This is a genomic window from Caldimonas sp. (genome assembly GCF_046291045.1).
In the GTDB taxonomy this organism is placed as follows: Bacteria; Pseudomonadota; Gammaproteobacteria; order Burkholderiales; family Burkholderiaceae_C; genus Caldimonas.
Genome location: NZ_JBKBSL010000013.1, coordinates 1 through 56,040, shown reverse-complemented (window position 1 = coordinate 56,040; position 56,040 = coordinate 1). Strand labels below are relative to the sequence as shown.

Sequence of the window (56,040 nt, the reverse complement as noted above, 5' to 3'; positions counted from 1 at the left end):
CTCGGCCGCCAGTTCCTGGGCGCCGGCCAGGTCGAAGCGGGCCTGGGCTTCGCGGGTGTCGGTGATCGTGGCCGTACCGACCTCGAAGTTGCGTCGCGCCGAGGCCAGCTGTTCGGCGATCGCCGTCTTGTTGGCCCGCGCGGTATTGAGTGCATCCTGGGCCGCCAGCACGTCGAAATAGGCCTGGGCCACCCGCACGATCAGGTCCTGTTCCGCATTGGCCAGCTCGGCGCGCGAGATCTCCAGCGTCTTGTCGGCCTGGTCGATGCTCACCCCGTTGCCGCGGTTGAACAGCGGCTGGCGTGCCTGCAGGGCGAGCTGATGGGCCGTACCCGACAGGTCCGGGCCCTGGGCCGGATCGGTCTCGGTGCGCGTGCTCGACGCTCCCACGCCCACGGTGGGCAGCCGCAAGGCACCGGCCTGCGCGGCGCGGAACTCGGCCGATTCGGCCTGGGCACGGGCCGCCAGGTAGGTGGCGTCGTACTGCCGGGCGGCTTCGTAGACCTCGACCAGGCTCTGGGCGCCGGCCCCCATGGTCCATAGCAGGCCCAAACCGAGCACGAACGGGCGGAGTCGGGACTTGCGGCGAGCCAAGGCCACGGAGGTCGGGCGTTGAGGCATGGGGAAATCCTCGTCGTTGTGAAAGGGGGCGATCAGAAACTGAACCGGGACGGTTCGTCGAAACCTTGCAGGCGCGGGGCCACGGTGTCGAAGACCTCGACGCTGCGGAACTCGCGTTCGCCGGTGCGGGTGACGATGACGGCACGCATCACCGGCTCTTGGCCGACGATGGTGGCGAGCCGTCCGCCAATCTTGAGCTGTGAGAGCAGTTGCTGCGGCACCTGGGCCACCGAGCCCGAGGCCAGGATGGCGTCGAACGGCCCTTCAGCCAGCGTGACCTTGGAGCCGTCGGCGTGGCGTACCTCGGCGTTGTGGATGGCGGCGCGGCGCAGGTTGTCGGCCGCCATGCGGGCCAGTTCGGGATGGATCTCCAGCGTCAGGACGCGCAGGGCCTTGTGAGCCAGCAAGGCGGCCATGTGGCCCGAGCCGGCGCCGATCTCCAGCACCTTTTCATGCTTGCCGATCGCCAGCTCCTGCAGCAGACGGGCCTCGACCTTGGGCTGCAGCATGCACATGCCTCGGGCACCCCCCTCCAGGAGCGGGATCTCCATATCGACGAAGGCCAGGGACCGGTAAGCCGCAGGCACGAAGTCCTCGCGGCGCACCACCGACAGCAGCGACAGCACCGACGGATCCAGCACCTCCCAGGGGCGGATCTGTTGTTCGATCATGTTGAAGCGGGCTTGCTCGATGTTCATGGACGGGTTCTCGTCGGGACGGTGTGCTAGGGAAGATCCGGATTTTATTTCGGCACTGCAGAGGCGTCTGCGCCGTCAGGCAGGGAGGGCCGGACGAGCTTGCGCCGCAGCCAGGCGGCCAGGTCGTCGAGGTAGCAGTAGATGACCGGCACGACGACCAGCGTCAGCAATGAGGAGGTGACCACGCCGCCGATCACCGCCTGGCCCATTGGAGAGCGCTGCTCGGCGCCTTCGGACAGGGCGAAGGCCAGCGGCACCATGCCGAAGACCATGGCCAGCGTGGTCATCAGGATGGGGCGCAGGCGCACGCGCGCGGCCATCATCAGCGCTTCTTCGCGGGCGAGTCGGCGACCGTCCAGCCCCTCGGCGCCATGGCCTTCGCGGGCTCGATTGGCGAAGTCCACCAGCAAGATGGCGTTCTTGGTCACCAGGCCCATCAGCATGATCACGCCGATGATGGAGAACATGTTCAACGTCGAGCCGAACACGAGCAGCATGAGCACCACGCCGATGAGTGTCAGCGGCAGTGAGGACATCAGCGCGATGGGTTGCACGAAGCTCTTGAACTGCGAGGCCAAGATCATGTAGATGAAGATCACAGCCAGTCCCAGCGCCGACAGCGCATAGGCGAACGATTCCTGCATGTCGCGGGTGGAGCCGCCGAAGCTGATCCGGTAGCCTGCCGGCAGCGACAGGCCCTCGATGGCGCGACGGATGTCGGCCGACACCTCGCCCAGCGAGCGTCCCGACACGTTCGCGGTGATCTCGACCTCGCGGCGCAGGTCGCGCCGGTTGATCTGGCTCGGGCCCACCGAGGGCACGAGATCGGCCACCTGCGACAACCGCACGATGCGGGCGCTGCCGTCGGCGTTCTGACCGACGGCCAGACCCAGGGCCGCCAGATCCTCGGCCTGCTGTCGCGCCTGCGGTGCCAGTCGCACCTTCACGTCGTAGCTTTCACCGTCCTCGGCGCGCCAGTTGCCCACCGTCTGGCCAGCCACCAAGGCCCGCAGGCTGGTGGTGAGAGCCCCCACGCTCAAGCCCAGGTCGGAGGCGGCCTCCCGACGCACCTGCACGTCCACCGTGGGCTTGTTGGGCTTCATGCTGGTGTCCAGGTCCACCAGGCCGGGGATGGCGCGAAGGCGTTCGAGAAGGGCTTGGGTCTGGCGCTGAAGTTCCTGCAGGTCATTGCCTTGCAGCGACAGCGAGATGGGCTTTTGCCCGCCAACGGCGTCGAGCAGCCCCACCTGGGTGACGGTGATGCCGGGCACCGCAGCCAGACGCTCGCGCAGCGGTACCGACATCTGGTCGACGTTGCGCTCGCGCTGATCGCGGTCGACCAGCCTCACGTAGAGGCTGGCCTGGTTCTTGTCAGGGGCCGAGCCAGTGTTGATCGTGGCCACCGTGTAGCGCACTTCGGGGAACTCGCGCAAGATGGCATCGACCTGCCGCACCTTGGCCTCGGTGGCCTCCAGCGAGGAGCCCGTGGGGGTGTAGAAACTCACGTTGGTGTCGCCGAAGTCGGCCTTGGGCACGAACTCGGTGCCCAGCAGCGGCACCAGGGCGAAGCTCGCCACCAGGCTGGCGGCGGCAATGCCCATCGTAGCGGCCTTGTGCTGCAGCGACCAGGCCAGGATGTGCTGGTAGGCCTCGCCCAGCCAGTGGGAGAAGCGGTCCATCGCACCCGTCAGCCGGCCCAGCGTGCGGTCGTACAAACTGCGTCGGGCGCTGGCGTGCGGCATCACCGCCGGGTCGTGCCACACGCTCGAGAGCATCGGGTCGAGCGTGAAGCTCACGAACATCGAGATCATCACGGCCGCGACCATCGTGATGCCGAACTCGTGGAAGAACTTGCCGATGATGCCGCCCATGAAGCCGATGGGCAGAAAGACGGCCACGATGGACAAGGTGGTGGCCAGCACGGCCAGGCCGATCTCGTTGGTGCCGTCCAGCGCCGCCTCGCGCGGGCCCTTGCCCATCTGCATGTGCCGCACGATGTTTTCGCGTACCACGATGGCATCGTCGATCAACAGACCCACGCACAGGCTCAGCGCCATCAGCGTGACCATGTTGATGGAAAAGCCAAAGGCATGCATCACGCCGAAGGTGCCGATCAGTGCGATGGGCAGTGTCAGGCCGGTGATGACGGTGGAGCGCCAGGAATTCAGGAAGAGGAAAACGATGGCCACCGTGAGCACCGCACCCTCGATCAGCGTTTGGCGCACGTTCTTCACCGCCACCCGGATGGGCCGCGAGCCGTCGCTGACCACCTCCAGCGCCATGCCTCGGGGCAGCTCGCCACGCAACTCATCGACCACGCGGTTCAATCCATCGACCACTTCGATGGTGTTTTGCCCCTGGGCCTTGAGCACGGTGAGCGCCAAGGTGCGCTGCCCGTTGTACAGGGCCAGTGTCTCGATCTCCTGAGGGCCGTCGACGATCTCGGCCACCTGGCCCAGGGTCACCGGCACACTGCCGCCGGAGCCGCGCCGTGCAACGATGATCCGGGAGAAGTCCTCGGGGCGCTGGATGCGGGCATTGATCTGGACCACCCGCTCGGACTCGCGCGAGCGCAGGGCGCCGGCGGGCAGGTCGCGGTTCTCGGTGCGCACGGCATTGACGACCTGCTCCACCGTGACCCCCAGCGCCTCCATCGCCTGCGGCCGCAGGTAGACATTGATCTCGCGGCGGACCTCGCCCACCAGCGAGACCGAGCCCACCCCCGGCACGTTCTCCAGACGCTTCTTGAGCGTCTGATCGGCGTAGGTGCTCAGCTCCAGCGCGCTGCGCGAGCCGTCTGGCGAGGTCAGGGCGAGGATGTAGACCGGCCGGCCCGAAGGGTCGAAGCGCAGCACCCGTGGTTCCTCGACCTCGTCGCGCAGGGACGGGCGCAGGATCGACATCTTTTCGCGCACATCGTCGGCGGCACGGCGATCGTCGACGTCGAGGTTGAACTCGATGATGACCACCGAGCGGCTGTCATAGGAGCGCGAGTACAGCTTCTTGATGCCGGCGATCGAGTTGACGGCTTCCTCGACTTTGCGCGTCACCTCGGTCTCGACGATCTCGGGCGAGGCGCCGGGATAGTCGACTTGGACCACCACGATGGGGAACTCGATGTCGGGGAACTGGTCGACCTTGAGCCGCTGGTACGAGAACAGGCCCAACACGACGAAGGCCAGCATGACCATCGTGGCCATCACCGGGTTGCTGATCGAGACGCGGGTGAACCACATGCGGCAGCCGCCTCAGCGTTGCGGGGACGGCGCCACCGAGGTCACCCGTGCGCGCACGCCATCGCGCACCCTGCCCACCGAGCCGGCCAGCACGCGCTCGCCCTCGGCCAGGCCGGAGCGGATCTCCACGACTCGCTGGCCGGCGGCGGACTGCCCCGACTCGCCGAGGATCACCTCGCGCAGCTCGATCCGGTCTTCGCGCAGCACCAGCACATGGGGCCGTGCCTCGTCATGGCGCAGCACCGACTCGGGCACGGCCAGCGTGTGTCGACGCATTTGTTCGATCTGGCCGGTGGCGAACAGGCCCTGCCGCAGGGCGGGATGGGCCTGCACGGCCAGGTAAACCGGGACGGCGCGGGTGCCGGGCTGGGTGCTGGGGTTGATGCGCACCACCGTGGCGTCCAGCGTCTCGTCCAGGCCGTCCACGCGCAAGCGAGCGCGCGCGCCCGGGCTCAGCCCGACGACCTCTTCCGCACGCACCGCCGCTTCCAGCTCCAGGCTCGAGAGGTCGACGATCTCGACGATGCGTGCATCCACGCCCACACGCTCGCCCGGCTGGGCGGCTCGCACCGAGACCTGGCCCGCGATCGGCGCACGCAGCACCGTATCATCCAGCGCCTTGCGCGCCAGATCCACGCCGGCCTGCGCCTGCTGCACGGCGGCACGAGCCGCCGCCGCGTTCGAGATCGAGGTCTCCAGCGCATTGCGCGAGATGAAGCCCTGGTCTACCAGCGCACGGTTGTTCGCCAGCGTGCGTTCGGCGATCTCCCATTGGGCCTGCGCGGACGCGGCCTGTTCCTGCGCTTGCCTCAGGCGGGCGGCATACTCGGTGGGATCGATGCGTCCCAGAACCTGTCCGGCACGCACCGACTCGCCCTCGCGCACCACCAGTTCCTGTAGCTCGCCGGCGACCTTGGCCTTGACCTGGGCGGTGCGCACTGCCTTGAGACCGCCGGAGACGGCAATGCTACGGCCCAGTTCATGGCGTTGCACTTCCACCAGGTCGGACGGGGCCAGCTCCACCAGCGACACCGTCGCCTCGGAGGGGGCCGTCTGCGCGAGCGACTGACGCGCCTTGACCGCGCGGATCACGCCCAGCACCAGGCCGAGCAGCAGCAGGCCCACGATCAGCCAGGGCAGGGCGCGTCGGAGATAGCGGTTCATCGAAAGTGGCCGGGTCAAGGCGATGTCCCGGTGCGGCACAGGCCGTGCAGCATCAGGTCGATATGGTTGAGGATGAAGGCCCGCGGATCTTGTGTGGCGATGTCACCCGAGCAAGCACCGACGGAGTGCTTGTGCAAGCACAGCATGAGCATCGGGAAGATCAGCGCATAGGCCGTGTCCTCCAGCGGCACCGGGCGGAACTCCCCGCGATCGATGCCACGCTGCAGCAGGGCCTTCAGCAGTTGCCGCCCCGGCTCGATCACCTCGGCGGCGTAGAACTGCGCGAACTCCGGGAAGTTGCGCACCTCGGTGATGATGAGCTTGAAGATGCCCGAGGCCTGTGTCTCCCCGACCCGCTCCCACCAGCTCATCGCGAGCACGCGCAGCAACTCGTCGGTCGGGCCGGGGAACTGCGCCGCCAAGTCGCCCCCCTGCGCGATCGTCAGCGACAGGTTGTGGCGGATGACGGCCTTGAGCAGCTCCTCCTTGCTGGGGAAGTAGAGGTAGACGGTGCCTTTGGACACGCCCGCGCGGCTGGCAACGTCTTCCATCTTGCTGGCCGCGAAACCCCGCTCGACGAAGACCTCGAGGGCAGCGTCCAGGAGCTCCTGGGGACGGGCCTCCTTGCGGCGCTTGCGGGCCGGCTCGGCGGGGGGGGCGACCGCAGGGGTGGATGTGAGCATGGCGAAATACTGACTCTTGAGTCAGTAATGTAGCCCCCTGAGCTCGGTGGGTCAAGTCGGCGGCGCCGCGCAGTCTGTCGGTGCGTCCGTCCGACGCCGCTATGATGTCGGCCTGCCCGATCGAGGGTTCAAGGGAAGGAACTGGTCTTGGAGTTCGAGCTGCTGTGGAAAGCCGCCCTGATGGGCCTCGTCGAGGGACTGACGGAGTTCCTGCCCATTTCCTCCACCGGGCACCTCATCCTGACCGGAGCGTTGCTGGGATGGACCGGCGAGAAGATCAAGGTCTTCGAGGTCGCGATCCAGGTCGGTGCGATCCTGGCCGTATGTTCGGTCTATGCCGCCAAGCTGCGCGAGGTGGCCCTGGGCCTGCCCCAAGGCGAGCCGCGCGCGCGCGGGTTCGTCCTGAACATGCTCCTCGGTTTTGCGCCGGCGGCGACGATGGGAGTGCTCTTGGCCGACATCATCAAGGGGGTGCTGTTCAACCCGATCGTGGTGGCCTTGGGCTTCATCGTGGGCGGTGTCGTCATTTTGTGGGCCGAGCGCTGGCAGCGCGATGGCCGGCACGTGCGCATCCACGAGGCCGACGAGGTGGGCTGGCGCGATGCCCTCCAAGTGGGGCTGGTGCAGTGTCTGGCGCTCATCCCCGGCACCAGCCGCTCCGGGGCCACGATCATCGGTGGCATGCTGCTGGGCCTGTCGCGCAAGGCGGCTACGGAGTTCAGCTTCTTCCTCGCCATTCCGATGATCGTGGGGGCTGCCGTGTACGACCTCGCACGTCACCGGCACCTGCTGTCGGTCTCCGACCTGCCTTGGTTCGCGGTGGGACTGGCGGTGTCCTGGCTGTCGGCCTGGTTGTGCGTGCGCTGGCTGCTGCACTTCGTCGCGCGTCACAGCTTCGTGGTCTTCGCGTGGTACCGCATCGCCTTCGGCTTGCTCGTGCTGGGCACCGCCTGGGCCGGCTGGGTGGACTGGCGCGTCTGAGCGGCGGGCGGGGGCGCCGTCAGGTGCGCTTGAACACCAGATCCCACACGCCGTGACCCAGGCGCAGGCCGCGGTGCTCGAACTTGGTCAGCGGGCGATAGTCCGGGCGAGCGGCGTAACCGGCGGCGGTGTTGCGCAGGGCCGGTTCGGCCGACAGAACCTCCAGCATCTGCTCGGCATAGGGTTGCCAGTCGGTGGCGCAATGCACATAGCCGCCAGCGGCCAGCCTCGAGGCCAGCAAGGCCACCAGCGGCGGCTGGATGAGCCGGCGCTTGTGATGGCGTTTCTTGTGCCAGGGGTCGGGGAAGAAGACATGCACACCAGCCAAGCTGGCCGGTGCGATCATGTGCTGCAGCACCTCCACGGCATCGTGCTGGACGATGCGCACATTGCTCAGCCCTTGCTCGCCGATGCGCTTGAGCAGCGCGCCCACGCCGGGCTCGTGCACCTCGCAGCCGAGGAAGTTCGTGCCGGGCAGGGTCTGGGCGATCTGGGCCGTGGCCTCGCCCATGCCGAAGCCGATCTCCAGCACGGTCGGGGCGTCCCGCCCGAACGTGGCGGCCAGGTCTAGCGGTTCGGGCCGGTAGGGCAGAAGAAAACGGGGCGCCCAGGTCGCGAAGGCACGGGCCTGGGCCTCGGTGGTGCGTCCGCCGCGCTTGACATAGCTGCGCACCCCGCGACGCAGGACCGGTGTGGCGTCGTCGGAGGTTCCGGGGGGGCTGGGGGGGCTGGAGGCATTCATCGGGCCGGCATTCTAAGGGCCCGGGCCCGAGGCCTCAGACGAGGCCGGCCCTCGGCTGGGTGCTGAGCTTGAGCTTGCGGTAGATCGACTTGACGTGGTCGTTCACCGAGAACCAGCGGATGCCCATCAGCCCGGCGATCTCCTTGACCGTGAACCCCTTGCTGAGATAGGAGAGCACTTCGTTCTCGCGCGGCGTCAGGCGCTCGCCCTCGGGTACCGGGTGGGGGGTGTCCAGCGGGGTGCGGTCGGAATCCCCGAACTGGGAACTGCTGAAGCCGGTCTCGCGGAAATGCGTGAGCAGCCGCCGCGCGATGGCCGGCGACAGCGGCGGCTGGCCGCGCACGATGCGCTGCAATTCCTCCACCAACACCTCGAAGCGGTCTTCCTTGAGGAGATAGCCATCGGCACCATGCTGCAGGGCGGGGAAGAGGTGTTCGTCGTCCGCATAGAGCGTGGTCACGACCTTGAGGGCCGGGTGCTCGGCGATCTCGCGCAGCAAGTCCAGGCCGCTGCCGTCGGGCAGCTCGAGGTTGAGCAGCACCAGACCGATCTCGGCCCCCTCCTGCGACAGTGCGCGGCGCGCCCCATGCAGGTCGCCCGCCTCGCGGATGTCCAGCGGATCGCTGAAGCTGTCGCGCACCACCCGGGCCAGGAAGCCCCGGGTCATCGGGTTGTCTTCGACGATCAGCACAGGGATGGCCATGGCATACGCAAACAAGGCGGAAGGACGGGCGCCATGGTAGCCCAGGCCGCCGCCGGACCCCACCCTCGGAATGGAGGGTCAGGCCGCGTTGGTCAGCACGAGCTTGCCTCGCACCTGCCGCGACGCCATCAGCTCGAAGGCGCGGAGCAGGTCGGTCATCGGCAACTGGTGCTCGATCACGGGGCGGATCTTGCCCTGCGCGTACCAGGCGGCCAGTTCGGCCAGCGCCCGGGCGTTGCGCTGCGGCTCGCGCCGCGCGAACTCGCCCCAGAACACGCCCACGATGGACGCACCCTTCAGCAACGCCAGGTTCAGCGGCAGCGAAGGGATGCTTCCCTGCGCAAAGCCGATCACGAGATAGCGTCCCCGCCAGCCGATGGAGCGGAAGGCCGGTTCGGCCAGGTCGCCGCCCACCGGGTCATAGACCACGTCGGGCCCTTGGCCCCCCGTCAAGGCTTTAATCTCCTCGCGCAGGTTGGCCGCGCCGTAGTTGATCGTGGCATCGGCGCCGATCTCGCGGCATAGCGCGCATTTCTCGTCCGACGAGGCCGCGGCGATCACGCGTGCACCTGCAGCCTTGGCGATCTGGATCGCTGCCGTGCCCACGCCCCCGGCGGCGCCCAGCACCAGCACTGTCTCTCCAGGCTGCAGGGCGGCACGGTCGATCAGGGCGTGGTGGCTGGTGCCGTAGGTGCACAAGAAGGCGGCAGCATCGGGGAAGCTGAAGCCGCTGGGCAGCGGCAGGATCAGCGAGACCGGCACGGTGGCATGGGTGCCGAAGCCGCCCAGCCCACCAAAGGCCGCCACGGCATCGCCGGGCTTCAGGTGCGTCACGCCCTCCCCCACGGCGTCCACCACACCGGAAAACTCCGACCCCGGCACGAACGGCACAGGCGGCTTCATCTGGTACTTGTTTTGCACGATCAGCAGGTCCGGGAAGTTCAGGCTGGCCGCGCGGATGGCCACCCGCACCTCTCCCTTCTTCGGCTCAGGCGTGGGAACTTCCTTCCAGGTGAGGGCTTGCGGGCCAATGGGGTTGTCACAGATCCAGGCATGCATGTGGTGTCTCCTTGAGGACCGGGGCGCGGACATCATAAGCACGTCGGCATGCCGGCGGCGTCACCGAGGCGACGTGTCCCTACAATCGTCGCCATGCGCATCCTGATTGCCAACGACGACGGCTACCTTGCTCCCGGCCTGCGGGCCCTGGTCGAGGCCTGCCGGGATCTGGGCGAGGTCGACGTGGTCGCGCCCGAGCAGAACGCCAGCGCGACGTCGAACGCCCTGACGATCCACCGCCCGCTGAGCGTGTTCACCTCCTCTGAGGGTTATCACGTGGTCAACGGCACCCCTTCGGACTGCGTGCACGTCGCCCTCACAGGCATCTTGGAACAGCGGCCGGACCTGGTCGTCTCGGGCATCAACAACGGGGCGAACATGGGCGAGGACACGTTGTACTCCGGGACCGTGGCTGCAGCGATGGAGGGCTATCTGTTCGGCATCCCGGCCATCGCGTTCTCGCTGGTCGACAAGGGTTGGCATCACCTGGACACGGCGGCCCGCGTGGCCCGGGAGCTGGTGCAGCAGGCCTTGACGCGTCCGCTGACGCCGGGGCCCTATTTGCTGAGCGTGAACATCCCCAACCGTCCCTACGAAACACTGACGGGTCGCGAGATTTGCCGCCTCGGGCGGCGCCACGCCAGTGCGGGTGTGATCCGTCAGTCCAACCCGCGTGGAGAACCGATCTACTGGATCGGTCCGGCCGGTGATGCGCGCGAGGCCGGGGAAGGCACGGACTTCCACGCCATTGCCCAGGGGAGGGTGTCGATCACGCCGTTGCAGTTCGACCTGACAGACCACGCGGCTGCGCCGGCTTGGCGCCGATGGTTGGCCGAGGGTGTATGAAGCGAGCGCGCCACTTCCCGCTCAGCTTGGAGCGACTGGCCCGTGACAGGGGCTCTGCGCCCCGTGCGGCCGACGGTCTGCTGCGCCCACAAGGGCCCGTGCAGGCCGCGGCGCGGGACCAGCGCCTTCAGGCGACCCCGGCTGGGCTGGGCCTGGACTCCGACCTGGTGCGCCGTCGCATGGTCGAACGCCTTCGGGCCCAGGGCGTGCGCGACGAACACGTGCTGGCGGCCATGCTGCAGGTGCCGCGCCACCGCTTCGTCGATTCGGCCCTGGCCAACCAAGCCTACGAAGACACCAGTCTGCCGATCGGGCTGCAGCAGACCATCTCCAAGCCCTCGGTGGTGGCGCGCATGATCGAGCTGATGTCCGGCGGGCGTCCGCCGCAGAGCTTGGGCCGGGTGCTCGAGATCGGCACCGGCTGCGGCTACCAGGCCGCGGTGCTGAGCCTGGTGGCGCGTCAGGTCGTCTCGGTGGAGCGGCTGCGGCCCCTGCATGACAAGGCCCGTGAACTTCTGGCCCCCATGCGGCGTCACAACCTGCGCCTGGTGTATGGTGACGGGATGCTCGGGCACGCCCCGAACGCCCCCTACGACGGCATCATCGCAGCCGCCGGGGGGGCGCACCTGCCTCAGGCCTGGCTCGACCAGCTGGCCCCGGGCGGACGCCTGGTCGCCCCGATCGTCTCACCGGCAGGCGGCCAGATCCTCGTGCTGATCGAGCATCGTGACGGGCGTTACGTGCGCACTGAGCACGAGGCCGTCCACTTCGTCCCCTTAAAATCAGGCACGACCTGAGCACTCGAAAAGGAAGTCATGAGTTTCCGTCCCGCAGGCCGTTCGTGGAGGTTCCTGAGCGTGTGCGTGGGGGTGGCCTTGCTGCTGTCCGCCTGCGCCTCGCCCCGGCATCGAGCCCCGGTCGAGGAACGCAATCTCACGGGGTCTGTCGGCGCGGTGACCGCCTCCAACGGCAGTCCCGGGCCCGCCGCGCCTGCGGCCCACCCCAACGCCGGCCAGCCGGGCTACTACACCGTCAAGCCCGGCGACACCCTGATTCGCGTGGGCCTGGAGACCGGCCAGAGCTGGCGCGACATCATGCAGTGGAACAACCTCGAGAACCCCAATGTCCTCGAGGTGGGCCAGGTGCTGCGCGTGGTGCCCCCGACGACCGACGCCGCGATCGCTGCCCCCAAGCCGGTCAGCGTTGCGCGGGTCGAGTCGCGTCCGCTGGATGCCCGTGCTCCCGCGGCCGTCGGATCCGCCCCGGCCAACCCGGCGCCGCCGGCCCAGGCGCCAGCCACACCGCCTCAACCGCCCGCTGCAGCGCCGGCGCCGGCGGCACCGGGCCAGGCGCGCGAGGTCGACGACATTCACTGGACTTGGCCGGCCGCCGGCTCGGTCATCGCCGGTTTCGACGAAGCGCGCAACAAGGGCCTGGGCATCGCCGGCAAACCCGGTGATCCGATCTTCGCCGCCGCCGACGGCAAGGTGGTCTATGCCGGCTCGGGCCTTCGCGGCTACGGCAACCTCGTGATCGTCAAGCACAGCAATAGCTACCTCACGGCCTACGCCCATAATCAGGCCCTGCTCGTCAAGGAGGACCAGACCGTGCGGCGCGGCCAGAAGATCGCCGAGATGGGCTCCACCGATGCCGACCGGGTGAAGCTCCACTTCGAGATCCGCAAGGAAGGCAAGCCGGTCGACCCGGCTCGCTATCTGCCACCGCGCTGACGACGCGCGAGCGCTGGCGGAGAGCCTCCATGACCAGGAAGCGTGTCGAAGCCAACGGACATGCCGAGCCTGGGCCGGAGGGCGAGGCCGCGGCGGCCGAGGAGGGGGCTGCGGCGATCCATGAGTGGCCCGACGAGGCCTTGCTGCCAGCCCAAGGCCTCGGTGACCGCGAGTTCGAAGCCGGCGAGTCCGAGGTGGGCAACACCTTGCAGACCTACCTGCGCGAGATCCGTCGCACCCCGCTGCTGACGCCGGAGGAGGAATTCGCCACCGCCACTCGCGCCCGCGAAGGTGACTTCCAGGCTCGCCAGGCGATGATCGAGCACAACCTGCGCCTGGTGGTGAGCATTGCGAAGAATTACTTGGGGCGCGGCCTGCCGATGACGGACCTGATCGAAGAAGGCAATCTCGGACTGATGCATGCCATCGGCAAGTTCGAGCCGAACCGGGGATTTCGCTTCTCCACTTATGCGTCCTGGTGGATTCGCCAAAGCATCGAGCGCGCGATCATGCACCAGGCCCGCCTCGTGCGGTTGCCGGTGCACGTGGTGCGCGACCTCAACCAGGTGCTCAAGGCGCGGCGCCAGATCGAATCCTGTCAGGACCGGCTGGCCGACGGCGACCGCCCCGCCCGGGTGGAGGACATCGCCGCGCTACTGGGCTGGCCTGTGCAGGAAGTTGCTGAACTGCTCAAGTTCGCCGAGACCCCGACCTCGCTCGATGCTCCGCTGGAGCGCGACGCCTCGGAGTCGATGATCGACATGGTCGCCGACGAGCAAGCCACCGATCCGATGGGCCTGGCGCTGCACAACGAAGTCGAGCAATTGCTCGAGACCTGGCTGGAGGATCTCAGCGAGCGGGAACGCGAGGTGCTGGCCGGCCGCTACGGCCTGCACGACCGCGAGCCCGAGACCCTGGAAGTGTTGGCCGAGCGCTTGGGCCTCACACGCGAGCGCATTCGACAGATCCAGCAGGAGGCGCTGGTCAAGCTCAAGCGCCGCATGATCCGCCAGGGTGTAGACCGCGACTCCATCTTTTAACGGCCTGGCCCCGGGTCGCGGCCGCGGGATAATCCGGGCCATGAGTGAAGTCAATGAATGGCTGCGCATCGAGTCGCTTGATCTGGAGGCGCAGGGCGTGGCGCACGATGCGCAAGGCAAGGTGGTGTTCGTCGAAGGCGCCTTGCCCGGGGAGGAGGTGCAGGTCAAGGTCCTGCGCCGCAAGAACCAATGGGAGCAGGCCATCGTCACGGCCTGGCGCCGCCAAAGTTCCCAGCGCGTGACGCCGCGCTGCCCTCATTTCGGCATCTGCGGAGGCTGCAAGATGCAGCACTTCCACGTGGCGGCCCAGGTGGCCGTCAAGCAGCGGGTGCTGGAGGACAACCTGTGGCACCTGGGCAAAGTGCGGCCGCAGCAGGTGCTGCGGCCGATCGAGGGGCCCACCTGGGGCTACCGCTACCGTGCCCGCCTGTCGGTGCGCCATGTACCCAAGAAAGGGGGGGTGCTCGTAGGCTTCCATGAGCGCAAGTCCAGCTACGTGGCCGACATGCGCCAGTGCGAGATTCTTCCGCCGCACGTCAGCGCCCTGCTGATCCCGCTGCGCGAACTGATCGCCGGGATGCATGCCCGCGACCGTCTGCCGCAGATCGAGGTCGCCGTGGGCGATGCGGCCCAGCACACCGTGACCGCGCTGGTGCTGCGCCACCTGGAGTCCCTTGACGAGCATGATCTGTCCCGGCTGCGGGACTTCGCACGCGTGCACGGCGTTCAGTGGTGGCTGCAACCCAAGGGGCCTGACAGTGTCCATCTGCTGGATCCGGCCGACACACCCTTGGCCTACCGGCTGCCCGAGTTCGGTGTGGAGATGCCCTTCCGGCCCACCGACTTCACCCAGGTCAACCACCACATCAACCGCGTGCTCGTGGGCCGGGCGGTGCGCCTGCTGGATGTCCAACCGCATGAGCGGGTCATCGACTGGTTTTGTGGCCTGGGCAATTTCACGCTGCCGCTGGCTCGTCATGCCAGCGAGGTGCTCGGCATCGAAGGCAGCGAAACCCTGGTGCAGCGCTCGCGCGAGAATGCGGCTCACAATGGGCTGGACGGGCGTGTCCGCTTCGAGGCGCGCAACCTGTTCGAACTCGAAGTGGCCGATCTCCTGCGCTACGGGTCGGCACAGAAATGGCTGGTCGACCCGCCGCGCGAAGGCGCGTTTGCGCTGAGCAAGGCCCTGGCCGATTGGCACCAGCGTCCGGAGACGGCGCCCGGCTTCCAGCCTCCCCGGCGCATCGTGTACGTCTCGTGCAACCCCGCGACGCTGTCGCGCGACGCCGGGCTGCTGGTGCATCAAGCCGGCTACCGCTGCACCAGCGCTGGCGTGGTCAACATGTTCCCCCACACCGCCCACGTCGAGAGCCTGGCGGTGTTCGAGAGGGATTGACCGCCCCTAAACGCACAAGCGGGCGCAGGCACCATCTACCGCGCCGCATGAGGGCGGTGGGTGGTGGCTTACTCGCGTTCGCCCCCCAGAACGCCCAGCAGGGCCAGCAGGTTCTGGAACACCATGTAGACGTTGATGTAGATGGACAGCGTGGCCGTCACATAGTTGGTTTCGCCGCCATCGACGATGCGCTTGATGTCATAGAGCAGATAGGCCGAGAACAGCAGCACCGCGATCGACGAGATCGTGAGCATCAGCGCAGGCATCTGCAGCCAGATGTTGGCCACGCTCGCCACGATGAGCAGGACCAGCCCAACCATCAGCCACTTGCCCATGCCCGACAGGTCGCGCTTGATCGTCGTGGCCAGGCTCGCCATGCCGAAGAACACCAGGGCAGTGCCGCCAAAGGCGGTCATGATCAACTGGGCCCCGTTGGACATGCCCAGCACCGCACCGATCAGGCGTGACAGCATCAGGCCCATGAAGAAGGTGAAGCCTAGTAGCAGGGCCACACCTACGCCGGAATTCTTGAACTTCTCGATCGCAAAGAAGAAGCCGAAGGCCACGGCCAGGAAGACCAGCAAGCCGATGAAAGGGCTGCCGGCGAAGAAGCTGAAACCGGTTGCCACGCCGATCCATGCCCCCAGCACCGTGGGGACCATCGACAGCGCAAGCAGCCAATAGGTGTTGCGCAACACGCGGTTGCGCTGTTCGACCAGGACGGTCGAGCCGGTGTAGGCGGCATGCAGGCTTTCGTTCATCGATCAGCTCCTCTGTGCGTCCAGGATGGTCACGTGGCGCCTTGCGGGGTGCGCCCTGCCTTGGGATCGGTCCGGACGATCCGAGTTCCCTGCTGGGAGCGGCCCCGACTCTGGGGTAGGCTCGTGCCTGGGCGGTCGGGGACCGCCGGACCGATTTCCACAAGGACCATCTATGCAAAAGAAGTACCAACTGACGCTCGAGGACGTGAAGAAGATTGCCCAGGCCGCCGAGGCCGAGGCGCTGGCCCACCAGTGGGCGGTGTCGATCGCCATCGTGGACGACGGCGGACACCTGCTGTGGCTGCAGCGCCTGGACGGCGCGGCGCCGATCTCGGCTCACATCGCACCGGCCAAGGCCCACACGGCCGCGCTGGGACGGCGCGAGAGCAAGGTGTACGAGGACATCATCAACCAGGGGCGCACCTCGTTCCTGAGCGCCCCCACCCTGCACGGTCTGCTCGAGGGGGGCGTGCCCATCATGGTGGAAGGGCAGTGCGTCGGGGCTGTGGGGGTGAGCGGCGTGAAGTCCATCGAGGACGCCCAGGTGGCCCGGGCCGGCATCGCCGCCCTCGTGGGCTGACAAGGAGCGTCTGACAGACCAAGCCGGTCATCGCTGAGCCGGCGCATGCCTTGGCCTGGGGGGGACGAAGCCCCTGGCCCCCGGCCAAGGACGGGCTCATCAGCTACTTGGTCAGGATGAGTTTGCCGAACTTGGTGGCACGCAGTTGGTAGAGCGCGCCGTTGTGCTCGATCTGGACCGACTTGCGCCCCTGGAGCAGGCGGCTGCTGGGCAGAGTGATTTCCTGGCCCGCGGCCTCGGGATCCCGGGACGGGGCGGGCACGCGTGCAGGCGAAGAACGAGGCAGGCTCAGGGTCGGTTTCATCTCACAGGCCTTTGCGCTTGTCTGGCGATCCTGTAGGGCGAAGCGGATTGAACGGGCAAGGGCTCAGCACGAGAGAGCCCACCAGGCGGCCGCGGCCACGACGAGAAGGCTGAGCAACCAGTCCATGGGGTGCAGGGCTCACGCCAGGGCCAGGGCGGGCGCCATCGCCGAGGCACCAGCCCCTTGGGCGGGACGAGACTGGGCGGCGAGCAGCACCGAGCGGGCACAGTCGGCGCAGCGGCCGCAGCAGGTGGCCACGCCGAGTTCCATCTGCAGATCCTCAAAGGATCCGCAGCCACGATGTGCCGCGTGCTGGATGTCGCGGTCGGAAACCCGTCGGCACACACAGACGATCATCGCAGTCCTCGGTTTGGTTGGAACGGGTCTCAGTATAAATAAGAATGATTCGCACTACAAGACGATGTTGGCACCAGGGGCTTGAGGTCGCTCGCTGGCGACTTTTCATTTCGTTGCGAATCCAGCGCCCCGGCCCCCCTTCTGGGGGAGGTGATGGTCGCGGCTGTGCCGCGATACTGCGCAGGTGCGATGCGCACCAGGGGGTGTTGCATCCTGACCCGCCAGCCAGTGCCATGTGCTCGTTCCCTCAGCCCACCGACTCGCTCCTCCTTCGTCGATGTTTCCTCGGTCCCGAGGCGCCGGTGGGGCGTCCATGAGGCCTATCGAGGCGGCCTCGGCGCGGCACCGGGCGAATGCGACCTCGGGGGTGTATGGGGCTCGCCTGAGATTTTGGTTTCCCGTGATTCTGTTCGTGCTGGTCATCGTGGCCTATTTCTGGCGGCGCGGCGCGGACTGGCGCTGGCACGAGCTGGCCTGGGCCGTGGCAGCATTGGCCCAGGCGGCCATCCGCTGGCCGCACGTACAGGTCAACCGGGCCAACCAGGTGCGGATACAGCGGGTGGACCGGCGCGAGCAGTGGCTGATGTTCCTCGTGTTCCTCGGGCTGCTGTGTTTGCCGATGTTGGCGTTGGCCACGCCGTGGTTCGATGCGCTGAACTATGGGTTGCCGGCCTGGGCGCCGTGGGTAGGTGCGGTCATGATGGGGGCCTCGCTGCTCTATTTCCGTCGGGCGCACGCTGACCTGGGCCGGCATTGGTCGCCCTCGCTGGAAGTGCACCAGGAGCACCGGCTGGTCACGCAAGGGGTGTACGCCCGAGTGCGCCACCCCATGTATGCCTCGATCTGGCTGTTCGCCCTGGCCCAGCCCCTGCTCGTGCACAACTGGCTGGCCGGGGCTTTCGGGGTGGCGGCCTTCGCCGCGCTGTACCTGCTGCGCGTGGGCCGAGAGGAGGCGCTGATGCTCGAGGCCTTCGGCGACGAGTACCGCACTTACATGTCACGCACCGGCCGGCTGTGGCCTGTGCGGCGCCGCCGTCCGTGATTCAGGACGTTTCGCCCATCTGGGACTGCAGGTAGTTCTGCAGTCCCACCTTGTCGACCAGCTCGATCTGGGTTTCGAGGAAGTCGATGTGTTCCTCGGTGTCGTCCAGAATGTCCTGTAACAGATCGCGCGAGACATAGTCGCGCACTGTCTCGCAGTGAGCGATGGCGTCCTTGATCGTGCCTTGCGCAGCCTGTTCGAGCTTCAGATCGCAGTGCAAGATCTCCACGACGTCCTCCCCCACGAGCAGCTTGCCCAGGTCCTGAAGGTTGGGCAGACCGTCGAGCATGAGAATGCGGTCCATCAAGCGATCGGCGTGCTTCATCTCACCGATCGATTCCTCGTATTCCTTCTTGGCCAGCCTGTCCAGGCCCCAGTGCTTGAGCACGCGGTAGTGCAGGAAGTACTGGTTGATGGCCGTCAGCTCGTTCTTGAGCTGCGCATTGAGGAACTCGATGACTTTGGCATCACCTTTCATGGGGGGGCACTCCTGTTGTTGTGGATCGTGGGTCCAATGCGAAGCGGATCCTCCCATTGTGAAGCCATCGCGGGGGCGTCCCAAATCCTGCGCGATGCCCCTCATCTCGCATTCGAGCTGCTTGTGCGTGCCACAAGCGTTCGCATTCTCATCCAGAGGCCGGGGTTTGATTTGCAAACGAGAATCGTTCGCATTAATATGCGAGCATTACCTCACCGGAGACCGCATGAAGCCCGATGCCCCGAGCATTCTGCCCGTACAGGACGAGGAGCACGAGCTGCCCTGCGCCGAAGGGCTGCTGGCCGCCAGCCTGGCCTTGATGACCGGCTACGCCGATCCGGCGGCCTGTCCGGAACACCGGCCGTTGCTGGCGCGCAAGATCAGCGACAACCTGGCGGCATTGTGCGAGCACCCCTTGCTCAACCCGAATTTCAAAGCGGTGCTGTGGGGCTTGTGCCAGCGCTGGCAGGGGCGCTGCGAGGCCGATGCGCGGCGCGGGGCAGGGCCGGTGACCCAGGCCGCTGGCGAGCGACGGCTGCCCTGGATGAAGGCGCCGTCCACCCTGCAATAGCAACGCCCCCGGGGCGGTGTGGGAGAGGGGCGGGCAGGCTATAATCGACAGGTTTACCTGCAACCACCCCCCGCCCTCGCGAAACCTCCTGCCGTTTCCTCACCGGACGCCTGCTGGACGGGCAGCGCTGGGCGCGCACAACACCGGAGAACCCCGTGCTGCCGCAACTGCCCCAAGCTCTCTTAGCACTCGCAGACGGCACGGTCTTTCGTGGCACCTCGATCGGCTCGGCCGGTCACACGGTCGGTGAAGTGGTGTTCAACACCGCGCTCACCGGCTACCAAGAAATCCTCACCGATCCCAGCTACTGTCGGCAGATCGTCACCCTGACGTATCCGCACATCGGCAACGTGGGGGTCAACGACGAGGACGTCGAGGCGTCGAAAGTCCATGCCGCCGGCCTGATCATCAAGGACCTGCCGGTTCTGGAGTCGAACTTCCGCAAGACTCGCACGCTGTCGCAGTACCTGGCCGACGAAGGCACGGTGGCCATCGCCGACATCGACACGCGGCGGCTCACCCGCATCCTGCGCACCACCGGCGCCCAGAACGGCTGCATCCTGGCCCTGCCGGCTGGGCAGACCCTCACGCAGGCCCATGTGGACGAGGCCATTGCCAAGGCGCAGGCGGCCCCCAGCATGGCGGGTCTGGACCTGGCCCAGGTGGTCAGCACGACCCGCAGCTACGACTGGACGCAGACCGAATGGCGCCTGGGCAGGGGCTACGGCATGCAAGTCGCACCGCGCTTGCACGTGGTGGCCTACGACTTCGGCGTGAAGTACAACATCTTGCGCATGCTGGCCGAGCGAGGCTGCAAGGTCACAGTGGTTCCAGCACGCACTCCGGCTGGCGAGGCGCTGGCCTTGAGGCCGGACGGCATCTTCCTGTCCAACGGCCCTGGCGACCCGCAGCCCTGTGATTACGCGATCGCGGCCGCGCGCGAGCTGATCGACACGGGCGTCCCCACCTTTGGAATCTGTCTGGGGCATCAGATCATGGCGCTGGCCTCGGGGGCGCGCACCTTCAAGATGAAGTTCGGCCACCATGGGGCGAACCATCCCGTGAAGGATCTGGACAGCGGGCGCGTGAGCATCACGAGCCAGAACCACGGCTTTGCCGTGGACGACAAAACGCTGCCAGCGAATCTGCGCGCCACGCATGTGAGCCTCTTCGACGGCACGCTGCAGGGCCTGGCCCGCACCGACCGGCCCGCCTTCTGCTTCCAGGGGCACCCTGAAGCCTCTCCCGGACCCCATGACATCGGCTATCTTTTCGACCGGTTTGTGTCGCTGATGGAGAACAAGAATGCCTAAGCGCACAGACATCCAGAGCATCCTCATCATCGGCGCCGGCCCGATCATCATCGGCCAGGCCTGCGAGTTCGACTATTCCGGCGCCCAGGCGTGCAAGGCGCTTCGGCAGGAGGGCTACAAGGTCATCCTGGTCAACAGCAACCCGGCGACCATCATGACCGACCCGGACACGGCCGATGTGACCTACATCGAGCCGATCACCTGGCAGGTGGTCGAGCGCATCATTGCCAAGGAGCGCCCCGATGCCATCCTGCCCACCATGGGCGGGCAAACCGCACTGAACTGCGCCCTCGATCTGCACCGCCATGGCGTGTTGGCCAAATACGGTGTCGAGATGATCGGTGCCAACGAGCATGCGATCGAGAAGGCCGAGGATCGCCTGAAGTTCAAGGAGGCGATGACCAAGATCGGCCTGGATTCGGCCAAGTCGGGGATCGCCCACTCGATGGAAGAGGCCTGGGCAGTGCAAAAGCGCATCGCCGCCGAGACCGGCGGCACGGGCTTTCCCACCGTGATCCGACCGAGCTTCACGCTGGGCGGCACGGGCGGTGGCATTGCCTACAACCCCGAGGAGTTCGAGGAGATCTGCAAGCGCGGCCTCGACCTGTCGCCCACCAACGAGCTGCTCATCGAGGAGTCGCTGATCGGATGGAAGGAGTACGAGATGGAGGTCGTGCGCGACCGCGCCGACAACTGCATTATCGTGTGCTCCATCGAGAACCTCGACCCGATGGGCATCCACACCGGCGACTCCATTACCGTGGCGCCGGCGCAGACGCTGACCGACAAGGAGTACCAGCTGATGCGCAACGCCTCGATCGCCATCCTGCGCGAGATCGGCGTGGACACGGGCGGCTCGAACGTGCAGTTCGCCATCCATCCCGACAGCGGTCGCATGATCGTGATCGAGATGAACCCGCGGGTCTCGCGTTCGTCGGCGCTGGCGTCCAAGGCCACGGGCTTCCCGATCGCCAAGGTGGCGGCCAAGCTGGCGGTGGGCTACACGCTCGATGAGCTGCGCAATGAGATCACCGGCGGCGCCACGCCCGCGAGCTTCGAGCCCAGCATCGACTACGTCGTCACCAAGATCCCGCGCTTTGCCTTCGAGAAGTTCCGCGAGGCCGACCCGCACCTGACCACGCAAATGAAGTCGGTGGGCGAGGTGATGGCCATGGGCCGCACCTTTCAGGAGAGCTTCCAGAAAGCCTTGCGCGGCCTGGAGACCGGCATCGACGGCTTGACCGAGCGCAGCACCGACCGCGAGGAGATCGTACAGGAGATCGGCGAGCCCGGCCCGGAGCGCATCCTCTTCGTCGCCGATGCGTTTCGCATCGGCATGAGCCTGGCCGAGGTGCACGAGGAGACGGCCATCGACCCGTGGTTCCTCGCGCAGATCGAGGAGCTGGTTCGCATCGAGGCTCAATTGGCCGGTCGTGCGCTACACAGCCTGTCAGCCCATGAGCTGCGCTTCCTCAAGCGCAAGGGCTTCTCCGACAAGCGCTTGGCCAAGCTGCTGGGCACTGACCAGCATGCCGTGCGCCAGGCGCGGCATGCCCAGGGCATTCGTCCGGTCTACAAGCGTGTGGACACCTGTGCGGCCGAGTTCGCCACGCAGACAGCCTACATGTACTCCACCTACGACGAGGAGTGCGAGGCCGAACCCTCGAACCGGAAGAAGATCATGGTGCTGGGCGGCGGGCCCAACCGCATCGGCCAGGGCATCGAGTTCGACTACTGCTGCGTCCATGCGGCCCTCGCGATGCGTGAGGACGGTTACGAGACCATCATGGTCAACTGCAATCCGGAGACCGTCTCGACCGACTATGACACCTCCGACCGTCTCTACTTCGAGCCGGTGACCCTGGAGGATGTGCTCGAGATCGTCGAAAAAGAGAAGCCCATCGGCGTGATCGTGCAGTACGGCGGGCAGACCCCGCTGAAGCTGGCACTCGACCTGGAGGCCAATGGCGTGCCCATCATCGGCACCAGTCCCGACAGCATCGACATCGCCGAAGACCGCGAGCGCTTCCAGCAACTGCTGCACTCCCTGGGGTTGAAGCAGCCGCCCAACCGCACGGCCCGCACCGAGGAGCAGGCTCTGCAGATGGCTCGGGAAATCGGCTACCCGCTGGTGGTGCGCCCGAGCTACGTGCTGGGCGGCCGTGCGATGGAGATCGTGCATGGCGACAAGGATCTGGAGCGCTACATGCGCGAGGCGGTGCGGGTGAGCGAGAAGTCGCCCGTGTTGCTCGACCGCTTCCTTGACGACGCCATCGAGGTCGATGTGGACTGCATCGCCGATGGCGAGTCGGTGATGATCGGCGGCATCATGGAACACATCGAACAGGCTGGCGTGCACTCGGGCGACTCGGCGTGCTCGTTGCCGCCTTACACCTTGCCGCTCAGCTTGCAAGACGAGCTGCGGCGCCAGACCACGCTGATCGCCCAGGCGCTCAAGGTGGTGGGCTTGATGAACGTGCAGTTTGCCATCCAAGGCGAGGGCGATGCTGCCACCGTCTACGTGCTGGAGGTCAACCCGCGCGCCTCGCGCACCGTGCCCTACGTGTCCAAGGCCACCGGCCAGCCGCTGGCCAAGATCGCGGCGCGCTGCATGGCCGGGCGCAAGCTGAAGGACCAGCAGGGCCTCGGGGGGCGCGCGCCCCACGAGGTGATCCCGCCCTACTACTCGGTGAAGGAAGCGGTCTTCCCCTTCAACAAGTTCCCCGGGGTCGATCCGGTGCTGGGCCCCGAGATGCGCTCCACCGGCGAGGTGATGGGGGTGGGCAAGACCTTCGGCGAAGCCATGCTCAAGAGCCAGATCGCCGCAGGCTCGCGCCTACCCGCTGCGGGCACGGTGTGCCTCACGGTGAAGGACGCCGACAAGGCGCGGGCGGTGGAGGTGGCGCGCCAACTGCATGCCCTGGGCTTCCAGCTCGTGGCCACGCGGGGGACGGGCGCGGCGATCGCCGCTGCCGGCATTCCGGTGCGGATGGTCAACAAGGTGAAGGACGGCCGGCCTCACATTGCCGACATGATCAAGGCTGGCGACATCCAGCTCGTGTTCACCACGGTGGACGAAACCCGCACCGCGATCGCGGATTCACGCTACATCCGCACTGCCGCGCTGGCCAACCGTGTGACCTACTACACGACCATGGCCGGCTGCGAGGCGGCCGTCGAGGCCATGAAGCACCAGGCGGACCTGGTCGTCTATTCCGTGCAAGAATTGCATAAAACGCTACACTGATTTCCATTTCTGAACCCTAGGCCGCCGCCGACCGTCCCGCGCAGGACCCGGCGGCGGCTGATTTTTGGCTGACCTGCGTTCTGTCGCCGGACGGTCACCGGCTGACACGACGCGATGACGATGTGAGAGAGAAGAACTTATGGCCACCATTCCGCTGACCAAGCGTGGCGCCGAGAAGCTCAAGGCCGAGCTCGCGCGCCTGAAATCCGTGGAACGCCCGGCTGTGATCAATGCGATCGCGGAGGCCCGCGCGCAAGGCGATCTGTCCGAGAACGCCGAATATGACGCGGCCAAGGACAAGCAGGGCTTCATCGAAGGCCGTATTCAGGAGATCGAAGGCAAGCTGGCCGTGGCCCAGATCATCGATCCGGCCGCCCTCGATGCAGGGGGGCGGGTGGTCTTCGGCTCGACGGTCGATCTCGAGGAGGAGGAGTCCGGCGATGCCGTGACCTACCAGATCGTCGGCGACGACGAGGCGGACCTCAAGCAAGGCCTGATCTCGATCAGCTCGCCCATCGCGCGCGCGTTGATCGGCAAAGAAGCGGGCGACGTCGCCGAAGTGCAGGCCCCGGGCGGCATCAAGCGCTACGAGATCGTCGAGGTCCGCTACATCTGAGCGGGGGGCTTGCGATGCCGCGGCGGTGGATGGCTTGGGTGGCCGGCGTGTGGGCCGGAGGGGTGCTGGTGATCGGCACTGTGGCCGCGCCCTCGGCATTCGCTGTGCTCGAACGGGCCCAGGCGGGGCGCTTCGTGGCCCGCGTGTTCGCCATCGAGGCCTACGTCAGTCTGGCGTTGGCGGTGCTGATGATTTTGCTGGCGCGCCGGCAGACCGTGCAGCAGGGCGGTGTGCGTTTCAGCCTGGAGCTGGGGCTGGCGCTGGGGGCTCTGTTCTGCACCGTGGCCGGCTACTTTGCGGTGCAGCCGATGATGGAGGCGGCGCGGGCGGGGCAGGGGGCCTGGTCGTTCGCCACCCTCCACGGGGTGTCGTTGGCCTTCTTCGCGCTCAAGGGGCTCGTGCTGCTGACCCTGGCGTGGCGCGCCACGGCGCCAGTGGCGCGCCATTGAGGGGCCGCAGAGAAAGCTCAGGACTCGAGAGCGCGTTTCTTGCGGCTCACGGAGCGCTCCTTGGCGCGCTTGACCGTGCCCCCCTTCGTCAGGCGCTGGTTGCCCAGCACGGTGACCTTCTTCACCTCGGGGCGCTGCCCTCCTCGCTTGGAGTATTTGATCACTTTGACCACCTTGGGGCCGGGCTTGCGGTCTTCGTTCGCTGGTTTCTCCTTGGGCGGGATCGGGCGCCACAGCACCAGCAGCTTGCCGATGTGCTGGACGGGCGCGGCCCCCAACCGGTCGCTGAGCTGGGCGAGCATGTCCTCGCGGGCGTGGCGGTCATCGGAGAAGACGCGCACCTTGATCAGGCCGTGGGCCTTGAGGGCGGCGTCGGTCTCCTTCAGGACCGCCTCGGTGAGACCCTCGGCGCCGATCAGGACGACGGGGTCGAGATGATGGGCCTCGGAGCGCTTTTCCTTGCGCTGGGCCGCAGAGAGTGTGATCGCAGGCATCCGCCTATTATCGTCGGGTCATGAAAATCAAGACCAAGAGCAAGAAAGTCAACCGGGCGTGGCTGCACGACCACCTCACCGATCCCTATGTGAAGCTGGCCCAGAAGGAGGGCTACCGCTCGCGCGCCGCCTACAAGCTCAAGGAGATCGACGAAACCCTGGGCCTGATCCGGCCGGGCCAGCTCGTGGTCGACCTGGGGGCGGCACCAGGGGCCTGGAGTCAGTACGTGCGCCGGCGTTTCGCGCCCCGGGATGCTGTCGGTGGGGGCGCCGCCGCCGGCGCGCTCGACGGGCAGATCATTGCACTGGATCTCCTCGAGATGGAGCCCATCGAGGGGGTGCGCTTCATCCGCGGCGATTTCCGCGAGGAAGCCGTCCTGGCCGAGCTCGAATCGGCCGTGGCTGGCCGGCCGGTGGATGTCGTGATCTCCGACATGGCGCCCAATCTGTCGGGCATTGCATCGTCAGACGCAGCGCGCATCGCCCACTTGGTCGAATTGGCCGTGGAGTTCGCTTGCGCGCATCTGCACCAAAGTGGTGCGCTCGTCTGCAAGGTTTTCCACGGCAGCGGCTACAGCCAGCTTGTCGAGCTTTTCAAGCGGCACTTCCGTGTCGTCAAGCCGATCAAGCCCAAGGCCTCGCGCGACAAGTCGGCCGAAACCTTCCTGGTGGGTGTGGGTCTCAAGCAAGTGAAGCGGCCGTAACGGCGCTGTCCTGAACGCTATCTCGGCGATAGCGTGTAAGGTCTCGCGCCGATGCGCCCCATGCGTCAAACTCGGGTCATAAACGGGGTCACATGAGAAAGGGCGTGCTGCCCGCCTCGACTAGAATGACCCAAGGTTGATTTGTCAACAGGCAATTTGTGCTGTTCGTGTCGGAGAAGGAGCCGCGGTGAACAATCAATGGTTCTCGAAGGTGGCTGTGTGGCTGGTGATTGCGCTCGTGCTGTTCACCGTCTTCAAGCAGTTTGATCGCACCACAGCCACGGCCGGGCAGATCGCTTACTCCGACTTTTTGGAGGAGGTGCGTAACAAGCGCATCAAGAGCGTGACTCTTCAGGAAGGATCGGGCGGGGGTACCGAGATCATCGCCATCACGAACGACGACCGGCGCATCCGCACGACGGCGACCTACCTCGATCGCGGCCTGGTCGGCGACCTCATCAACAACAACGTCCGCTTCGACGTCAAGCCGCGCGAGGAGCCCTCGCTGCTGATGAGCATCCTCATTTCTTGGGGGCCCATGTTGCTGCTGATCGGCGTGTGGATCTACTTCATGCGCCAGATGCAAGGCGGTGGCAAAGGGGGGGCGTTCAGCTTTGGCAAGTCGCGCGCGCGCATGCTCGACGAGTCGAACAACTCGGTCACCTTTGCCGACGTGGCCGGCTGTGACGAAGCCAAGGAAGAGGTCAAGGAGCTGGTCGACTTCCTGAAGGATCCGCAGAAGTTCCAGAAACTCGGCGGCCGCATTCCGCGCGGCGTGCTGATGGTCGGGCCTCCGGGGACAGGCAAGACCTTGCTGGCCAAATCCATCGCCGGCGAGGCCAAGGTGCCGTTTTTCTCGATCTCGGGTTCGGACTTCGTCGAGATGTTCGTCGGCGTGGGTGCGGCTCGTGTGCGCGACATGTTCGAGCAGGCCAAGAAGAATGCACCTTGCATCATCTTCATCGACGAAATCGACGCCGTGGGCCGCCATCGCGGGGCCGGCCTGGGCGGCGGCAACGACGAGCGAGAGCAGACGCTCAACCAAATGTTGGTCGAGATGGACGGTTTCGAGACCAACCTTGGGGTGATCGTGATCGCCGCGACCAACCGGCCCGACATCCTCGACCCGGCCCTCTTGCGCCCGGGCCGTTTCGACCGCCAAGTCTACGTGACCCTGCCGGACGTGCGCGGCCGCGAGCAGATCCTCAACGTGCACATGCGCAAGGTGCCCATCGGCACGGACGTCAAGCCCGACATCCTGGCCCGTGGCACGCCCGGCTTCTCCGGGGCCGACCTGGCCAACCTCGTGAACGAGGCAGCCCTGTTCGCCGCGCGCCGCAATGCCCGTGTGGTCGAGATGCAGGACTTCGAAAAGGCCAAGGACAAGATCCTGATGGGTCCTGAGCGTAAGTCCATGGTCATGCCCGAGGAAGAGCGCAGGAACACGGCCTATCACGAGGCGGGCCATGCCCTGGTGGCGCGCTTGCTGCCCAAGACCGACCCCGTGCACAAGGTCACGATCATTCCGCGCGGCCGCGCGCTGGGTGTGACGATGCAACTGCCCGAAGGCGACCGCTACAGCATGGACAAAGAGCGCATGCTCAACACCATCGCGGTGCTGTTCGGTGGGCGCATTGCCGAGGAAGTCTTCATGAACCAGATGACCACCGGCGCCAGCAACGATTTCGAGCGGGCCACGCAGATCGCCCGTGACATGGTGACCCGCTATGGCATGACCGACGAGCTGGGTCCGATGGTCTACGCCGAGAATGAAGGCGAGGTCTTCCTGGGTCGATCGATCACCAAGCAGGTGAACGTCTCCGAAGAGACCATGCAGAAGGTCGACAAGGAGATCCGCAAGATCATCGACGAGCAGTATGCTGTCGCGCGGCGTTTGATCGAGGAGAACAAAGACAAGATGCACGCCATGGCCAAGGCGTTGTTGGAGTGGGAGACCATCGACGCCGAGCAGATCGACGACATCATGGCGGGCAAGCCTCCGCGCCCGCCCAAGGATTGGTCGCCCAGTGGCGGTGGGAAAGGCAGCGGCGGTCCGACATCGCCTGTGAACACCGATCAAGCCCCTGCGGCAGCCTGACTGTCACCCAGTCGGGTTTTCGATACTCCTACCCAACGGGGCTTCGGCCCCGTTGTCTCTTTTCCAGACCCCATGCATTGGCAGACCTCGCGCTACGCTATCGACTTGAGCCGTCCTCGGGTGATGGGGATCGTCAACATCACCCCCGATTCATTTTTCGATGGGGGCAGGCATGCAAGCACCCGGTCAGCGCTCGACCATTGCGAGCGGCTGTTGAGCCAGGGGGCGGACATCCTGGATCTGGGCGGCGAGTCGAGTCGCCCGGGAGCCCATGCGTTGCCATTGCAGGAGGAGCTTGATCGGGTGCTCCCCGTGCTGCGAGAGGCCGTACGGCTGGGGGTTCCTGTCTCCGTCGATACCTACAAGCCCGAAGTCATGCAGGCCGCGCTGGATGCAGGGGCTGACATCATCAACGACATCTTTGCGCTGCGGCACCCTGGCGCCGTCGAGATCATCGCGGCCCATCGTCGTTGCGGCGTGTGCTTGATGCACATGCAAGGTGAACCGAAGTCCATGCAGACCGCGCCGCACTATCGAGACGTGGTGACCGAGGTCGGACGCTTTCTGGCCGAGCGAGCGCGGATCTTGCATGAGTGCGGTGTCGACGCCGCGCGCATCGTCCTCGATCCGGGCTACGGATTCGGCAAGTCGGTCGAGCACAATTTCGAACTGCTGCGGCGACAGCAGGAGCTGCTCGCGTCGGGCTATCCGCTGCTGGCGGGGTGGTCCCGCAAGTCCTCGCTCGGTGTCGTCACCGGGCGGGATGTGGCCGATCGCCTGGCGGCCAGCGTGGCCGCGGCCTTGGCTGCGGTGGCGCAAGGCGCGCGCATCGTGCGTGTGCATGACGTGGCCGCGACCGTGGATGCATTGAAGGTCTGGGCCCAGGCTGGACTGCCGTCGTGGCAGGCCTGTCCTGAAGACAAGTGAACAGGTCACCCGGCCTGGACCCCTGGATTGAAAGAAGTGACGGACAGATGAGTCAAAGAAAGTATTTCGGAACCGATGGCATCCGTGGCGCGGTTGGCAGCTTTCCCATCACGCCGGACTTCGTTTTGCGGCTCGGCCACGCAGTGGGACGCGTGCTGCGGCGTGCACACCAGGGCACGGGCCGTCCCACGGTGCTGATCGGCAAGGACACGCGCATCTCGGGGTACATGCTGGAGTCGGCATTGGAGGCGGGTTTCTCGTCGGCCGGGGTGGATGTGCTGCTCAGCGGCCCGCTGCCCACCCCGGGGGTGGCCTACCTGACCCGGGCCCTGCGACTGGACCTCGGGGTGGTCATCAGCGCCTCGCACAACCCCTATGGCGACAACGGCATCAAGTTCTTCTCGGCCCAGGGGGAGAAGTTGCCGGACGAGTGGGAACTGGCTGTCGAGGCTTTGCTCGAGGAGCCGCCGCAGTGGGTGGATTCGGCTTCGCTGGGCAAGGCCCGGCGGCTCGACGATGCCCAGGGGCGCTACATCGAGTTCTGCAAGGCCACCTTCAGCGCTGAGTTGTCGCTCAAAGGTCTGCGGATCGTCGTCGACGCTGCCCATGGCGCGGCCTACCAGGTCGCTCCCAACGTGCTGCACGAACTGGGGGCCGAAGTCGTGGCGATCGGGTGCAGTCCCGACGGCTACAACATCAATGCCGGTTTCGGGGCCACCGCGCCCCAGGCCCTGGTCGATGCAGTGCGCCAGCACGGCGCGCATTACGGCGTGGCACTCGATGGGGACGCCGACCGGCTGATGCTGGTGGATGGCCGCGGGCGTCTCTACAACGGCGATGAGCTGCTGTACGTGATGGTCGTCGATCGACTGAACCGGGGTCAGGCCGTGCCCGGCGTGGTTGGCACGCTGATGACCAACCTCGGTGTGGAGCAAGCCCTGGCGCGGCGCGGAGTGCCGTTGGTGCGCGCCAAGGTTGGCGACCGGTACGTTCTCGAGGAACTGGTGGCGCGAGGCTGGCTGCTCGGCGGCGAGGGGTCGGGCCACTTGCTGGTGCTGGACCGCCACACCACGGGCGACGGGATGGTGAGCGCGTTGCAGGTGCTGCAGGCCACGATGCGCGCGGGCATGGGGCTGGCCGAACTGCTGGCCGATGTGATACTGTTTCCCCAAACCCTGATCAACGTCCGTCTGCAGCCGGGTCAGGATTGGCGACGCAATGATCGTCTGGCCGCCGAGCAGGTGGCCGTGACCCGGGAACTGGGCGAGGCCGGTCGCGTGCTCATCCGCGCGTCGGGCACCGAACCCCTGCTGCGTGTGATGGTGGAAGCCCGTGACAGCGTCCTGGCGCAAACCTGCGCCGAGCGGCTGGCCGCCGCGGCGCGTGCGGCGGTCTGAACGTTTGCGCGCCGGCTACTGGCTGATCCGGAACTCGATGCGACGGTTGCGGGCTCGCCCCTCGGCAGTCTCGTTGCTGGCCACGGGCCGTGCGGACCCCATGCCAGAGACGGCCAAGCGCTGGGCATCGATACCCCGAGCCTGGAGATAGCTACGCACGGCGTCGGCTCGGGCCAATGACAGGGCCAGGTTGGCATCCGGGGCGCCGAGGGCATCGGTGTGGCCGATGATCTCGATGCGCCGGGCCGACAGGCGCGTCAGGGTCGGCAGCATCTGGTCGAGCACCGCACGGCCTGACGGCGTGAGTGCGGAACTGCCGGGCTCGAACTCGATGATGCGATTGGCCAGGGCTTGGTCGATCAGGGTCTGTTCCCCAGTGCCCACACGCAGGGCGCTGCGCACGGTGTAGGTCGGGTTCAGCCGCGTAGCGACGGCGCTGACGACCTGCTGGCGCTGGGCCTCGTTGGAAACTTCTCCCTGGATATCCACCTGCGTGCCGCGCACCGTGAGCTGGCCGCGGCTGACCTGCCGGATTTCGGGGCTCAGGATGTTCTGCACATGCTGGGACCATTGCGGCGGTGCGACCACGCTGCCGATGGCGATCTGGTCGACCACGCGGTGCGCACCGTACAGTTCGTGCAGCCGTTGCAGCACCAGCGCGCGTGTGGCTTCGTCCGGCACGGTGCCGGTCACGAGCACCTGGTCGGGGGCGAGCTCGCCGCGGCCAGCAGCCGTGGCAAGGCCACAGCCCAGCAGCAGCGTGGCTGCCACGATGCGTAGCCGCGCCATGCGTTGACGGCAAGGACGAAGGCGTCGCGGGAGGGCATTGTGGGGGCGAAAGGGCATCATCGGCGTTTCCTCACAGGCCCAGGAAAGTCTCTCGGAAGGTCTGGCCGGCCTGCGCCAGCGAGAGCATGGGGTCGCGCAGATAGCTCGACAGCTTCTTCAGTCCGTAGTCGGTCTCCACCGAGCGTTCCACCCAGGACGGGCAGGAGAATTCAATGTTGTCTTGGAGGTTGTCCTGCGGAGCCAGCACTGAACGCAGGCTGCGCGGGCAGGCCCCGTTGAAGCCGACGATCAGCAGTCCGCGGCCCCGATGTCGGGTGGTGAAGATGCCCAGCTCCAGGGCACTGCGCCGCAGGAACCCGGCCACCAGGTCGAGCCAGAACGAGGCGACGAACGGGCGGTACAGCGGATCGTTGGGCAGGGGCAGTTGCAGGCCACGTTCGAGCCTAGGGCTCGGCTGCCCGAGCAGCGGGCGCAGCAGCAGGCCCAGGGCCAGCAGCGCCTGGCGCAACGGCAGGGCCTGACCGGCTTCCTCGAACAGGGCTTCCAGCGAGCCCAGCGTCTGGGTCCGCAGGAAGTCTTGGAAATGTGTCGCGTTCGGCGCCACCGGGCTTTCGAGCTGTCGTTCGGCGCTGGCCAGCACGTCCTGGGTTTGCGTGGCATTTGCGCAGTCCTGGGCACGCTGCGCAGTGTGCTCCATCTGTGTCCATAGGCGTGACAGCGCCAGGGGGCTCAGGCCCAAGAAGCCGGCCGGCTCGGACACACCGAAGGACGCAGCAGCGATGAAGGGGTAGCGACGCCCCGAGGCATCTTGGCTGGGCACGAGGTGACCGGCCAGTCCGACGGGACTGCGTGGGCCGAGGAACGCAAACTGGGTGGCCGGAGCCTCGTCGTAGACCTGTTTCCAGCGAGGATCCTGAGCCAGCAGTTCCAGTGTGCGCGACATCCAGCGGTCCAAGGTCTGGACGAGCGAGGTGCTGGCGGTCCCGTTGCGCACGAAATCGCCATGGGAGGGGAGCTTGCCGAAGCACACGAGCCTCGCCGAGGCCGCGAACAGGCTCATCGTGGGCCTCCTGCAGACGCTGCGGGCGCGGGGCGGGAGGCAGGGCCGGCCACCACGCGAGGCAGCGGTGCGCCACCCAGACCTGCATGGCCACTGGACGATTCGCCGGAAGACCCCGGCATGGCAATGATGCGCAGGTGCATGGCTACGGCATGTCCGCCGGCGGACCATCGCAGCTCGTGAGTCTGGGCATCGATGCGACGGCGTTGGGCGCTATGGATCATGCGCTCCAGACCGAAGCGACCGGGTTCGTTCACGAAGTCGATGTTGCGACCATCGAAACTCACCCCGTGCAGACGCACGCCGAGTGTGGGCTGAGGACCGGGCCAGACGAAGTGCGACCAGGCGGCTGCGGCATTGCGGTAGCGCATCACCTGGCCGTCGATCTCCAGGCTGTACTCGGTCAATCCCGGGGCGGGCTGGGGTAGGATCTGGAACAGAGTTTGTTCCGCCCCCCCGGCCGAAGAAGCCGCGGCATGGCCACCCAGTGGTGCCACCCAGGTGGCAAAGCGAGCCGTGAACTCGGGATGGAGCCGGATGGACAGGTCGGCCCAGGTGCGCGGTGCCAGGCTGTCGCCGCGCCGGATCACCAACGGACCGAGGGTCTTGTCCGCGAACCGGGCCACGGCCCCTTCGGGGCCAAAGATCTTGGCGATGTCTGCCACCGAGGCCTCGACGCGAGCGTCGGGTTTGAAGGGATAGCGGTCGGCCAGCGTGGTTTCGTAGGGACCATGCACCTGGGCAACCCAGATGCGGTTGATTTCGTCCTCGGCCACTGGGATGAGCGCCTCGTAGGCTTGCATCAAGGGTCGCACGAGCAAGGGACGCAGGCTGGCGCGCGCGCCATCGCTCAGGCCGTTGAGCATCTGTTCATCGACGAGCTTGAGCAGCTCGGCGAGCTCGGACTGTCCTTCGAGTGTGTGCTGCAGAAGCTGGACGCTGCCCGGCCCGGCTTCGCCTTGAGTGTGAATGCGGTTGAATCGGGTGCGCAGCCGAGACAGGCCGTCCAGGTAGGCCCCCATCAGGCTGCCGCCGTCCTCGCGGGTGCTCAGCAGGCGGGCCACACCTGCGAACTCCTGACTCACCTGCCCCATGAGCGCCGGTTGGGCGCTGGCTGCAGCACCGTCGGTGGGCACTTGCGGGTTCCCCTGGGTCGGTGCCTGGCGCAGTACCACCTCGCGGAACCATCTGCCCAAGCTACGGCTGGTGCCGGTCGCATCGAGGGCGGCCGGCGGGCGGTCCCAGGACGTTTCCTCGTGCACGACGGCCATCAAGCGCCCCAGCGGTGAGCTGGCCGGGTCACCCAGACGGTTCATCCGACTGACGGCGTGCTCGAAGCTGCCGAAGGGCTGGACACTCACGCCGTGCAGGAAGCGGTGCCACTGGGCGATGTATTCGGACTTGTAGGCATCGGTCAGCGCCTTTTGGATCTGCTCGGGGCTGCCATCGAGGGTGAGGTCATCCTGTACAGTGGTTTTGAGCACCCAGTCATCGGCCTGCAGGGCTTTATGGGCAGCATCACGGATGGCGCCTTGCACATACTCGCGCCAGGCCTGACGGGTGAAGGCGCCAGAAACGGCGTGGCTGCCCGATAACAACTCGCGGTCGGACTCTCCGACCGCGCGCGCCACTGTCATCGGCGCAAAACGCGTGGCTGCGCGAGCCTTGATTTCGGCGTAGACGCGCTCTCGTGCGGGCATGCCCCGCACTACGGTGCGCAGCACGCGGCGGCTCTCGTCCACGAGGGCGAGATTGTTCGCGACCTGAGGGAACTGGGGGTCGTTGACCTGGGAGGCGGTGTAGGCGATCAGCGATTCGGCCACCACCAGCATGCGCTCCCGTGGCATCGCGCCGCGGTTGACTTCGAGCCAGCCACGCCAGAAGCGGGTGATCTGGTCGCTCAGGTGCCCGGGCTCGGCGCGACGCCGGTCGGCCAGCATCAGGTAGGTCTTGAGGGCGTTGTAGGCATCGGTGACGCTCGTGGGCGATGCGGTGCTGTAGGGGGAGCCCTGCGCGGCTGCCGAGGGTAGCGTTGCCGATGCGGCAACCGGTTCGGTGCCATCGTGCAGTTCTCTCTCCTTCTCCTTCACGGCTGCCAGATAGGCTTCGATGCTTTGCGCCACCGGCTTGAGCATGACTTCACGCACCCCGTGAAAGTACTCTCGGCGCAGCGTGTCCTCGAGTTGGCGCCCCTGGTGCAGGCCAAAGGATAGGGCCCAGGGGCGCTCACGATGGATCGCCTGGACTTGGCTCAGCCGATCCTGCAAGATCATGAGAGCCTCCAGGCGTGACGACAGATCGGGCGACGACGTCTGCAGTCGGGTGATGTGCTCGAGGTCGGCGCGCACGTTGGCGACCCACTGACGGTTGTTCGCATACGACCAGGTCCACAAGCCCAGGCTCAGGCCCAGCGATACCAGACCCACGATCACCGTGGCCTGACGCCAGCGCCGCCGAGGCTTCGTTTGGTGCTGGCGCACCAAGTGGCGGTCGGCAAAGATGACGCGGGTGAACAGATCCTTCAGGAAGAAGCCCGCATGGGAGTAGACGCTGGCCGTGGTGCCGGGCTGCAGGCTCAGCCCGAAACGGCGTGCGACCCGCTCGCTGGACCGGCTGGTGGATTCGCCTTCCTGGACCGCGCTGGTGAAGTAGAAGCCTCGGAAGCTCGGTCGATACTGGTAGGGGTTGTCTTCGAACAGGGTGGCGATGAAGGCGGACAACGCCGGCTTGAGGCTCGCGAATTCCAGGGGGAAGCTCAGGACGCCCGGAGGCAGCTTTTCGCCGCGCTGCATGGACATGCGTGCCACCGAGGCGGCTTTGAGCCCCTCGTAGAGTTCGTCGAAATGGCGTTCGAACAGCCCTACAGCATCGGCACGTCCCTGGTCGTCGTAGGGCAGGGTGGCGCCCCACACGCGCTCGCGCTCACTACGGTCGCGGTCCTCGAAGAACTCGACGAACCCGCTGATGAGGTCCGCCTTGGTGAACATGACGTAGACCGGGGCGATGACTTCGAGCGTGTCGGTGAGCTCCTGCATGCGCTGGCGCAACTGCTTGGCCAGACGGATGTTGGCCTCCGGGCGTTGGGTCGCCAGCTCGGCCACGCTGACGGCGATCACGATGCCGTTGATCGGTGCCTTGGGACGGTGCTTTTTCAACAGACCGAGAAAGCCCAACCATTCGGCCCGGTCCTCGTCTTGCACGCTGTAACGCCCGGCGGTGTCGATCAGAATGCCTTCGGAGGTGAAGAACCAGTCGCAGTTGCGGGTTCCCCCGATCCCCTGGATGATGTTGCCGGCATCGTCAGAGAAAGGGAATCGCAGCCCGGACTTGACGATCGCCGAGCTCTTGCCGGCCGCTGGGTTGCCGATGATCATGTACCAGGGCAGTTCGTAGAGGGCGGCCCGCCCCGACGTCTGTCCCAGCCTGGAGCGTTGGAGCGTGCGGATCGCCTGCCGCATGCGCTCGCGCAGGACGGCCACCTCCTCACGCCGGTGGCGCGGCGCATCGAACCTCGAAGCCTCGGCATGCTGGGCGTCCAGGGCCTGCTCGAATTGCTGGGCGGCCAACCGCGCCTTGCGGCGCTGCACGGCCCAGCGGACGAGCGCCACCAGCATGATGACGATGAGCACGCCCAGGGCCCAACGCAGGGGCAGATCGAAAGTCCAGGCGCCGACGCTCACAAAACCCACCAGCGCCAGCCAGCCCGTCACGCGCTGGGCGATGGGGTGGGAGAAGAAGTTCAACAGACTATGCATGGATCAGCACATCAGAGTCGATGCGAGGCCGCTCAGGCGGGTGAGAGGGCGGCGAGCCGCTTGGGCGTCAACAAGGCGGCCACCGGCTGTCGCCCTGTCAGCAGGAGGAGAGCTGCGGCCTCGTCCTGGTGGGAGGCGTGGCTGGCCAGCGCCAACGCCACCAGCGGGCCTGCACATCCCAGGTTCCCGCAGGCCAGCCCGATGCGGCACAGGCGCTCGCCGACGTCGAGTTGCGGCAGCAGCTCGACGATGGCATCGAGCACTTGGCGGGCCTCAGGCCCGGCCAGCCCGATGTCGCTGATGACCCGGCCAACCACCACGGTCTCTGAGCCAGCGTCCAGGGCCTGCGCGGCGAGATCCTGCAAGGAGCGTTCAGCGGGGGGAGGCGAGGCGGGGGCGATAGGCCAGGACAGGTGTGCGAGGGCACCGTCCTGCGCCGACGAGGCCTCTTCGGAGGGAGGCATCTCGATCAGCAGCGCCGCAGCGGCTTCGCCGGGGACGGCGGCTGCGAGCTCGTGCTGGGGATCGACGAGCGAATCACAGGCCATCACCAGCATCGGCCGAGCCTCGGACGGATGCGTCTCGGTCTCCAAGCCGCGGCGAGACCGCCAGTTGAGCCAGGCGGCCGGACCGGCCGCTTTCTCGGTCCGCAGTGTCAAGGGGCCGGCATCGGGGGGCATCCGCGCCCTCAGGTCGTTCTTCAACCAGGCTTGTGCCAGTTCGAGTTCTGCGTCGCTCCAGTGGTCTGGCACCGTCCATCGAACGTCGAGACCGCCGCGATGAGGCATGGCTTGCAGCGTGGCTTGCAGACCGTCAAGCGCGTCGGCTTGCAGGGCCAAAGCCCGCACCAACCCAGGACGCCCGGCGGGGCCGGAGGTCAGGACCATCAAAGCGGCCGTCACGCGGGACGTATCCAGGGCAGAGCAGCGGGCGCTCAGGCGAGGCAGTCCTTGATCGTCGAGACAGTCCGGGTCCGGCGCGGGCATCGGGGGTTGGGAGCCGAGCGCTTGCAGCACCGTGCCGGGATCGTGCCCGCACCGTGTGGCGACGGCGGCGCCGCGCACCAACAACTGCGCGGGCCGGGCAGAGGTCGCGGTGGCGGCGTCGACTTGTTTCGGTGCGATGGCCGAAGCCGACGCGCTGCCGGCGTCTGAATCCTGACCGCCCGAACGGAAGGCCCGCAGTGTCACGCCGGCCAGCAAGGCCAGCGCGATGAGGGACCACCAGCGATCGTCCATCACATCCGGCACGGACGGCCGTTCCACGAAGACCCACAGCGCGGCCACCATGAGGCCGAGCAGGGCCAGACCAGGCCAGAGGTTCTTGCGCATTGAGCAACTCCCGCGGGGCCGGTCAGGCGTCGGTGCTGAGGGACTGGCTGGCGACCAAGGTGGCGCCGCAGGCCGTGAGATCGCCATGGCCGGCCACCGGCTTGCCGTCGGTCAGCATGGGGGGGCGCCCGTCAAGATCACTGTCGTGCGTCATATTGCGTCGCCGTGCTCGACTCGATGCTGCTGCGCTCATACTTGCCAAGAGCTTCAAGTACACGTTGGTGATGGCGATATCTCGCGAGCAGTGTGGCGAGTTCCCGGTCGGTGCCTGCGCAGGCTTGGTTCGTCATTTCGATTCGATCTTTGTCGGATTCGGGGTCCCCGGAAAACTCTCCTCGCAGGGAGCAGCAGGCCTCCCAGCGCTCGACAGGGTGCTTCACAGGCACCGAGGGCGGCTGGCCCGCGACTGCACAGCTGCGCAGCCCCGCGCTTGTGACAGAGATCCAGGCCCCGGTCTTCATTTGCCTTGGTGTGGACGATGCGGCCCCTGACCCGTGCTTGACTGCGCAACGGGGCCCACGGTGAAGTGCAGCATGGGCCGGTGCCGCGTGGATCTCCCGGGTGTGAGCAGGTAAGCCGCACGCACGTCCTGATGCTTGCCGCTTCGCCCCACTCCATCAAAGTTGAAGCTGACGCACAGGTAGGTCCGACCGCTTCGCCGAAGCTGGATCCAGTCGGCGCGGAAAGGATCGAATGGCCTCGGAGAAACCGTGGTTCCCGCTGCCAGCGAGGCCGACGAGAGCCGGAGCACGTGTTCACCATAGATCAACACATGCGAGTTCTCCGACTGCCCATATCCGACTTCAGTTTCTCCAGCGGAAATCAAGTACGTCGCCTTCACGCCTGGCGAAAAGTCGTCGTCTGCAGTGACCTGCGAGGTCGCAAGTTCCTCGGCGGCAATGTCACTCGACGTGACGCGAGCGGCGAGGCACGAGCTGAGCACTTCTCGCGGCGGCTCTTTTGCGATGGCACATGCTCCGAGGATCAGGGCGGGTGCGAGCAAAGCGCGGGAGAGCAGCATCACTTGTACTCCTTGGCGCGTGTCAATCGGAGGTACTCGGGGTTCAACCTCCAGAAAATCGTCCCGCCGTGAGCCGCTGTGGATTGGTAGACGTGGTCATAGCGGCCGATCTCCTCCTGCTTGACGCTCACGGTGCCCGTGTTCTTGTCTCGAACCTTGATCCGCCTATAAAGGATCACGACCTTCGTCGACTCCTCGATGCCATAGATGTTGTGCGATGGATCCGAAAAGCGGATGCCGTGCTTCACTTTGAAGTGGTTCTTGTAATTGGTCTTGATGTCGGCGCCGTCCCAGAACCAACCGCCGTTCGACATGTCCGGTCCCCCGGCCAGTGCATTCTTGGCGGCGGCGACCGCACGTCGCATGCCGGTGTCCTTCTCGATTTCCTGATCGCTGGCCTTCATCAGCTTGGCGTAGCGCTTGTTCCCGTCGTTGACGACGAATGAAAAGGTTGGCTCGCCTCGTGCGAAGCTTGCGATGTCCTTGTATCCGCGCGCGTCGCGCTGTCGCACCAAGATGCTGGCCAGAGCCTGCAGCTCGGCCTCCACGTTGTCCGGCGATGCCTCGCCGTATGCCATTGCCGCCAGTTGGCGAGTCTCGTCGTCGACCTTTGACATCTCAGTTCAGCCAAATGACCAGTTTGAGCTCGCAAACGCCCTGCACACTGGTAGTACATCCACCGCTGAAATCCTTGGCCTTCGCATGCAACGCGCCGTTCGCGAACAGGTCGTATCGGTAGCCCTCGCAGGGATGTCCAAATTCATCAGCCAGGAAGAAGTACTGCTCAATCACCTCGTCCTGTCCATCTTGCTTGTCCGGCTCTGCCTTGGCCCCAGGCTCCGGAGGAGACACGGAAGCGGCACTGCTGCCTGCCCATGGGGCGGATGTGTCTCCGCCCCCGCCTGGGCCGACAGTGCTGACGCTTTGGCTCGCGATCAGCGTCGCCCCACAGGCGCACTTGTCGCCATGGCGAGCCACCGGCTTGCCGTCGATCAGCATCGTGGGATCCCCGGTGGCAATCGTGGTGAGGCGGCCGTGGCCCTTGCGGGGGCAGGTGACCCGGTCTCCGACGCGCGCGATGCGCCGACCATGGGTGTCGGTGGATGCCGAGGCTTCGACGACGGTGCCACCGTGGCTGGTCCTGTCGCCCAGGACGATGAACGGACGAGACATGTGCACTCCCTGCACTTGGATGAATTCGTTGTGGCGCGAAGTCTAGCGATACAAGGCCCAGCAACCTGTTACTGTTGGTTTCGTCGGCCAAGGTGGATCGAGCGCAGCTCGACGTGGCCGTAGTCGCGCATCTTCCAGCGCCCTCCCCAGGTCAGGCCCACCGATTCGGCGATTTCTCCGTAAAGACGGTAGCCTTCCAGGGCCCAGGGATCCTGCTCGGAGATCACCAGCACGCCGTCGCGCAGGAAGGCGCTATCGGCCGCCAGACCATGCTGGTGGTAGCTTGCGCCGGGGCCGGCCTGGGTGACGTGAGGGCCCAGGGCCAGCAACTCGGCCTGTCGTTGCGGGTTCCGGTATCCCTCGATCAGCACCATCTCATAGCCATGGCGCTCACGCATCAGTCGATAGACGAGCAGCAGACGCTGACGGAAATCTTCGTCGAGAAGGGACCAGTCACGGCTGGCATCGGTGAGTCGGGGGCGGACCGCCTCGACCTCTGCGGTGGCGAACACCTCGGGGGGCAAAGGGGGTGGGGGAGCCAGTTTCTCGCCTTGTAGCAGCCAGGCGACCTGATCGTTCCTTGCGGTTCCGTGGGACACGCCGAAGTCCGCCACGCGGCGGCCGTCATGCAGCCACCACGCCAGCATCGGGGGGGCGCTCAGCAGGGCAACCACCCCCAGCGCGTACGGCCAATGCTTGCGCGCCAGGGCGATCGCAGCCGATGGAGCACGCCGCGGCGCGCCAGATGTACTGCCGAACCGCCCCTTTAGCGTCAGGCCCCGACGCTGACCCGCTGGCCCATGGCGACGACGACGTTCCCATGAGACGGGGCCACCGCGCAGTTCTGGCAGGGCCCACCAACTCAAGAGCACGCTGGCGGCGATCACGCAAACAATGATCCAGCCCATCGCTTCCTCATGATGTAACGAGGCATTTCAAGACGCCACAGATCACGTCGGTCTTTCTAGAATCGGCCGCGCGCGATCCCGGCTCGACGACCGATGGATGGCCACAGGGAGGAATCATGTACAAGCGCCCATCGCACACACCGGAGCATGAGGCCATGCCCAGCCTCTTGGCGTCCCCCGAAGCTTCGTTCGAGACCTCGGGCGCTGCGGCCGAAGGCGAAGCGGGCATCCTGGCGGTGGTGGGCCAAGGCCACGCCCGCGGGCGCTCGCCGGTGGCAAGGCACTTGCGCGTCGGGGCGGTTGCCACAGCGCTGCTGCTGGGCGCGCTGGCGTGGTGGTGGGCCTGGCCGCTGCGGGCGGGCAGTGCGGTTGCCCATGAGCAGGTCGCGTCGGTCCATGGCAACTCGCCGCAGCTTGTCACGGCCCGTCCGACGCCCTCGTCGGCGCAGACCCCTGTGCCAGCCACCGTTGCGCCCGCACCCTCTGCGGCGCGGATCGAGCTTGCCGAAGAGCCTGTTGCACAGCAGCTTCGTGTCGAGGCGCAGGCACCGGGGGCGACACCTGGGCTTGACGAGCCTTCGTCGGCTGCCCAACAGTCGATCCCGGGGGGCCGGCGCGAAACGCTGCGGGCCGGGCGCGGGGTGGGAGAATCCGTCCGGCGTCCTGCGGCTGCGGCGCGCACCGCCGACCCTGACGTGGAGGTGATCGAGGTGCTGATGTCGCGAGCCGCGCCGGAGCCGTCGGTGCCGCGCCCAGCGGCAACTGGACGGCGTCTCGCGTCGCCGGATCCGGATCGTGACGTGGTGCTGGTGCAAGCAGGTGTCCCCACGGCCGAGCTGGTACGGCGTTGTCTGGCGCTGGGCTGGCTGGAAGGGCAGCTGTGCCGTGCGCGTGTCTGTGCAGCTCGGCACGACGATGAGGCGGCCTGTCCGCGCCAGGCCACGGCCTTGGGCAGCCCCTGAGTCGTCACGGCAGCGTGATCGTCAAGTGGGCGGCCTGCGGCGGCAACTGGATGAGTTGCTGATAGGCCGCTAGATCGGCTTGAGTGGCCCGGTCGAGCATGGCGCGAAGCCCGGTGAACGCCAGCAATCCCAGGCAGACGAAGCCGGCAGCCAGCATCCAGGGTGGGACCACCGTGTGCAGCACGTGATGCACGCGGTCGGGCGGCGCCCAATGGGGGGCGAATCCCACCTTGCGCCCCTTCAGATGGGAGATCTCGTCGCTCAGCCTGGCCGTGAGGTAACCCAGCTTCTCCTGGCCTTCGAGCAGGTACTTGCCCTGGAAGCCCAGCAGAAGGCACAGGTGGAACACCTCCAGCGCGGCCAGGCGGGCAGCGCCTTGCTGACGCAAGCGTTCGAGATGGATGAAAAAGTTTTCCCCGGCAAGCTGGTCACCGAAGAACTGCAGTTGTAAAGGCTGTCGTTCCCAGTCCTCGCGCAACTTGAGGCCCGAAGTCAAGATGGTTTCGTCGACCAAGGCGCAGAAGGCGTACTTTGCGAGGTGCACGTCTTCCGCGCTGGCATCGAGCTGGACCGAATTGCGTTCGAACTCGGCCAAAAACTCGCGCAGCCTTTCCCGAAAAGACGCGGCGTCGGTCGGCCCATGCCGGTTCTTCAGCAGGAAGATCATGTAGAACCCCTCGTAGAGCAGATCCACGAGCTTGCCGGTGGATGCCGGTGAGGCTGGCAACGGCGAGGGCGCCGGCGAGGGCATCAGTTCCGTGTCGGCGAAGAGGGAAGGGGCCTGAGTGGTCATGGGTTCACGGCAATCAATTCGAGACGCAGATCTGGCCAGCCCTGAGGGGTGTAGAGGGCGATGGCCTGGGCTTGCAGCATGCGTTCATAGAGTGGGCCGCGCGCCTCCAACGAGAAGTAGTGCATGCCCGGGCGAATGGGCACGGCGGCTGGCACTTGCTGGGCATGCACGAGCCGGACGCCGGGCATGGCCGACAGGACCAGCTTTTCCACATCGTCGGGTGCCCCGATCTTCAGGCGCAGCGGCGCCGTTTCGATGAGTTCGGAGCCCGGAAGTCCCGCCGACAGCCCGACAAAGAATGCGGTCGAGGCCTGGATCTGCTCACTGTCCAGGCGGCCGACGTGGAAGGACGGTTTGCTTTCGTGCAAGGCGATGGCGAAGTAGCGAGTCGAGATCACGGCTTCGAGCAGCTCGCGCACGATGTGGTCCATCTTGGCGAAGCAGTCGCTCGGTTCATGATGGTCGTAGGCGGGCAGATCGGCCAGCGTGAAGGACTTGGAGAAGGTCATCAGGCCGCCAGCGAGCTGGAGCAGTCCCTGGTAGAGACGCTCGGGATGCAGCCCGGGGTGGCGCGCGAGGTGGGACAAAAAAGCATGGGCCGCACTGACCGTGTGAAGCAACCAGAACGAGGCCACGTCTCCCGATCGGAACTCGACGACGTTCTTAGAAGGCTCGCGATGCAAACCGATGAGCGCATCGGCCTTGGCCTGCAGCGCATCGAGCAGCCGGCGCAGCAGCGACTGCAAAGGGGGAGCAGACTCGATCGCCAACGACGGAGGAATGTAGCGCCGATCCACCTCGAAGCCGCCCGTCCCTTTACGTCGCAGGCGCAACAGCGGCAGGCTCACGGTGTCTTCGCGCAGATCGTGACTGCCTCGCAGGCGTGCCGCCTTTCGCAGGATCACCACCTCGGCTGGGACGGCATCCGTGAACCAGTCACCGGCTTGCGCATCGCAGTCCTGCCGGTACCGCAGCTCGACGCCCGTGTCTTCTTCGAGTCGGGCATGGTTGCTGCCCATTCGGCGCATCGGAGCGACACACAGGTGAAACGTGAACTCCGACTGTTGCAGGTCGAGCTCGTTCAGCGACAGGGCCGGTGGAAGCAGATCGTCTCGGGGTGCATCGTAGAGATCCCCATCAGGCAACACGGCCCGAAGTTCCAGCAGCTGGAGTAGGCCGGATTGCAAGGCATCTTCGTCGATGCGCAAATGCTTCACACCCCAGGCATAAGGGTGCAACATCCGCGCGACCTGCGCCAGCCGCCATTCGTGATAGGCGTCTTGCCGTTGGAAGTGCTGGGGCCTCAGGAACAGGCCCTCGCCCCAGAGGATTTTGGAGGATGGTGTCACGTCGTTGGGTTCTGGTTTGAAAGAGTCATCCGCGAGGACAGCGCGCGGGCGAAAGCGGGGTCGAGGCTGGCGGCGCCCCCGAACCGACGGGAACACCGATCGCGACGCTGACGCTGCAGGCATGCAGGCCGAGCGACAGGCCTGTCTTGGCCGCAGGGGCGGTTTCGAAGGCCAGGCGCCAGCCATGCGTGGATGGTCGGTGAAACAGCGCCACGATACCGAGGTGAGTCGCGTCGGGCGGGATCATCTCGCGCCACTCGCGGTGCTGACCCGGCAGCATCTGCACGTCACGGGCTTCGATCAGCTCTTCTCCCAGCAGCTCGCGTTCGCGTTCTGGCGAGGTGAATGCGTCGTGCGGAGCGGACAGAAACGCCTGGACACCCTTGAGCTTGTATACGCGAGCCACCAGCGACAGCGAACGGCCCTGGTCATCCACGTTCAGCGATTCGCTCGCCTGCAGCCGCAGGTCGATGCGCATGGGGCGGGCTGTGATCGGTGGTGAAGGCTCCTTCGGCGCCAGGCCGACCAGGCGCAGCGCGCCGCTCGTGATCGCGCTGGCCGCGTCAACCGCCTTGCCGGCACTCGCGCAACCGACGACGCTCACCAAGGCTCCGAGGGTCAGAAGACGAGTGAGCAAGCTGAACGCCGGCAGTGCGCGGTGCCACATGGCTTTCTTCCCTGAGACGGTGCTTGTTGTGATGAAAAGCGGCCGTAGTCTAGGCAAGACTGCCGTGTGCGCATTCACCTGTTCAGGGGGATAAGGTGACTTCCTGTTTCAATGGGTAAGTCTGTGTAACGATTGCCTCGAAGGCCTAGCTTCGGACCCCCGAGCTGCGTTTTAATCCGCAGCCATTCAGCGGCACAAGAGCGCGACACTTGCACCCGCGTGCAGGGAAGGCGCCTGTCGCAACGATCAGCAACAACAGGTGAGGGGTCTTCTCGATGGACCAAAAAGCGATCAGAAAGGCGCTGTCGCGTGTCTGCTCGGCTGCAGTGGCGGCGGTTTTGACTGGCTGTGCCGGTCTTCCCCAGACCGATGACAAGCTGCCTCGGATTGACCTGCAACAGGCACTGTCTCAGGCTCGCTCCGCCCAGGAAGCTGGTGATGTCGCCAAGGCGGGATCGCTGCTCGAGCAGGCGGCCCGTGCACATCCCGGCGCGAAGGAGCCCTGGCTTCAACAGGCTCAGATGCATCTGGAAGCGCGGCGCTATGGCCAGGCGATCGTGGCGGCGCAGGAAGTGCTTCAGCGCGATGTGAGCGACGTGACGGCCCATAGCATCATGGCGGTGGCTGGCTTGCGAGCCTCCGCAGTGGCCCTGGGTCACCTGCGCCAAGGCAATGCGGTGCAAGGCAGCACCCGCGAGGAAGCCCAGACACTGACACAGACCATCCGCGAGGCTATCGGCGAGCCCGTGATCGTGGCACCGGAGCCTGTGGAGACAACACCGGCCGCGCGCCCTGCGGGGCCGATCCGCCGCAGGGAGGCTCATCCGGCAGCGGCCTCTGTGAGGCCTGCCCGAACGTCCGACTCCTCCGTTGTCAAGCCGGCGGCGACGACCGGATCGCGCAATCCTTTCAGCGCTCTGCAGTGAGCGCCCCACTTCCCCTCCGCAGGAAATCCCATGGCCAAGAAAGACAGTGTGCAAAAGCGCCTTGAGAAGGTGCGTCCGCCCCGGGTGCAGTTGACCTACGACGTCGAGATCGGCGATGCCATCGAACAGAAGGAGCTGCCGTTCGTGGTAGGGGTTCTGGGCGACTTTGTCGGCAAACCCTCTGCCGAGACGCCGCCGCCGCGGTTGAAGGATCGCAAGTTCGTGAACATCGATCTCGACAACTTCGATGCAGTCATGGCGGGCATGGCTCCCCAGGCCTCGTTTCGGGTGCGTAACCTCCTCAGCGAGGAAGGCGGCGAGTTTGCCGTCAATCTCCAATTCAACCAGATCGACGATTTCCGCCCCGAAGCGGTGGTCCAGCAAATCGAGCCACTGCGCCGACTGCTCGAGGCTCGAACCCGTTTGGCCGACCTGCGCAACAAGCTGGCGGGCAACGAGAAGTTGGAGGATCTACTGGACGAAGTGCTGCGCAACACCGAGCAGCTTGAACGGCTCGGCCAGGAAGCCCAGCCTACGAAGGAGTGATGACATGAGTGCCCAAGCCCTGGCGCAAGCGCCACAAGCGGAACTGACATCCGATTCTCTGCTCGACCGCATCGTCGAGCAGAGCCGGGTGGCCAAGTCGCCGACCGAGCATCAGCGCGCACGCGACATCATTTCCGAGCTGGTGCGCGAAGTCCTGCAGGGGACGGTGGTTCTCTCCGAGAATCTGTCGGCGACCCTCGACGCGCGGGTGGCAGAGATCGATCAGCTGATTTCCGCTCAGTTGAGCGAGGTGATGCATGCCCCGGAGTTCCAACGGCTCGAAGCGTCCTGGCGTGGTCTGCACTATCTGTGCAAGCACACCTCGACAGGGGCGATGATGAAGATCAAGGTCATGCACGCCACAAAGAAGGAGCTCGTGCGTGACTTCAACACCGCCATCGACTTCGACCAGAGCACCCTGTTCAAGAAGGTTTACGAAGAAGAGTTCGGAACCTTTGGGGGTGCGCCGTTCGGAGCCCTGATCGGTGACTATGAGATCGGTCGCCAGCCCGAGGACATGTACTTCATCGAACAGATGTCCCATGTGGCAGCGGCGGCCCACGCGCCGTTCATCTCGTCGGCCTCGCCGGAGCTGTTTGGACTGGAAGAGTTTACCGACCTGGGCAAACCGCGCGACCTGGCCAAGGTATTCGATACCGTCGAGTACGCCAAATGGAAATCCTTCCGAGATTCGGAAGACTCCCGCTATGTCGGCCTCACGCTGCCGCGCTTTCTCGGAAGATTGCCCTACAACCCGAAGGACGGTACGACGGTCGAGGGGTTCAACTTCGTCGAATCGGTCGATGGCAGTCATCACAACCGCTATCTTTGGGTCAACACCGCCTATGCATTTGCAGCTCGTTTGACGGCTGCCTTCGAAAGCTATGGCTGGTGTGCAGCGATTCGTGGCGTGGAAGGTGGTGGCCTCGTCGAGGATCTGCCGACGCACACCTTCAAAACCGACGACGGGGAGATCGCACTGAAGTGCCCGACGGAGATTTCGATCACCGACCGCCGGGAGAAAGAGCTCAGCGATCTGGGCTTCATCCCCTTGGTGCACTGCAAGCACACCGACTACGCGGCGTTTTTCGGTGCGCAGTCGGTGCAGAAGCCGCGCAAGTATGACCTGGATGCCGCCAATGCGAATGCGGTGCTGTCTGCCCAGCTTCAGTACATGTTCGCGGTGTGCCGGATCGCACACTACATGAAAGCGATGATGCGCGACAAGATCGGCAGTTTTGCATCGGCCTCTAACGTGGAGGATTACCTCAACCGCTGGATCTCACAGTACGTCACGTCCGACGACGCCGCATCGCAGGAAACGAAGGCGCAGTTCCCGTTGAGGGAGGCCTCGGTACAGGTCTCTGAAGTTCCCGGCCGTCCGGGTGTTTACAGGGCGGTCTCCTTTGTTCGTCCGCATTTCCAGCTGGACGAACTTTCCGTGTCCTTGCGTCTCGTGGCAGAACTGCCGCAAGGCGGCAAGGGTTGATTCTCAACGCTCCAACCGTTTCAGTGGAGGAATCTTTCATGGCGAAGGACATTTACGTCGAGTTCAAGGGAAGCGACATCAAAGGCGATTCCCGAGACACGAAACACAAGGACACCGTCGAGGTCTACACCTGGAGCCACGTGGTGCGTCAGCCCAAGTCGGCGACCGCATCCACTGCAGGGGGCCACACGGCAGAACGCTGTGAACATGGTGAGATGATCTTCACCAAAGATATCGATGGCGCCACCCCCAAGCTGCTTCAAGCTTGTTCGGCGGGTACCATCATCAGCGACGTGGTGGTCTATTTCTACCGCGCTCATGGCGGTAAGAACAATGTTGGCAGTCCGTCTGGCACGCAGAGCCGTCACCAGTACCTGAAGATCGAGCTGAAGAACGTCATCGTCTCGTCGGTCGCTCCGACGGTGAATGGTGAGGGCGTTCCCTCCGAAACCTTCACCTTGAAGTACTCGGCGGTGCGCTGGACCTACGACGAGCTCAATATCACGGGCGACAAGTCGGGCAAGGTCAACATCACTGGCGCCTGGGATCTTGCCAAGAACGTTCCCAACTTCAGCTGATTTCAGAACGCTCCCGTACACGAGAAAGGCGGCTTGGTTCCGCCTTTCTTTCTGAGGTTCGGTGCTCCCACTTACCCCGGCATGCAGCGCTTCCGCCCTTCACTCCTGGACTGCCTGTTCGACGATGGAGCCGGCATGGCCAGCTCCCACGCCTTGCCTCAGATGTCGTTGGAGCAGGTCAAGGATTGTGTCGCGCGCGATCTCGAAGCTCTGCTCAATACCCGTTGCGCGCTGGCCGAGCAAGACTTCGCGGGTTGGCCCATGAGCGCCCGCTCCGTGCTTTCATATGGCATGGTGGACTTCAGCAGTCTGAGTCTGGCCAGCCCGGAAGATCGTCAACGCATCTGTCAGTCCATCGAACGGGCCATCGGGGTTCATGAGCCGAGGCTTAGCGCGGTGCAAGTGATCCTTGAGTCTGGGGGAGCAGCTGCACAGAAACTGCATTTCTCCATCCGGGCTTGGCTGCTCGTGGAGCGCTGCAAGGAGCCTGTGAGCTTCGATGCCGTGGTCAACCAGGCGACACAACACTATCGTGTGCGCTGTGCAGGTGCAGATCGATCCTGGGCAGTTTGAAGATGGAAGACCTGCTGCCTTACTACGAGCGGGAACTGGGTTTCCTTCGCAACCAGTCGCGGGAGTTCGCTCAGCGATATCCAAAAATCGCGTCCCGTCTCCAGCTGAGCGGAGAGTCTTCCGAGGATCCTCACGTGGAGCGGCTGATCGAGTCGTTCGCGTTTCTCGCAGCGCGTATCCACAAGCGCGTCGAAGACGACTTCCCCCTATTCACAGAGTCTTTGCTGGAGGTGCTCTATCCGCACTACCTCCGGCCGTTTCCGTCTTGTTCGGTCGCTCAGTTCCACCTGGGGCCTGCAGCCGCCCAGCTCAACGACATCGTTCGAGTATCTCGTGGTGAACTGTTGCGCAGCCGCCCGCTGCGCGGCGTGGCATGCCAGTTCCGAACGGTCTACGACGTCGAACTGGCACCGATGCGACTGGCCCGCGTGAACTTCCGGATGGCGCCACCGCCTTTGCCGGGCGGCAGATGGCCCGATGGCACGGCGGCGGTCGTCTCGATTCATCTCGAAGCTCTCTCGCCCCAGTTTTCGTTGGCCTCCTGGGCAGGGAAGTCGCTGCGGGTGTATCTCGATGGCGAACCTTCGTTGGTCAGCGTTTTGCGCGAGGCTCTGTGCGCCAAATCTCTCGGCGTGATCGTGGAGCCTGGTGACGGCCGTCGTGCATCGACACTGCTGAGCGAGCGGCCCAGCCTCGTGGGTTTCGAGGATCACGAATCGATCATCGAGCATGATGCTCGATCCCACGCTGCCTACCGGTTGCTCACCGAGTATTTTGCCTTTCCGGAGAAGTTCAATTTCGTGGATCTGCCTGTCCCGCAGGCTTTGCGGGGGGCAGGTCCGGACGCCGTGTTCAACGGTAACAGGGTGGTTCTTCACGTGCCCCTGACGGGCATCCGCAGCGATTCGGATGCAGCCCGGCTTTTGGAAGACCTCGACGAGCACCATCTCCGTCTCGGTTGCACGCCGGTGGTCAACCTGTTTCGAACGCCTGCCGACCCCATCCGCGTCACGCATGCCCGTACGCTGTATCCGGTGGTGGTGGATGCCCGTCGTGCGTACGCGCATGAGGTGTACGCCATTCGCCGGGTGTGGTGTGTGCGTCAATCCCCGCAAGGCGAGTCGACGCAGGAGTTCAGGCCTTTTTACTCATTGCGCCATGACGACCTGCTGCGCGATGACGAGCGCACCCAGCCGCAGGCCTGCTATTGGTACACCCAGCGTGACGAGCGGATGGCTCTTCACAGCCCTGGATATGAACTGGAACTGGGGTTCGTCGATGCGGACTTCCAACCAGGCCAGGCGATCAACGAGACCTTGTCACTCGAAGTGCTCGCCACCAACCGCGATCTGCCCACCCAACTGGCCATCGGGCAGCCGGGAGGAGACCTCTTCATCGAAGGTGGCAGCGTGGCGCAAGAGATTCGCCTGCTTCGCCGTCCGACATCTAGTTTGAGATTCGCGCGTGGACAAGGGGCCCTGTGGCGGCTCATCTCGCACTTGTCGCTCAATCATCTGTCCCTCAGCCAAGGGGGCATCGACGCGTTCAAGGAGATGCTGCGGCTGTACGACCTGCCGAGAAGCGCGTCCAACCAACGCCAGATCGATGGGTTGGTCGCCGTGGAGTACCGCCCCACCGTTGCCTGGCTGCCCGGTCAACCGTATGCCACGTTCGTGCGCGGGACGGAGATCTGTCTGACGGTGGACGAGTCCAGCTTCGTCGGGGTAGGTCTGCACTTGTTCGCCGAGGTGCTCAACCGCTTTGCCGGCCTGTACACGCATCTCAACAGCTTTACACGGCTGCGGCTGGTGTCAGCCCGCACCGGGGAAGAACTCGTGTCATGCTCTCCTCGCAGCGGCGCTCAATCCCTCGTGTGATCGACCGGCTGCTGGCCGATCCGCATCGCTACGAGTTCTTTCAGGCCGTGCGCCTGCTGTCTCGCTGGCTGTCGGTGCGCGACGGCCAGGGCGAGCACGACATCCTGGCGCAGCGCCTGCGCTTTCGCAGTTCCCTGTCGCTGAGCTTTCCCGCCAGTGAGGTCGAGGATCTGCAGGTCGTGCGCACGGGGACGCAGGAGCCGGACTGCGCCAACGCTGAACGATTCGAGATCACTCCAGCGTTCATGGGCTTGCTTGGGGTGCATGGCACCTTGCCGCTGCACTACACCGAAACCCTCGTGCAACGGGAACTCCTCGGGCGCGACGGCGCAGCGCGCGCCTTCTTGGAGATTTTCAACCACCGCGCCGTGGCCCTGTTCTACCTGGCCTGGAAGAAGCATCGATTGGCGCTGGCGTACGAATCGGACCGGGTGCAGGGCTTCTTACCGCTGGTGCTGTCTCTGGCCGGGCTGGGCCAGGAGGCCTTGCGCAATCGCTTGCTGGAACGACCGGGCGCAGGGCTGCATGACGAGTCGATTGCTCACTATGCCGGGACCTTGCAGCGTCGGCAGGTGTCGGCGTCGCAGCTTGAGGCTTGGGTCGGCGCGCATTTCGGTGTCTCCGCCCGCATCGAGTCGTTCGTCGGCCGCTGGGTTCGGTTGCCCCCATCGGCCCTTAGCGTGCTGGGGCGCAGCGGTGCGGTGCTCGGACGCAGCGCGGTGGTCGGGGAGCGCATTTGGCAACGAGACTTGCGGGTGCGATTGCGCCTGGGACCGCTGGACCGTGAGCGCTACTCCCACTTCCTGCCGGGGGCTGCAGGCGCGCACGCCCTGCAAAGTCTGCTGAAGTTGGTCTACGGCGTATCCCTGGAGTTCGAAATCCGCCTGTGTCTGCGTCGGCAGGATGTGCTCCCTACCGCCTTGCACTCCCAAGCCGGAGGTGTCGGTGCACGGCTTGGCTGGAGCACCTTTCTGTGCAGCAGGCCGGTGAGGCACGACCGCGACGACCTGGCCTACGACATGCTGTCTGCGGCGTGAACGTTCAATCCTATGGGTATCGACCATGTCTGCATCCCTCAAGACCCTGATCACCAAACTCAACGACCTCACGCGGCAGGCGGCCGAGAGAGCCGCCAACCTGTGCATGGCCCGAGGCCATCATGAGGTGGACGTCGAGCACTTCCTGCTGGCCTTGCTCGATGAGCCGCGCAGCGATTTGAGTCTGCTGTGTGCCCGCTGCGAGGTTTCACCGACCGGGCTACGTCGTGACCTCGAGGCGGCGCTCAATAAGCTGCCGGGAGGCAACACGCGCACGCCCGTCTTCTCACAGCGGGTGCCGCAATGGCTCGAGCACGCCTGGCTGATCGCCTCGCTGGACAGCCAGGTGACGCGGGTGCGCAGCGCCCATTTGCTGCTGGCCCTGCTCGCGGACCCCGGCTTGAGGCAGATCGCAGCCCAAGCCTCGTCGGCTCTGCTGCGCTTCCCCGTGGAGGACTTGAAGCACCGCCTCGACACCCTGACCTCAGGTTCTGCCGAGGCGACTGGCGTGGCCATGGCTCCCGCAACTCCGTCGCCAGCGATCGAATCTTCTGCGACGCCCGGCGGCACGCCAGCGCTGGACCGCTACACGGTCAACCTCACTCAGCGCGCTCGCGAAGGACACATCGATCCCGTCATCGGTCGTGAAGCCGAGATCCGGCAGGTCATCGACATTTTGCTGAGACGACGTCAGAACAACCCCATCCTCACCGGCGAGGCCGGGGTGGGCAAGACAGCCGTCGTCGAAGGACTGGCCTTGCGCATTGCCTGCGGCGATGTGCCTGGGGCCTTGCAGGGGGTGGCCTTGCATGTCCTCGATCTTGGCCTGCTGCAGGCCGGAGCGTCGGTCAAGGGAGAGTTCGAGAACCGTCTCCAACAGGTCATCGACGAGGTCAGGCGAAGCCCTCAGCCGATCGTCCTCTTCATCGACGAGGCCCACACCCTGATCGGCGCCGGAGGTCAGCCGGGTCAGAACGATGCGGCCAACCTGCTCAAGCCGGCATTGGCCCGTGGGGAGCTGCGCACGGTGGCGGCCACCACCTGGAGCGAGTACAAGAAGTACTTCGAAAAAGATGCGGCCTTGGCGCGACGCTTCCAGGTGGTCAAGGTCGAAGAACCCTCCGAGGCCGTGGCCACGGACATGCTGCGCGCGATGGTCCCTCTGATGGAGCGACACTTTGGCGTGCGCATTTGCGACGACGCCGTGGCCGAGGCCGTGCGCCTGTCCCATCGCTACATCACGGCCCGTCAGCTGCCCGACAAGGCTGTGGGCGTGCTCGACACCGCCTGCGCCCGCGTGGCCCTGGGCCGCAACGCCACGCCGGCCGTGATCGAGGAGGCGCGGCGCAGGCTCGGCGCTCTCGAGATCGAGCGCGAGGCTCTGCGTAAGGAGGCGGCCAGCGGCACGGACCACCGTATTCGCCTCCACGAACTCGAGGCCCAGTCCCAGGCCGTCCGAACCCGCCTGGATGCCGACCTGGCCCGCTGGGAGCAAGAGAAAGCGCTGGCCGCCGAGATCGACGAATTGCGCAGGCGCTTGGAGCAAGGTGGCGACGAGCAAGCCCCTTCCGATTCAGCCGCCGCGGTGCATGCCGAACCTCCATCACAGCCTGCCAAAGCGCGCAGGAAGGCCGAGCCATTGCGCCTGACCCCCTGGCAAGCCGCATTGCAGGCGAAGTTGGCGGAACTGGCGGCCATCCAGGGGGAATGCCCCTTGGTTCCTGTGCATGTCGATGCCCAGGTCGTTGCCCATGTCGTGTCGGACTGGACGGGCATCCCCTTGGGACGCATGGTCAAGGATGACATCCAGGCCGTACTGCAGCTGCACGACGCGCTGCAGGCACGTGTCATCGGCCAGCCGCATGCCCTGGCGGCCGTGGCACAGCGTGTGTGCACCGCCCGGGCCGGGCTGGAAGACCCGAACAAGCCTCAGGGCGTCTTTCTCTTCGTAGGCCCCAGTGGCGTGGGCAAGACCGAGACCGCGTTGGCTCTGGCCGAGACTCTCTACGGCGGGGAACGCAGCCTCATCACCATCAACATGAGCGAGTATCAGGAGGCCCATAGCGTTTCGGGCCTGAAGGGCTCTCCGCCGGGCTATGTGGGCTATGGCGAAGGCGGGGTGCTCACCGAGGCGGTACGCCGCAAACCTTACAGCGTCGTGCTGCTCGACGAGGTGGAGAAGGCTCACCCCGATGTCCTGGAGCTGTTCTTCCAGGTCTTCGACAAAGGGGTGATGGAAGACGCCGAGGGACGCGAGATCGATTTCCGCAACACCCTGATCATTCTCACGTCCAACGTGGGATCGTCCACCTTGATGCAGGCGTGCCTGAACAAAAGCAAGGATGACCTGCCCCCTCCAGAGGCCCTGGAGGAGATGCTGAGGCCCTCCCTTTACAAAGCCTTCAAGCCGGCTTTTCTGGGGAGGCTCAAGGTGGTGCCTTTCTACCCGCTGTCCGACGACGTGCTCGAGCGTGTCATCCGGCTCAAGCTCGATCGCATCGTTGAACGCTTCAAGGCCCGTCACGGTGCCAGCTTCGAGTACGACGACGATCTCGTCGAGGCCGTGTTGAGCCGTTGCACCGAAGTCGATACCGGTGCTCGCAAGGTCGATCACCTCCTCGGGGGCAGCCTGCTGCCCGAACTGGCGCAGATGGTGCTGGCGCGCCTGGCCGAGGGGCAGCCCGTCGTCCGGGTCAAGGCCACCGTGGGCAAAGAGGGTCAATTCAAGTACCGCATGACCTGACAACGGGTCGCGCATGCAGACGGAGGGAAGCGATGACCAACCTGTCCGACCTGGCCCAGGTGGCGCAAGCTGCGCAGGCGGGTTTCAGCCAGCACGATCGGCTGCTGCGCCTGCACACGCCGCTCGGTCCGGACGTGCTGCTGGCCGAGCAGGCGACGATCACGGAAAGCATCGGCCCGTGCGAGGGTGTCGTGGGCTTTCGCATCGAACTGACGGCCGTGAGCGCGAGCGCCTCGCTGGCGCAGCGCGAACTCCTCGGCCGGCCGGTGCGGCTGGACCTGCTCACCGCGGCCAGCCGCACCGAGCCCCGCCCCTTCCACGGCCACGTGACCCATGCCAGCCTGCTCGGCTCGGACGGCGGCTTTGTCCGCCATGCGCTGGTCATCGAACCTTGGCTGAGCCTTCTGGCTCACCGCGTGGACAGCCGCTGCTTTCAGGGCTTGAGCGTCAAAGGCATCGTCGAGCGGGTGTTCGAGCGTTACCAAGGGCTGGGCGAATTGATGCCCGCGTGGCGCTGGGCCCTGGCCGACGAGCAACAGTATCCCGAGCGCTCGCTGTGCATCCAGTACCAAGAAAGCGACCTCGACTTCGTGACCCGGCTGCTGCGAGAAGAAGGGCTGTTCTGGTGGTTTGAGCATCAGGCCGAGGCGAACGACAGCCTTGGGCGGCACACCTTGGTCATTGCCGATCACAATGGCGCCTTGACCCCCGCCCGGCCTGAGCAGGTGCGCTACACCCAGACGCTGGCCAGCGTGAGCGAAGAGGGCCTGCAGCATTGGGTACAGACGCGACGCACGCACGTGGCGCAGGTCAGTCTGGCCAGTTGGGACTACCGCAGCGTGGGCTTGCGCCCAGTCCACGCCCGAGCCGACGACGCCTGCGCATCCTCTGACACCCACTGGGCCGACGTGCCCGGACTGTACGCCTACGAAGACAGCACCCAAGGCCAACGGCTGGCCCAACGCTGGCTCGAAGCCGTGTCCTCGCGCTCGCATCTGGAGCAAGGGCGTGGCAGCGTGCGGCATTTGCACGCCGGAGGACACTTCGTTCTGGCCGGACACCCCAGGCATGCCCAGGGGCCTGCCGAGGCCGCCCGCTACGCCGTGCTGCGCGTGGTGCATCGTGCGCGCAACAACCTGCGCGCCCACGCGCGCGCGCAAGTGGATGTGCAGCAGGGTCGTGCGCTGGCCGACGCGGGGCAGTACGACAACGACATCGTGGCCTTGCCGCTGAGCCACCCCGTGCGCGCGGCGGTGCTCGACGACATCGAAGGCAAGGTGCTGCTGCAGCCGCGCCCCACCATCGTGGGGGCCCAGACCGCCGTGGTCGTGGCCGAGGGCGAGGCGCCGGTGCACACCGACCGCGACCACCGCATCAAGATTCAGTTCCACTGGCAGCGCGGCAGCCGCTGCAGCCACCGGCTCGACAGCGACGACGGCCGCGACGACGCGCCGTGCAGCGATGCCAGCGGCACCTGGGTGCGGGTGGCCGAGTCCTGGGCGGGCGACAACTGGGGCACGAATTTTCTGCCGCGACGGGGGCAGGAAGTGGTGGTGCAGTTCCTCGATGGCGACATCGACCGGCCGGTGGTGGTGGGCGCGGTCTACAACGGCCGCGGAAGTGAAGATGCCCAGGGCAACCAGGTGGGGGCGGGGGCGGCCGGCGCCACGGGCAATGCGCCGGCGTGGTTTCCCGGCAGCGCGGCGCCTGCGGCGGCTGGCGTAGACGCTCCAGTCCACGAAGGCCACCAGCATGCGGCCGTGCTGTCGGGCTACAAGAGCCAGGAGCTCGTTCACAGCCAAGACGGCAGCGGCGGCTACAACCAGCTCGTCTTCGATGACAGCGCGGGCCAAGGGCGCATCGAACTGAGCAGCACCAACGCGCACAGCCAGCTGCAGCTGGGGCACCTGCTGCACCAGCGCGACAACGAGCGGCTGCAGCCGCGGGGCCATGGGGCGCAGTTGCGCACCCAGGCCTGGGGGGCTGTGCGCGCGGGCTGCGGCCTGCTGCTCAGTGCGCATGCCCGGCCGGGCGGCTCCACCGGGGCGACGCCCCAGCTCGACACCCGAGAAGCCCTGGCCCAGCTGGAGCGTGGCGGGCAACTACAGCGCGCCGTGGCGCACAGCGCGCACGAGCATCAGGCCCACACCCAGGCGCAGGCAGCGCCCGATCGGCTGGTCAATCACCAGGCATGGCAAGCCGCGCTGCAAGAGCTGCGGGCCACCG

General features: G+C 66.0%; 51 protein-coding genes and 1 pseudogene (1 of these 52 only partly in view). 27 read left to right on the top strand and 25 right to left on the bottom strand.

The features are described 5' to 3' along the window. The 5 genes in view from ACK4ZD_RS06750 to ACK4ZD_RS06730 are tightly spaced (at most 44 nt apart) and all read right to left on the bottom strand, a layout consistent with a single transcriptional unit that may run on beyond the window. Positions 1 to 621 carry the beginning of a TolC family outer membrane protein gene (locus ACK4ZD_RS06750; protein WP_409659898.1) on the bottom strand. It extends 732 nt beyond the left edge of the window, so only the first 621 of its 1,353 coding nucleotides appear in the window; its start codon is at positions 619 to 621; the stop codon falls past the left edge of the window. Between the two features lie 32 nt (positions 622 to 653). Continuing rightward, complete coding sequence (locus ACK4ZD_RS06745; protein WP_409659896.1) at positions 654 to 1,319, bottom strand: protein-L-isoaspartate O-methyltransferase family protein; 666 nt, start codon at positions 1,317 to 1,319, stop codon at positions 654 to 656. A 44-nt stretch (positions 1,320 to 1,363) separates the two neighbouring features. Continuing rightward, positions 1,364 to 4,555, bottom strand: coding sequence for an efflux RND transporter permease subunit (locus tag ACK4ZD_RS06740; RefSeq protein WP_409659894.1), 3,192 nt, complete (start codon positions 4,553 to 4,555; stop codon positions 1,364 to 1,366). A 12-nt stretch (positions 4,556 to 4,567) separates the two neighbouring features. Continuing rightward, on the bottom strand, positions 4,568 to 5,719 hold the full coding sequence (locus ACK4ZD_RS06735; RefSeq protein ID WP_409659892.1) for an efflux RND transporter periplasmic adaptor subunit: 1,152 nt from the start codon (positions 5,717 to 5,719) through the stop codon (positions 4,568 to 4,570). A 14-nt stretch (positions 5,720 to 5,733) separates the two neighbouring features. Beyond that, on the bottom strand, positions 5,734 to 6,402 hold the full coding sequence (locus tag ACK4ZD_RS06730; RefSeq protein ID WP_409659890.1) for a TetR/AcrR family transcriptional regulator: 669 nt from the start codon (positions 6,400 to 6,402) through the stop codon (positions 5,734 to 5,736). A 147-nt stretch (positions 6,403 to 6,549) separates the two neighbouring features. Between ACK4ZD_RS06730 and ACK4ZD_RS06725 the strand changes: the two genes are divergently transcribed. Next, entirely contained in the window at positions 6,550 to 7,383 is an 834-nt protein-coding gene (locus ACK4ZD_RS06725) for an undecaprenyl-diphosphate phosphatase (protein ID WP_409659888.1), read from the top strand. Between the two features lie 19 nt (positions 7,384 to 7,402). Here ACK4ZD_RS06725 and trmB read toward each other — a convergent pair whose 3' ends face one another. The 3 genes from trmB to ACK4ZD_RS06710 all read right to left on the bottom strand — a co-directional run bounded on the left by trmB (position 7,403) and on the right by ACK4ZD_RS06710 (position 9,887). Next, a complete protein-coding gene (gene trmB, locus ACK4ZD_RS06720; RefSeq protein WP_409659887.1) occupies positions 7,403 to 8,125 on the bottom strand; it encodes a tRNA (guanosine(46)-N7)-methyltransferase TrmB in 723 nt (240 codons plus the stop codon). 34 nt (positions 8,126 to 8,159) lie between these two features. Beyond that, the gene (locus ACK4ZD_RS06715) at positions 8,160 to 8,828 is read right to left on the bottom strand and encodes a response regulator (protein ID WP_409659885.1); all 669 of its coding nucleotides are present in this window, start codon (positions 8,826 to 8,828) and stop codon (positions 8,160 to 8,162) included. Between the two features lie 78 nt (positions 8,829 to 8,906). Beyond that, positions 8,907 to 9,887, bottom strand: a complete 981-nt coding sequence (locus ACK4ZD_RS06710; RefSeq protein WP_409659883.1) for an NADPH:quinone oxidoreductase family protein — start codon at positions 9,885 to 9,887, stop codon at positions 8,907 to 8,909. A gap of 93 nt (positions 9,888 to 9,980) precedes the next feature. On the opposite strand from ACK4ZD_RS06710, the gene surE reads away from it, so the two are divergent. The 5 genes from surE to rlmD are packed head-to-tail and all read left to right on the top strand — an operon-like array spanning position 9,981 to position 14,899. Next, positions 9,981 to 10,733, top strand: coding sequence for a 5'/3'-nucleotidase SurE (surE, locus tag ACK4ZD_RS06705; RefSeq protein WP_409659881.1), 753 nt, complete (start codon positions 9,981 to 9,983; stop codon positions 10,731 to 10,733). Next, positions 10,730 to 11,530 carry a protein-L-isoaspartate(D-aspartate) O-methyltransferase gene (locus tag ACK4ZD_RS06700; protein WP_409659879.1) on the top strand — a complete coding sequence of 267 codons (801 nt, stop codon included), beginning with the start codon at positions 10,730 to 10,732 and terminating at the stop codon, positions 11,528 to 11,530. The genes surE and ACK4ZD_RS06700 overlap by 4 nt, the downstream gene beginning before the upstream one ends. An 18-nt stretch (positions 11,531 to 11,548) precedes the next feature. Then, positions 11,549 to 12,463, top strand: a complete 915-nt coding sequence (locus ACK4ZD_RS06695; protein ID WP_409659877.1) for a peptidoglycan DD-metalloendopeptidase family protein — start codon at positions 11,549 to 11,551, stop codon at positions 12,461 to 12,463. Between the two features lie 29 nt (positions 12,464 to 12,492). Next, positions 12,493 to 13,503, top strand: a complete 1,011-nt coding sequence (rpoS, locus tag ACK4ZD_RS06690; protein ID WP_409659875.1) for an RNA polymerase sigma factor RpoS — start codon at positions 12,493 to 12,495, stop codon at positions 13,501 to 13,503. Positions 13,504 to 13,543: 40 nt separating this feature from the next. Beyond that, positions 13,544 to 14,899: a 23S rRNA (uracil(1939)-C(5))-methyltransferase RlmD gene (gene rlmD / locus ACK4ZD_RS06685; protein WP_409659873.1), complete on the top strand. Its 1,356-nt coding sequence runs from the start codon at positions 13,544 to 13,546 to the stop codon at positions 14,897 to 14,899. A 68-nt stretch (positions 14,900 to 14,967) separates the two neighbouring features. Here rlmD and ACK4ZD_RS06680 read toward each other — a convergent pair whose 3' ends face one another. Continuing rightward, positions 14,968 to 15,660, bottom strand: coding sequence for a Bax inhibitor-1/YccA family protein (locus ACK4ZD_RS06680; protein ID WP_409659871.1), 693 nt, complete (start codon positions 15,658 to 15,660; stop codon positions 14,968 to 14,970). 172 nt (positions 15,661 to 15,832) lie between these two features. Here ACK4ZD_RS06680 and ACK4ZD_RS06675 point away from each other — a divergent pair, with 172 nt between their 5' ends. Further along, positions 15,833 to 16,240 (top strand): GlcG/HbpS family heme-binding protein, encoded by a 408-nt coding sequence (locus tag ACK4ZD_RS06675; RefSeq protein WP_409659869.1) that lies wholly within the window; start codon positions 15,833 to 15,835, stop codon positions 16,238 to 16,240. A gap of 103 nt (positions 16,241 to 16,343) precedes the next feature. Here the strand turns inward: ACK4ZD_RS06675 and hemP are convergent, their stop codons facing one another. Both hemP and ACK4ZD_RS06665 read right to left on the bottom strand, forming a co-directional pair. After that, positions 16,344 to 16,544 carry a hemin uptake protein HemP gene (hemP, locus tag ACK4ZD_RS06670; protein WP_409659867.1) on the bottom strand — a complete coding sequence of 67 codons (201 nt, stop codon included), beginning with the start codon at positions 16,542 to 16,544 and terminating at the stop codon, positions 16,344 to 16,346. A 138-nt stretch (positions 16,545 to 16,682) separates the two neighbouring features. Then, positions 16,683 to 16,901, bottom strand: coding sequence for a bacterioferritin-associated ferredoxin (locus tag ACK4ZD_RS06665; RefSeq protein WP_409659865.1), 219 nt, complete (start codon positions 16,899 to 16,901; stop codon positions 16,683 to 16,685). Positions 16,902 to 17,301: 400 nt separating this feature from the next. Between ACK4ZD_RS06665 and ACK4ZD_RS06660 the strand changes: the two genes are divergently transcribed. Further along, on the top strand, positions 17,302 to 17,943 hold the full coding sequence (locus ACK4ZD_RS06660; protein ID WP_409659863.1) for a protein-S-isoprenylcysteine O-methyltransferase: 642 nt from the start codon (positions 17,302 to 17,304) through the stop codon (positions 17,941 to 17,943). A 1-nt stretch (position 17,944) separates the two neighbouring features. Here ACK4ZD_RS06660 and bfr read toward each other — a convergent pair whose 3' ends face one another. Then, positions 17,945 to 18,421, bottom strand: a complete 477-nt coding sequence (gene bfr / locus ACK4ZD_RS06655) for a bacterioferritin (RefSeq protein WP_409659861.1) — start codon at positions 18,419 to 18,421, stop codon at positions 17,945 to 17,947. A 226-nt stretch (positions 18,422 to 18,647) separates the two neighbouring features. On the opposite strand from bfr, the gene ACK4ZD_RS06650 reads away from it, so the two are divergent. From ACK4ZD_RS06650 to ACK4ZD_RS06630, 5 genes are all read left to right on the top strand, one after another. After that, entirely contained in the window at positions 18,648 to 18,992 is a 345-nt protein-coding gene (locus ACK4ZD_RS06650) for a hypothetical protein (protein ID WP_409659859.1), read from the top strand. 155 nt (positions 18,993 to 19,147) lie between these two features. Beyond that, a complete protein-coding gene (carA, locus tag ACK4ZD_RS06645; RefSeq protein WP_409659857.1) occupies positions 19,148 to 20,305 on the top strand; it encodes a glutamine-hydrolyzing carbamoyl-phosphate synthase small subunit in 1,158 nt (385 codons plus the stop codon). Next, the gene (gene carB / locus ACK4ZD_RS06640; protein WP_409659855.1) at positions 20,298 to 23,552 is read left to right on the top strand and encodes a carbamoyl-phosphate synthase large subunit; all 3,255 of its coding nucleotides are present in this window, start codon (positions 20,298 to 20,300) and stop codon (positions 23,550 to 23,552) included. Before carA ends, carB begins: the two co-directional genes overlap by 8 nt. A gap of 139 nt (positions 23,553 to 23,691) precedes the next feature. Beyond that, complete coding sequence (greA, locus tag ACK4ZD_RS06635) at positions 23,692 to 24,168, top strand: transcription elongation factor GreA (protein ID WP_409659853.1); 477 nt, start codon at positions 23,692 to 23,694, stop codon at positions 24,166 to 24,168. A 29-nt stretch (positions 24,169 to 24,197) separates the two neighbouring features. Further along, entirely contained in the window at positions 24,198 to 24,617 is a 420-nt protein-coding gene (locus ACK4ZD_RS06630; protein WP_409659852.1) for a DUF4149 domain-containing protein, read from the top strand. Positions 24,618 to 24,634: 17 nt separating this feature from the next. Here the strand turns inward: ACK4ZD_RS06630 and ACK4ZD_RS06625 are convergent, their stop codons facing one another. Beyond that, on the bottom strand, positions 24,635 to 25,111 hold the full coding sequence (locus tag ACK4ZD_RS06625; RefSeq protein ID WP_409659850.1) for a YhbY family RNA-binding protein: 477 nt from the start codon (positions 25,109 to 25,111) through the stop codon (positions 24,635 to 24,637). A gap of 20 nt (positions 25,112 to 25,131) precedes the next feature. Here ACK4ZD_RS06625 and ACK4ZD_RS06620 point away from each other — a divergent pair, with 20 nt between their 5' ends. The 4 genes from ACK4ZD_RS06620 to glmM all read left to right on the top strand — a co-directional run bounded on the left by ACK4ZD_RS06620 (position 25,132) and on the right by glmM (position 30,237). Next, on the top strand, positions 25,132 to 25,815 hold the full coding sequence (locus tag ACK4ZD_RS06620; RefSeq protein ID WP_409659848.1) for an RlmE family RNA methyltransferase: 684 nt from the start codon (positions 25,132 to 25,134) through the stop codon (positions 25,813 to 25,815). A 187-nt stretch (positions 25,816 to 26,002) separates the two neighbouring features. After that, positions 26,003 to 27,913 (top strand): ATP-dependent zinc metalloprotease FtsH, encoded by a 1,911-nt coding sequence (gene ftsH / locus ACK4ZD_RS06615; protein WP_409659846.1) that lies wholly within the window; start codon positions 26,003 to 26,005, stop codon positions 27,911 to 27,913. Positions 27,914 to 27,985: 72 nt separating this feature from the next. Continuing rightward, on the top strand, positions 27,986 to 28,840 hold the full coding sequence (folP, locus tag ACK4ZD_RS06610) for a dihydropteroate synthase (RefSeq protein ID WP_409659844.1): 855 nt from the start codon (positions 27,986 to 27,988) through the stop codon (positions 28,838 to 28,840). Between the two features lie 47 nt (positions 28,841 to 28,887). Continuing rightward, positions 28,888 to 30,237 carry a phosphoglucosamine mutase gene (gene glmM / locus ACK4ZD_RS06605; protein WP_409659842.1) on the top strand — a complete coding sequence of 450 codons (1,350 nt, stop codon included), beginning with the start codon at positions 28,888 to 28,890 and terminating at the stop codon, positions 30,235 to 30,237. Between the two features lie 15 nt (positions 30,238 to 30,252). On the opposite strand, the gene ACK4ZD_RS06600 is transcribed toward glmM, so the two are convergent. From ACK4ZD_RS06600 to ACK4ZD_RS06560, 9 genes and pseudogenes are all read right to left on the bottom strand, one after another. Next, on the bottom strand, positions 30,253 to 31,026 hold the full coding sequence (locus ACK4ZD_RS06600) for an OmpA family protein (RefSeq protein WP_409659840.1): 774 nt from the start codon (positions 31,024 to 31,026) through the stop codon (positions 30,253 to 30,255). Positions 31,027 to 31,096: 70 nt separating this feature from the next. Next, on the bottom strand, positions 31,097 to 32,086 hold the full coding sequence (gene tagF / locus ACK4ZD_RS06595; protein ID WP_409659838.1) for a type VI secretion system-associated protein TagF: 990 nt from the start codon (positions 32,084 to 32,086) through the stop codon (positions 31,097 to 31,099). Further along, positions 32,083 to 35,841: a type VI secretion system membrane subunit TssM gene (gene tssM, locus ACK4ZD_RS06590; RefSeq protein ID WP_409659837.1), complete on the bottom strand. Its 3,759-nt coding sequence runs from the start codon at positions 35,839 to 35,841 to the stop codon at positions 32,083 to 32,085. Before tssM ends, tagF begins: the two co-directional genes overlap by 4 nt. Before the next feature lie 32 nt (positions 35,842 to 35,873). Further along, entirely contained in the window at positions 35,874 to 37,172 is a 1,299-nt protein-coding gene (locus ACK4ZD_RS06585; RefSeq protein WP_409659835.1) for a hypothetical protein, read from the bottom strand. 22 nt (positions 37,173 to 37,194) lie between these two features. Then, positions 37,195 to 37,326, bottom strand: coding sequence for a PAAR domain-containing protein (locus ACK4ZD_RS06580; RefSeq protein ID WP_409659833.1), 132 nt, complete (start codon positions 37,324 to 37,326; stop codon positions 37,195 to 37,197). A 303-nt stretch (positions 37,327 to 37,629) separates the two neighbouring features. Further along, entirely contained in the window at positions 37,630 to 38,193 is a 564-nt protein-coding gene (locus tag ACK4ZD_RS06575; protein WP_409659831.1) for a hypothetical protein, read from the bottom strand. Beyond that, on the bottom strand, positions 38,193 to 38,810 hold the full coding sequence (locus ACK4ZD_RS06570) for a hypothetical protein (RefSeq protein ID WP_409659830.1): 618 nt from the start codon (positions 38,808 to 38,810) through the stop codon (positions 38,193 to 38,195). Before ACK4ZD_RS06570 ends, ACK4ZD_RS06575 begins: the two co-directional genes overlap by 1 nt. A 298-nt stretch (positions 38,811 to 39,108) precedes the next feature. Beyond that, a pseudogene (locus ACK4ZD_RS06565) lies at positions 39,109 to 39,366 on the bottom strand (PAAR domain-containing protein); the annotation flags it as partial. Between the two features lie 68 nt (positions 39,367 to 39,434). Beyond that, positions 39,435 to 40,274 carry a M15 family metallopeptidase gene (locus ACK4ZD_RS06560; protein WP_409659829.1) on the bottom strand — a complete coding sequence of 280 codons (840 nt, stop codon included), beginning with the start codon at positions 40,272 to 40,274 and terminating at the stop codon, positions 39,435 to 39,437. Positions 40,275 to 40,429: 155 nt separating this feature from the next. Between ACK4ZD_RS06560 and ACK4ZD_RS06555 the strand changes: the two genes are divergently transcribed. Next, positions 40,430 to 41,236: a hypothetical protein gene (locus ACK4ZD_RS06555; protein WP_409659827.1), complete on the top strand. Its 807-nt coding sequence runs from the start codon at positions 40,430 to 40,432 to the stop codon at positions 41,234 to 41,236. 4 nt (positions 41,237 to 41,240) lie between these two features. Here the strand turns inward: ACK4ZD_RS06555 and icmH are convergent, their stop codons facing one another. Genes icmH through tssJ form a run of 3 tightly spaced genes read right to left on the bottom strand, consistent with a single transcriptional unit; the run spans position 41,241 to position 44,045 of the window. Then, on the bottom strand, positions 41,241 to 42,029 hold the full coding sequence (gene icmH / locus ACK4ZD_RS06550; protein WP_409659825.1) for a type IVB secretion system protein IcmH/DotU: 789 nt from the start codon (positions 42,027 to 42,029) through the stop codon (positions 41,241 to 41,243). Continuing rightward, the gene (gene tssK, locus ACK4ZD_RS06545) at positions 42,026 to 43,378 is read right to left on the bottom strand and encodes a type VI secretion system baseplate subunit TssK (RefSeq protein ID WP_409659823.1); all 1,353 of its coding nucleotides are present in this window, start codon (positions 43,376 to 43,378) and stop codon (positions 42,026 to 42,028) included. The genes icmH and tssK overlap by 4 nt, the downstream gene beginning before the upstream one ends. A 25-nt stretch (positions 43,379 to 43,403) precedes the next feature. Further along, a complete protein-coding gene (gene tssJ / locus ACK4ZD_RS06540; protein ID WP_409659821.1) occupies positions 43,404 to 44,045 on the bottom strand; it encodes a type VI secretion system lipoprotein TssJ in 642 nt (213 codons plus the stop codon). Positions 44,046 to 44,320: 275 nt separating this feature from the next. Between tssJ and ACK4ZD_RS06535 the strand changes: the two genes are divergently transcribed. From ACK4ZD_RS06535 to ACK4ZD_RS06495, 9 genes are all read left to right on the top strand, one after another. Then, complete coding sequence (locus ACK4ZD_RS06535; RefSeq protein WP_409659819.1) at positions 44,321 to 44,971, top strand: hypothetical protein; 651 nt, start codon at positions 44,321 to 44,323, stop codon at positions 44,969 to 44,971. A 30-nt stretch (positions 44,972 to 45,001) separates the two neighbouring features. After that, positions 45,002 to 45,517 carry a type VI secretion system contractile sheath small subunit gene (gene tssB / locus ACK4ZD_RS06530; protein WP_409659817.1) on the top strand — a complete coding sequence of 172 codons (516 nt, stop codon included), beginning with the start codon at positions 45,002 to 45,004 and terminating at the stop codon, positions 45,515 to 45,517. Between the two features lie 4 nt (positions 45,518 to 45,521). Next, on the top strand, positions 45,522 to 47,006 hold the full coding sequence (gene tssC, locus ACK4ZD_RS06525) for a type VI secretion system contractile sheath large subunit (RefSeq protein ID WP_409659815.1): 1,485 nt from the start codon (positions 45,522 to 45,524) through the stop codon (positions 47,004 to 47,006). 38 nt (positions 47,007 to 47,044) lie between these two features. Continuing rightward, positions 47,045 to 47,584 (top strand): Hcp family type VI secretion system effector, encoded by a 540-nt coding sequence (locus ACK4ZD_RS06520; RefSeq protein ID WP_409659814.1) that lies wholly within the window; start codon positions 47,045 to 47,047, stop codon positions 47,582 to 47,584. Between the two features lie 81 nt (positions 47,585 to 47,665). Next, positions 47,666 to 48,157: a type VI secretion system baseplate subunit TssE gene (tssE, locus tag ACK4ZD_RS06515; RefSeq protein ID WP_409659812.1), complete on the top strand. Its 492-nt coding sequence runs from the start codon at positions 47,666 to 47,668 to the stop codon at positions 48,155 to 48,157. Between the two features lie 2 nt (positions 48,158 to 48,159). Further along, entirely contained in the window at positions 48,160 to 50,034 is a 1,875-nt protein-coding gene (tssF, locus tag ACK4ZD_RS06510; RefSeq protein WP_409659810.1) for a type VI secretion system baseplate subunit TssF, read from the top strand. After that, complete coding sequence (tssG, locus tag ACK4ZD_RS06505) at positions 49,998 to 51,071, top strand: type VI secretion system baseplate subunit TssG (RefSeq protein ID WP_409659809.1); 1,074 nt, start codon at positions 49,998 to 50,000, stop codon at positions 51,069 to 51,071. The genes tssF and tssG overlap by 37 nt, the downstream gene beginning before the upstream one ends. Positions 51,072 to 51,096: 25 nt before the next feature. Beyond that, positions 51,097 to 53,814, top strand: coding sequence for a type VI secretion system ATPase TssH (gene tssH, locus ACK4ZD_RS06500; RefSeq protein WP_409659807.1), 2,718 nt, complete (start codon positions 51,097 to 51,099; stop codon positions 53,812 to 53,814). A 32-nt stretch (positions 53,815 to 53,846) separates the two neighbouring features. Next, positions 53,847 to 56,040: type VI secretion system Vgr family protein (locus ACK4ZD_RS06495; protein ID WP_409659805.1), on the top strand; the 2,194-nt coding region annotated here is incomplete at its 3' end.

Excerpts from the sequence above, each read along its gene's own strand:
- carB (WP_409659855.1), top strand. The coding sequence starts at position 20,298 with ATGCCTAAGCGCACAGACATCCAGAGCATCCTCATCATCGGCGCCGGC.
- ACK4ZD_RS06600 (WP_409659840.1), bottom strand. The coding sequence starts at position 31,026 with ATGGCGCGGCTACGCATCGTGGCAGCCACGCTGCTGCTGGGCTGTGGC.
- surE (WP_409659881.1), top strand. The coding sequence starts at position 9,981 with ATGCGCATCCTGATTGCCAACGACGACGGCTACCTTGCTCCCGGCCTG.
- tssH (WP_409659807.1), top strand. The coding sequence starts at position 51,097 with ATGTCTGCATCCCTCAAGACCCTGATCACCAAACTCAACGACCTCACG.
- tssM (WP_409659837.1), bottom strand. The coding sequence starts at position 35,841 with ATGCATAGTCTGTTGAACTTCTTCTCCCACCCCATCGCCCAGCGCGTG.
- ACK4ZD_RS06710 (WP_409659883.1), bottom strand. The coding sequence starts at position 9,887 with ATGCATGCCTGGATCTGTGACAACCCCATTGGCCCGCAAGCCCTCACC.
- ACK4ZD_RS06625 (WP_409659850.1), bottom strand. The coding sequence starts at position 25,111 with ATGCCTGCGATCACACTCTCTGCGGCCCAGCGCAAGGAAAAGCGCTCC.
- ACK4ZD_RS06665 (WP_409659865.1), bottom strand. The coding sequence starts at position 16,901 with ATGATCGTCTGTGTGTGCCGACGGGTTTCCGACCGCGACATCCAGCAC.
- greA (WP_409659853.1), top strand. The coding sequence starts at position 23,692 with ATGGCCACCATTCCGCTGACCAAGCGTGGCGCCGAGAAGCTCAAGGCC.
- ACK4ZD_RS06715 (WP_409659885.1), bottom strand. The coding sequence starts at position 8,828 with ATGGCCATCCCTGTGCTGATCGTCGAAGACAACCCGATGACCCGGGGC.
- ACK4ZD_RS06650 (WP_409659859.1), top strand. The coding sequence starts at position 18,648 with ATGAAGCCCGATGCCCCGAGCATTCTGCCCGTACAGGACGAGGAGCAC.
- ACK4ZD_RS06745 (WP_409659896.1), bottom strand. The coding sequence starts at position 1,319 with ATGAACATCGAGCAAGCCCGCTTCAACATGATCGAACAACAGATCCGC.
- ACK4ZD_RS06695 (WP_409659877.1), top strand. The coding sequence starts at position 11,549 with ATGAGTTTCCGTCCCGCAGGCCGTTCGTGGAGGTTCCTGAGCGTGTGC.
- ACK4ZD_RS06700 (WP_409659879.1), top strand. The coding sequence starts at position 10,730 with ATGAAGCGAGCGCGCCACTTCCCGCTCAGCTTGGAGCGACTGGCCCGT.
- tssB (WP_409659817.1), top strand. The coding sequence starts at position 45,002 with ATGGCCAAGAAAGACAGTGTGCAAAAGCGCCTTGAGAAGGTGCGTCCG.
- tssF (WP_409659810.1), top strand. The coding sequence starts at position 48,160 with ATGGAAGACCTGCTGCCTTACTACGAGCGGGAACTGGGTTTCCTTCGC.
- rpoS (WP_409659875.1), top strand. The coding sequence starts at position 12,493 with ATGACCAGGAAGCGTGTCGAAGCCAACGGACATGCCGAGCCTGGGCCG.
- tssC (WP_409659815.1), top strand. The coding sequence starts at position 45,522 with ATGAGTGCCCAAGCCCTGGCGCAAGCGCCACAAGCGGAACTGACATCC.
- ACK4ZD_RS06675 (WP_409659869.1), top strand. The coding sequence starts at position 15,833 with ATGCAAAAGAAGTACCAACTGACGCTCGAGGACGTGAAGAAGATTGCC.
- ACK4ZD_RS06680 (WP_409659871.1), bottom strand. The coding sequence starts at position 15,660 with ATGAACGAAAGCCTGCATGCCGCCTACACCGGCTCGACCGTCCTGGTC.
- ACK4ZD_RS06535 (WP_409659819.1), top strand. The coding sequence starts at position 44,321 with ATGGACCAAAAAGCGATCAGAAAGGCGCTGTCGCGTGTCTGCTCGGCT.
- ACK4ZD_RS06620 (WP_409659848.1), top strand. The coding sequence starts at position 25,132 with ATGAAAATCAAGACCAAGAGCAAGAAAGTCAACCGGGCGTGGCTGCAC.
- ACK4ZD_RS06630 (WP_409659852.1), top strand. The coding sequence starts at position 24,198 with ATGGCTTGGGTGGCCGGCGTGTGGGCCGGAGGGGTGCTGGTGATCGGC.
- ACK4ZD_RS06735 (WP_409659892.1), bottom strand. The coding sequence starts at position 5,719 with ATGAACCGCTATCTCCGACGCGCCCTGCCCTGGCTGATCGTGGGCCTG.
- tagF (WP_409659838.1), bottom strand. The coding sequence starts at position 32,086 with ATGAGCCTGTTCGCGGCCTCGGCGAGGCTCGTGTGCTTCGGCAAGCTC.
- ACK4ZD_RS06740 (WP_409659894.1), bottom strand. The coding sequence starts at position 4,555 with ATGTGGTTCACCCGCGTCTCGATCAGCAACCCGGTGATGGCCACGATG.
- tssE (WP_409659812.1), top strand. The coding sequence starts at position 47,666 with ATGCAGCGCTTCCGCCCTTCACTCCTGGACTGCCTGTTCGACGATGGA.
- bfr (WP_409659861.1), bottom strand. The coding sequence starts at position 18,421 with ATGAAAGGTGATGCCAAAGTCATCGAGTTCCTCAATGCGCAGCTCAAG.
- hemP (WP_409659867.1), bottom strand. The coding sequence starts at position 16,544 with ATGAAACCGACCCTGAGCCTGCCTCGTTCTTCGCCTGCACGCGTGCCC.
- ACK4ZD_RS06555 (WP_409659827.1), top strand. The coding sequence starts at position 40,430 with ATGCCCAGCCTCTTGGCGTCCCCCGAAGCTTCGTTCGAGACCTCGGGC.
- glmM (WP_409659842.1), top strand. The coding sequence starts at position 28,888 with ATGAGTCAAAGAAAGTATTTCGGAACCGATGGCATCCGTGGCGCGGTT.
- ACK4ZD_RS06730 (WP_409659890.1), bottom strand. The coding sequence starts at position 6,402 with ATGCTCACATCCACCCCTGCGGTCGCCCCCCCCGCCGAGCCGGCCCGC.
- ACK4ZD_RS06570 (WP_409659830.1), bottom strand. The coding sequence starts at position 38,810 with ATGTCAAAGGTCGACGACGAGACTCGCCAACTGGCGGCAATGGCATAC.
- ACK4ZD_RS06585 (WP_409659835.1), bottom strand. The coding sequence starts at position 37,172 with ATGCGCAAGAACCTCTGGCCTGGTCTGGCCCTGCTCGGCCTCATGGTG.
- trmB (WP_409659887.1), bottom strand. The coding sequence starts at position 8,125 with ATGAATGCCTCCAGCCCCCCCAGCCCCCCCGGAACCTCCGACGACGCC.
- icmH (WP_409659825.1), bottom strand. The coding sequence starts at position 42,029 with ATGACCACTCAGGCCCCTTCCCTCTTCGCCGACACGGAACTGATGCCC.
- ACK4ZD_RS06575 (WP_409659831.1), bottom strand. The coding sequence starts at position 38,193 with ATGCTGCTCTCCCGCGCTTTGCTCGCACCCGCCCTGATCCTCGGAGCA.
- rlmD (WP_409659873.1), top strand. The coding sequence starts at position 13,544 with ATGAGTGAAGTCAATGAATGGCTGCGCATCGAGTCGCTTGATCTGGAG.
- folP (WP_409659844.1), top strand. The coding sequence starts at position 27,986 with ATGCATTGGCAGACCTCGCGCTACGCTATCGACTTGAGCCGTCCTCGG.
- tssG (WP_409659809.1), top strand. The coding sequence starts at position 49,998 with ATGCTCTCCTCGCAGCGGCGCTCAATCCCTCGTGTGATCGACCGGCTG.
- ACK4ZD_RS06560 (WP_409659829.1), bottom strand. The coding sequence starts at position 40,274 with ATGGGCTGGATCATTGTTTGCGTGATCGCCGCCAGCGTGCTCTTGAGT.
- tssJ (WP_409659821.1), bottom strand. The coding sequence starts at position 44,045 with ATGTGGCACCGCGCACTGCCGGCGTTCAGCTTGCTCACTCGTCTTCTG.
- ACK4ZD_RS06520 (WP_409659814.1), top strand. The coding sequence starts at position 47,045 with ATGGCGAAGGACATTTACGTCGAGTTCAAGGGAAGCGACATCAAAGGC.
- ACK4ZD_RS06580 (WP_409659833.1), bottom strand. The coding sequence starts at position 37,326 with ATGACGCACGACAGTGATCTTGACGGGCGCCCCCCCATGCTGACCGAC.